The sequence below is a fragment of the Corynebacterium frankenforstense genome, from assembly GCF_030211955.1.
Taxonomy (GTDB): Bacteria; Actinomycetota; Actinomycetes; order Mycobacteriales; family Mycobacteriaceae; genus Corynebacterium; species Corynebacterium frankenforstense_A.
In genome coordinates this window covers 57212-113281 of record NZ_JASODI010000009.1, presented here as the reverse complement: position 1 = coordinate 113281, position 56070 = coordinate 57212, and the positions used below count along the sequence as shown (strand labels likewise).

The following is a 56070-nucleotide window of genomic DNA, read 5'->3' as shown; positions in this document are numbered from 1 at the left end:
TGGCTCACAATGAACATCCTCTCCTACGGACACAACATCCGTACAAGTTGGGTGTCCACTAAACGAGGGTAACCTCACACGCCCGCCAACGCCCGGACATACGGCTCCTCGCCGCACCGGCCTCCGCCGGCGACATCGGCGGACAGGCCGGTCACCCCGAGATCGGCGAGCACCGGGTCCCGGTCCTCGACCCGACGCAGTGCGCACTCGACGCCGCGCGCCTCGACGGCTTCCTGCACGGCCTGGTCCCGCTGGAACACGCACTGCACCTCGGACTCGCGGGCCCGGAGTCCATCCGCACGGCCCTCGGCCGGCGCCTGCTCACGCGCGGCATCGCACGCGCGACGCGTGGCCGCCCTCGCGGGCCCGTGGAGCGAGTCCCCGCAGGAGCGAGGTTGCGTGTCCAGCTTCGTGAGCTGGGACTTCGCCCTGTGCAGCAGGCTGAGATGTACGACGAATGCGGGGTGTCGCTCGGGCGCGCCGACTTCCTGTTTCCGCACTCCGGGTTGATCGTCGAGTACGAGGGCGCGGCGAAGACCGCGGGGGCGGCGGGTGCGCGACGGGCGTCCCATGAGCTGGAACGCGCCCGACTCCTGACGAACGCGGGACTGACGCTGCGCCACGTGGACGCCGCGGCCTTCCGGCGGGGACAGACCTTCACCGAGATCGTGGATCTGCACCGGCGGTTGGCCGGGCGCGGGTTGGCGCTGGACCCGTCCCGGTGGTCGCTGCCGCCCAGCAGGGAGGAGTGGACGGCGGGGCTGCGGTACCGCTACGGGCGGGACCGGCACTTCACGCGGGTGCGCCCGGGTGACGACGGCCGCTTCTACGCCGACGTCCCGAAGCTCCCCTACGACCGCAGGCGGGACTACATGGATTCCTTCCCCGAGGAGTCCCCGGGTTATCAGCCGACGGTCGACGGGTCCGTGCCGGACCTCGGTCGCGGCCGCCGCCACGGATCGCGGGACCCCTGGTTCCCCGGCCCCTGACTCGGCAGACCCGACCTTCCGGACAGGTTGGCCCGGGCCTACACCAGCAGAGCCCAGTTGCCGGAACTTCCGGCCCGGCCCTGATCGGGTGACCGCGCCACACGCGCACCCCAGGCGCGCCCCGATCCCGCGGGCACGCCACACGCGCACCACCGGCACCAGGGTCGGTGTCCGACGGCATCCCCGTGGGCATTTTGGGTGGGTTTGTCCGCCGGCCTGAAATCTGACCTGCGGAAACGCGGAGGCGACCCGACAAACCTACGCAAAATGCCCACGGACCCGTCCCTCAGGAGCAGGACGGAGCACACGGGTCGGTCGGGGAGGCAGGACAGGGCCCGCGGCCCGATCGGGAGGACAGAAAGGCCCGGACCAGAGGAAACTGGCCCGGGCCCACCGGACAGAGAGGACAGGGAGCACCCGTCCGTCCCAGGTCAGACCAGGATCAGAGCGAGATGCGCCCCTCCAGGGCGGCCGCGCCGATGTCGTGGCGGTAGAACGAGCCCTTCAGCTCGATGCCCTCGAGCAGGGCGTAGGCACGCTCGCGGGCCTCGGCGAGGTCCGCGCCCTTGCCCACGACCGACAGCACCCGACCGCCGGCGGAGACGAACTCCGGCGCCGCAGAACCGACCCCAGAACCAGAACCAGCAGCAGCCGTCCCGGCGTGCAGCACGTACGCGTCCTCGGTGTCCTCGGGAAGCCCGCTGATCGCATCCCCCTTGCGCGGGCCGGCCGGGTACCCCTCGGCCGCGAGCACGACCGTGACCGCCGCGCCGTCCTCCCACTCCAGGGCCGGGTGCTCGGCGAGCGTCCCGCGCGCCACGGCATCCAGCAGCCCCGCCAGCGGGGTCTTGAGCAGCGAGAGCACCGCCTGGGTCTCCGGGTCACCGAAGCGGGCGTTGAACTCCACCACGGCCGGGCCCTCCGGACCCCACACCAGACCCGCGTAGAGCAGGCCGGAGTACGGCTCGCCGCGGCGCACCATCTCGGCGGCGACGGGTCGGCAGACCTCGTCGACGATGCGCTCCACACCGTCGGACGGCAGCCACGGCAGCGGGCAGTACGCGCCCATGCCGCCGGTGTTGGGTCCCTTGTCGTCGTCGTAGGCGCGCTTGTGGTCCTGCGCGGGCAGCAGCGGCACCACGGTCTCGCCGTCGACCAGGCAGAACAGGGAGACCTCGGGGCCGGTCAGGAAGGACTCGAAGAGCACGGGGTTGCCGGCGGCGAGCACCTCCTCGGCGTGCGCGCGGGCGACCGCACGATCGGGGGTGACCACCACACCCTTGCCGCCGGCGAGCCCGTCGTCCTTGACCACCCAGGTCGGCCCGAACTCGTCGAGCGCGGAATCGACCTCCGCCTCCGCGCCCGGGGCCAGCTGCCGGGCCCGCGCGGTGCGCACGCCCGCGGCCGCCATGACGTCCTTGGCGAAGGCCTTCGACCCCTCGAGCCGCGCCGCCTTCGCCGAGGGCCCGAAGACCGCGAAGCCCTCGGCACGCAGCTCATCGGCCACACCCGCCACGAGCGGCGCCTCCGGGCCGATGACCACCAGGTCCGCGGCGACCGAACGTGCCAGGGTGACGAGACCGCCTGCGTCGGTCACCGGGACGTCGTGAATCGTGGCGAGCCCGGCCATGCCGGCGTTGCCGGGGGCGACGTGGAGTTCGGGGCGGACGGGGTCCGCGGAAAGGCCCTTGAGCAGTGCGTGTTCGCGCGCGCCGGCGCCGATGACGAGGATTTTCATGACACTGAGTGTACGGCCCCGTAGGCTGAGGGCCATGAGTAGCGTGTTCACGAAGATCATCGAGGGCGACCTGCCGGGCCGCTTCGTCTACCGGGACGACCGCGCGGTCGCGTTCCTGAGCATTGAGCCGGTCGCCTACGGGCACGTGCTGGTGGTGCCGGTCGAGCAGGTCGACAAATGGACGGACATCGCCCCTGAGCTGTGGGCCCACCTCAACGACGTCGCCCAGACCGTCGGCCGCGCCGTCATCGAGGCGTTCGGCTCGGCGCGCGCGGGCTACCTGATCGCCGGTTTCGAGGTGCCCCACGCCCACATCCACGTCTTCCCGGCCGACGACATGTCCGGCTACGACCTCTCGGCCGCCATCCCCGCGGATAAGACGGACCCGGCCAAGATGGACGAGGCCGCCGAGAAGCTGCGCGCCGCCCTCGACACCGACTCTGAGGGTCGCCCGCGCTGAATCCCCTGCTGAGGCTGGTGCCCACCCGCGGGAGCGTGCCCGACCTGCCCGGGCCGGCCGTCTCGCGGGCCACCGGCGTGCGCCCGCTTCTGGTGCTGCACGGTTCGGTCGGCTCGCCGGGGAACTTCGGCCCGTTGCTTTCCTCGCTTGCCGACGTCGCGCAGCGCACCGTCTGCGCGCCCCCGTACGGCGGGCGCGGCACTGCGCCGCTGGGCGCGGCGCAGAACGAACTTCTTCCGGTGGCGCGGCGGTTGGCCGCGGGATCGCCCGACGGGTCCATCGACGTGGTGGGCCACTCGCTGGGCGGGCTGCACGGGCTGCTGCTGGCGGGCGCCGGGGTGCCGGTGCGCCGGCTGGTGGGGCTGGGGGCGTGTTTCAGGGGGCTGCCCGCGCACCTGGCCGACCCGTGGCTGCGCCGGGTGCCGGCCCGCGGGATCGTGCGGTTCTTCTCGGCGGGAGCGGCCGAGGTCATGACGGACCGGCCGGGCGAGGTGCCCGGGCTTAAGGGGCCGCTGGGCGCGGTCTTTGACGGGGGTTTGAGCGTCGTCTCGGTCGTCTCGGACGCCGATCGCGTGGTTCCCGAGGCCTCCTCGGACCTGCGGGGGTTGGCCGGGGTGCCGGAGGGGCCTTGCGCGGCTCCCGGCGCGGAGCCTGGCCCGGCAGCCGCCGCGGGCTCGGCGCTCGCCTTCCGCCTCGTGCGCGTGCACGGGGTGCGCCACGAGAACCTCCCGCAGCTGGTCGACGAGGTCCTCGCCGCGCTGCAGTGACTTACTGCGCTGCCGCCCCGGGCCCGCAGCGCCACACAGGCGCGCCCCCGCCGCAGGCCAAGGCCCGGGCGAGCCCTACTCCGGCAGCCGCGCCAGCCGGATCGTGAACACGGAGCCCACGCCCTGCTCGGACTCCACCGAGATGGAGCCGCCGTGCTTCTCCACCAGCGACTTGGTGATCGCCAGACCCAGCCCCGAGCCGCCCGAGGCCCGCGAGCGCGAGGTGTCCGCACGGTAGAAGCGCTCGAAGATGTGCGCGGCGTCCTCGGCCGACATGCCGCGGCCGTCGTCGGCGACCTGCACCAGCAGGTGATCGGGCCCGTCCTCGCGCAGCCGCAGGGTGACCTCGGCGGCGTCGCCGCCGTGGCGCAGCCCGTTGGTCACCAGGTTGAGCAGGCACTGGTGCAGGCGGTCCTTGTCGCCCTCGACCATGGGCACCTCGTCGACACGGTTGTCCACGCCGATGCGCCGCTCGGGGAACGCCGCCCGCGCGGAGCCGGCGACCGACAGGCACAACTCGAGCATGTCGACGGGCTTCATCTCGAGCTTCTGACCCTCGGCGCGCGTGAGCGCGAGCAGGTCCTCGACGAGCAGGCTCATGCGCTTGGACTCCTCGTCGATCTTGCCGAGCACCATGTCCACGTCGCCGACCGCGCCGCTGCGGTAGAGCTCGGCGTAGCCGCGCACGCTGGTCAGCGGGGTGCGCAGCTCGTGGGAGGCGTCGCCGACGAAGCGGCGCATCTGCTCCTCCTTGGCCTGCGACTCGCGGATCGAGGCCTGCAGGCGCTCCAGCATCGTGTTCAGCGATCGGGCCAGCTGGCCGACCTCGGTGTCGGTGTTCCACTTCGGCAGGCGCCGGTCGTGGTCGCCGGCGGCGATGGCGTTGGCGGTCTCCTTGACCTCACTGAGCGGGCGCAGGGCGCGCGTGGTCATCACGTAGCCCAGCCCGCCCATCATGGCGAGCGCGACGAGGCTGATCAGGCCCTGGATGTTGTTCAGGTTGGCCATGATCGAGTCCTCGGAGGCCAGCGACTTCGCCACGACCGTCGTCACGCCCTGCTGACTGTCGGTGATGGTGCGCCAGCGCACCTGGTCGCCGGTGTCGGGGTCGCTGCCGACGGTCTGGATGCCCACGCCGAGGCGCACCTGCCCCAGGTCGGGCCCGCCGCCGGCCTCGTTGTAGGTGACCATCGAGCCGTCCTGGAAGATCTTGATCACCACGTACTCGCTGGGCGGGCGCGCCCCGGCGCCGCCGGCGTGGAAGATCTCGGCGTTGTTGGCCCAGCCGCCGAGCGAGTCGTGCAGCTCCTCGTCGACGCGCCCGTAGACGGCGTCGCGCATGATCTGCGAGACCGCGATCGACGAGCCGAACAGCCCCGCCCCCGAGATCAGGATGATCAGCGTCAGGATCAGGAAACGCAGCGAGACGCTCGTGCTCAGCGCGGCGATCGGCCCGCGCCACGTGCGCCGCCGCCCGTACCGCGCCCTCTTCCGTTGCTTGCCGACGCCCCGTCGGCCCCACCGGTTGCCCCTCCGTGCGGTGTCCGGTTCCCCGGCGCCTGGGGCGCCGGTGGCGTCGGTGGCGTCAGTGGTGCCAGCGCCGGCCGTGGCCGACCAGGCGGTCGCGCCCGCGGAGCCCTGCCCGCCGGCGGAACCCGGGGCGCCGGCCTGCGGGCCGTGCGCCGCGTCCGTGGAGCCGGTCTGCGGGCCGTCCGTGGAGCCGGGCCCGCCTGTCGGGGCGGCCGGGGCGGCCCAGGCGCCGGCTGTGCCGGCGCTTTCGGGCACGCCGGAACCCGCGTCGGCGCTGGACGCCGCAGATGCGGCGCTCGCGGCGTCTGCGCGGGCGTCGGAAATCTGGCGCTTGGCGCGGTCGTCACCGTGCATACGTGGGCTCGCTCCGTCCCTACTCTCGATTCACCCGCGTGGTGCGCGGGCGCTGGCCCCCCGTCCCGGCGGCGCCGGGCGGGGTGTGGGTCAGGAGCGCGGGCGGCGCAGCACGTAGCCGACGCCGCGCACGGTGTGGATCAACGGCTGATCGCCCGTGTCGACCTTGCGGCGCAGGTAGGAGATGTAGGACTCGACGACGTTGCCGTCGCCGCCGAAGTCGTAGTGCCAGACGTTGTCGAGGATCTTTGACTTGCTGAGCACGACCTCCGCGTTGAGCATCAGGTAGCGCAGCAGGTTGAACTCGGTCGGCGAGAGCTCGACGATCTCGCCGGCCTTGGTGACCTCGTGGGTGTCGTCGTTGAGGGTGAGGTCCGCGTAGGTGACGGTCGCGTCGTCGCGGCCGCCGTCCTGGGCCGCGCCGCGGCGGAGGATCACGCGCAGGCGGGTGATGACCTCCTCCAGGGAGAACGGCTTGGTGACGTAATCGTCAGCGCCGATGGTCAGGCCGTGGATGCGGCTCTCGACGGCGTCCTTGGCGGTCAGGAAGAGCACCGGGCCCTCCATGCCGGCCTCGCGGAGCTTCGGCAGGAGCTCGAAGCCGTCCATGTCCGGCATCATCACGTCAAGGATGAAGGCGTCCGGGTGGAAGTCCTTGGCGACCTCGAGGGCCTCGTTACCGTTGCCCGCGGAGCGGACGTCGAAGCCCTGGAACTTCAGGCCGACGGTCAGCAGCTCGACGATGTTGGGCTCGTCGTCGACGACGAGGACCTTGATCTGGTTGGTGTCATTGATGTTGTCCATGGATCCTGCTCAATCTCTCTGCTCGGTCCGGCGGGGCTGGTTGCCGACGTCTGGGCCCGGTTGCCGGTGTTTCGTGGCCGGTCGGTCTCGGGTTGTCTGCCCGGTGTCGGGAGGCCATCCGGTTCCGGTTGGCCATCCGGTGCCGGGTGGTCGGCCGACCGATCCGTGTGCCCGGTGGGCCCGTGCCGGCGGCGCGATACCTTCCGCCGATTCACTGACATCCATTAGACACGTGCGTCATCGGTCGTGCCTGAACGGTTCCTGAATGTTTTCTGTACGTAGCGAATGGCGTTCATGCAGGTCATGGCGATTTAAGGGGGTGTGGGATCGGCGTACAGGGAGGCGCAATTAGGGCGAATTTCACAGCCCCCGGAGCACGTTACCGGGAACATGGGCGGAGCTGGCGCGCAGGAGCTCAGAGCACGAGGATCCGGGGTGTGGGATCCGGGGTGTGGGGCTCGGGGCGTGCCGGCCGCGGATCTGGAGCGCCGGCCGGGTTTTTGTGTCGTCCCGGCCGGGTTTTTGTGTCATCCCGGCCGGGGTTCCGGCGTGCCGACCGACTTTTTGTGTTATCGCAGGACGGAGCCTTCACCGTGACCTGGGAAAACGTCGGTCGTTGAATTCCCCCATGACACATTTTCCCGGTATCACGTCCCCCGGCATCACGACTACCCGGTATCTCAGGCCCGGCGCCCCTCCCGTGCAAGGCCCCGGGGCCCCGAGCAAGGTCTCCGGGACCCCGCGCAAGGTCTCCGGGACCCCCTGCAAGGCCCCGGTACCCCCTGCAAGGCCCCGGGACCCCCTGCAAGGCCCCGGCACCCCCCCCTGCAAGGCCCCGGCACCCCGAACAGGGTCTCCGGCACCCCGACCTCACAAGCTCAGCGCCACTGAACCCGATCGAGGTCGACCTCCTCGGCGACGGCGCGGGCCTCCACGATGTCGCGCAGGTATTCGCGGTAGCGGGCCCCGCCCCGGGACACAGCCTCATCAGCGGGCGAGTCGCCGGAGCGCGCAGCCTCATCAGAACCCACCGCCGCATCGGAACCCACCGCCACATCAGAACCGGCGGGATCCGTGGCAGCGTCGCCGTACGCGGGCGCGAAGCGGTCGTCGCTGAGGTACATCCGGGCCAGGATCACCTGCTTCTCGGGGCTCGCCGGGTAGTAGCGGTCGATGGAGGCGCGGTGGCGCAGCACCAGGTCATCGGCCTCGGCGCTGCCCGGCTCGACGCCACGGTCGCAGGCGTCGACCAGCGCGTCCCGGAAGGAGTCCATCTCCGCCTTCGCGTCCTCCCCGTCCGAGCGGCTCATCTTCTGCTGACGGCGTTCAGACTCCGCCCACTCCGGGGTGTCGCCCCAGCGTTGCCGCGCCTCGTCCTGCCACTGCGGCCAGTCCTTGCCGAACAGCTCGACCTTCTCCTCGATCGTCATGCGCTCGTCGTCCTTCATGTCATTCTCCTCCTCCAGCAGCCGGTCGACCGCCGCGATCATCCTGGTCAGGTGCGCCGCACGCTCGAGGAGCACGCCGCGCTGCCTGCGTAGCTGAGCGACCCGGGAGTCCCGCGCCTGCTCGTCCAGCAGGTCGGCGATCTCCCCGAGGGACAACCCCGCGCTCCGGTAGGCCAGGATCGTCAGCGCACGCTCGATGTCCGTCTCGGTGTAGAGGCGGTAATCGGCACTGGTTCGCCACGCGGGCTGCAACAGCCCGATCTCGTCCCAGTGCCGCAGCGTGCGGGTGCTCACGCCGAGCAGTCCGGCGGTCTCACCGATCGTCCGGTCTCCACCGTCGCGCGGGGTCATGTCCGTTTCGCTCATGCCGATCAGTCTGCTGGTTAACGCCGCGTCAAGGTCAACCCGGGCAGACGAAAACCCCGGTCAGGAACCCTTTCGGGAACCTGACCGGGAAACCGGCCGGACTATCCGGCCCTGCGACCGGGCCGTCCGACCCTACGACGAAGATCAGCCGGCCCTGCGACCAGGAACAGCCGGGCCGGAGCCCTCTCGGAGGCACCGACCACGGCCCGGAAACCCAGAGCCCGGGAAACCCGGAGCCCTGGAACCCGGGAACCCCAGCTCCTAGAACTGCGCGGTCGACTTCGGGATGTTGCGCAGGTTGGAACGCGCCATGTTGATCATGGAGCCGACGCCGCCGCCCATGACGGTGCGGGTCGCGGCCTTGGAGAAGCCCATCAGCATCTCCCAGGTGATGCTCGGCGGGATGGACAGCGCGTTCGGGTCGGTGACGATGTCCACCAGGACCGGGCCTCGGTAGTCGAGCGCCTCCTGGATGCCCTCGCGCAGCTTCTTCGGGTCCTCGATGCGGATGGCCTTGATGCCGGCGGCCTCCGCGATCTTGGCGTAGTTGACGTGCTCGTGGTCGGTCTCGTACTCCGGCATGCCCTGGACCAGCATCTCCAGCTTGACCATGCCGAGCGAGGAGTTGTTGAAGGTGAAGATCTTCACCGGCAGGTCGTGCAGCTTGACGGTGAGCAGCTCGCCCATGAGCATGCCCAGGCCGCCGTCGCCGGACATGCTGATGACCTGGCGGTTGCGGTCCTGCGCCTGGGCGCCGATGGCCTGCGGCAGGGCGTTGGCCATGGTGCCGTGGCGGTAGGAGCCCATGTCGATGCGCTTGCCGTTCGGGGTCAGGTAGCGCGCGGCCCACACGTTGCACATGCCGGTGTCGACGGTGAAGATCGCGTCGTCGGCGGCGAGCTCGTCGAGGATGTCGGCGGCGTACTCCGGGTGGATCGGCACGTGCTTGTCCACGTTCTTGGAGTAGGCGTCGACGACGCTCTCGAGCAGCTTGGCGTGCTTATTGAGCTGGCGGTCGAGGAAGGAGCGGTCCTTCTTCTCCTCGATCGAGGGCAGGATGTTCTCGATCACGGCGCCGGCGTCACCGACGACGGGGTGGCGCACGGTGGTGCGGTGGCCGATCTTGGCGCCGTCGACGTCGATCTGCGCGACGTTCTTCGAGGGCAGGAAGTCGTTGTACGGGAAGTCGGTGCCGATGAGGATCAGCAGGTCGGCCTCCTGGCAGGCGTCGTAGCAGGCGCCGTAGCCGAGCAGGCCGGACATGCCGACGTCGAAGGGGTTGTCGTACTGGATGAAGTGCTTGCCGCCGAAAGCGTGGCCGATCGGGGCCTTGATCTTCTCGGCGAGCTCGAGGACCTGCTCGCGGGCGTTGGCGATGCCGGCGCCGACGAAGAGCGTGACCGACTTGGCCTTGTTGATCGCGGCGACCAGGTCCGCGGCCTCGGCCGGGTCCGGGTAGGCGATCGGGCGGGCGGTGGAGAACGTGGAGTCCAGGAAGCGGGAGTCCTCGACCTCCTGGGTGGCCACGTCACCGGGCACGACCAGCACGGACACGCCCTTGCCGGAGAGGGTGGACTGGATGGCGTGGTGGGTGATCACGGCACCCTGCTCGCCGGAGTTGACCATCTCGCAGTAGCCGGAGCACTCCTGGAAGATCTGCTCGGGGTGGGTCTCCTGGAAGAACTCCGAGCCGATCTGGCGCGACGGGATGTGGCTGGCGATGGCCAGGACCTTGGCGCCGTTGCGGTTGGCGTCGTAAAGGCCCTGGATGAGGTGGGTGTTGCCGGGGCCGCAGGAGGCGGCGCACACGGCGAGCTCACCGGTGACGACGGACTCGGCGCCGGCGGCGAAGGCGCCGGCCTCCTCGTTGCGCACGTGGATCCACTCGATGTCGGAGTCGCGCACGGCGTCGACGATCGGGTTGAGGGAGTCGCCGACGACGCCGTAGATACGGCGCACCCCCAGCTTCTCCAGGGTCTTGACCAGTGCTTCAGCGTACGTGAGTGCCACTGTGGTGAATGCTCCTCTTGACTATCGCTGTCTTCTTTTTAAGTTGCACAGGCTATCGCCTATGGAGACAGCCTACGTCCAAGGGACAACAAAGAGGACACCAATGATGTGTGAGATCTCACGTTCCGCCGGTTGAACGTGTGCTCCGGCTCAACCGGAGCCAGGTTCCGCTTGCCGACGTCGCGCCCCACCGCCGCTTGCCGACGTCCCGCACCGTGCCCGGCGCGCGGGCGCGCGCGCTGTGGCATGGCCTCGCCACTCGGTGACCTGGTCGTGCTCGTCGCCGCGCGGGCGCGCGCGCTGTGGCATGGCTAGTGCCCCCGGTCCCACCGCCACCGTGCCTGGCGCGCGGGCGCGCGCGGGCGCGCCCGACACACGACAAAGACCGCGGAACGGGAAGGTTCCGCGGACGAGCGGCCGGCGGGTGCGTCGGCCGGGAGCGGTGCCCCGCCCCCGGCTACGGAGCAGGAGGCCGGAGGGGTCCGCCCGCCCCCGGGCTACGGGACGGGCCGACCGGCTCTACTTCGCCAGGGCGCCCATCGGGTCCCAGGCGGGCAGCACCGTGGGCTCCTCGTCGCGGGCGGCGAGCAGCTCCTCGGGCAGGTAGCGCGGGGGCACGGCGATCTCGAAGACGTAGGGGGCGAACCAGTTGTCGGCCATGGTCCAGAAGCCCTTGTCGGCTTTCTCGTCGCCCCAGGAGTTCTCCACGCGCCAGCGACGCGGCGCGATCTCCTCGGCGGTGGCCGGCAGGTCGGCGGAGCTTGAGACGTTCTCGTCGGGCAGGTCGACGCCGGTGAAGACCATCGCGTGCTCCATGAGCGACTCGCCGGTGCGCAGGCGGTCGGCCTTGTCCATCTCCATCTGCCCGGCGTCCAGGCCGTAGAAGCCGGCGCGGTCGTAGAGGTCGCTGGCCCAGTAGCCCTTCTCCCGGTCGGTGAAGGCGGTGGTCTGGCAGCCGAACCACACCGGGTGGCCGTCGACCACGGAGGCGATCGCGGCGCGCTTGAGCACGTCGATCTCCGCGTTCAGGTAAGTCACCTTCGGCGCGCCGACGACGTTGCCCAGCCGGTCGACGGTGTAGGCGTGGTTGTACTCGTTGCGCGGGTCGTTGACCACGCAGACGTAGTCGCCCAGGTCCTCCGGCAGGTAGGTCCTGCCGAACTCCTGCGGGGTGAACTCGCCGTCGCGGTGGAAGCCGCCGTCCTTGTCGCGGTACTGCCACACGAAGGACTCCGGCGGCACGCCCAAGTGCACGGTGAGCACGCGGTGCACGGCGCGCAACGTCTCCTCGCGCGCGGCGACCACCGCGGCGTCGTCACGCGAGGCGCCGGACTCGGGCGCACCGGCGGCGGCACGCACGCGCAGCGCACCGCGGCGCAGCACGGTGTGCAGGTCGCGGTTGAGGCTGGCGGTGTGCTCGGAGGACCAGGTCTCCGGCATGGCGTACTTCGGCACGACGCCATACTTCTCGATGACCGCGACGAACATGTTCCACTGCCCGCCGTCCTCGACGGGCTGGGAGAGCAGGCGCTGGACGGTGCGGTCGTCGAGCTCGCGGTCGGCGAGCTGGTCCATGGCGACGAGGAAGTGGTTGGCCTTCTCGAGCTTGTCGTAGAAGTGCACGAAACCCTGGGAGAACTGGAAGTCCTTGATGTTCTCCTTGCTCATCACGGCCGCACGCAGGGAGTTCAGGCCGGCGAAGATCCAGCAGCGCCCGGAGCGCTTCTGGTCGGCGACGGCCCAGTCGTCGACCTTGTGCGAGACCGAGGTGTCCAGCGCGGTGACGGCGCCGCGGTTGAGGGTGAGCTTGTCGACGTCCGTGACCGTCGCCGCGTTGGTGGCCACGCGCACCGCCGGCTCCGAGCCGACGGACTCGTTCCAGGTACGTACCTGGTCGACGGCGACGGCGCCGTCCGCGGGGGTGTTCTGGCCGGTGGTGCTCACTTTTCTGGGTCCTTTCGGGGTTTCGGGAGCGTTCCTGGAGATTTTCAGTGTCTCCCTCCCGTTCTACACCGGGCCGGTGGTGGTCTGGCCCGGGTGCGGCCGGTCCGCTACCGGTCCGCGGCCGGTCGGGCGGGATTTTCCGGCCCGGACACGGCCCGGCGGGTGCGGTTTTACCGACCCAGGGTCGGTAAGCGATTTCGGCCGATCCACTGACCTGCGGCGATGCGGGGCCGATTTCGGGATTACCGGGCCGGGGTCGGTAAACGCGGACACCGTGGGGCACACACGGACACCATGGGGCACACGCGGTCACCATGGGGCACACGCGGTCACGGTGGGGTCGCGCGGCCGCGGCGGGGCCGGGAAGGGCACATAGACTGGCCCGCCGGGCCCGCGGACGGATGGAAACCCGGGAACCGGCGACCCCGAAGACCGACGAACCGATGGACGGCAGACCGGGAGACCGGAAGAACAGGAGCACCTCGTGGACCAAGATCCGCAGGCCGGACAGGCCAGCCAGGAAGACCAAGCCCGGCAGCCAGGCCAGGCAGACCACGCCCGACAGCCAGGCCAGGCCGGGCGCACCGACGCCGAACCGCTGACCCTCGTCTGGCTCCACGACGACCTCCGCCTCGCCGACAACCCCGCTCTGACCTGGGCCGCCGCCCGCGGCGCGGTCATCGTCGTCCACGTCGACGAACCCGAGTCCGCGACCGGCGTGCGCGAGCCCGGCGAGGCCGCGGTGTGGTGGCTGGACCAGAGCCTCGGCAAGCTGGAGCGGCGCCTCGCCGCCCACCGCGTGCCGCTCATCCGGGCCCGCGGCGACGCCGCCACGCTCCTCCCCCGGCTGGCCCGGGTCACTGGTGCCGGCGCCACGACCTGGCAGCACCGCCACCACACCCCGCTGGCCGAGCACGACGCCACAGTCGCCGACGCCCTGCGCACCGCGGGCCTCACGGTCACCGAGCACCCCGGCCACCTGCTGACCGAACCGGCCGACGTGACCACCAGGCAGGGCGGCGCCTACCGCGTCTTCACCCCGTTCTCCCACCGCGCCGGCGAACTGATCGACACCCCCGGCGCGCTCGGCGCGCCGCTGCCCGAGCCCGCGCTGCAGGGACCCGGAACGGACATTGCCGACGCCGCGCGGCGCGACGTCGGCAATCGAGGGGACGTGGCGCGGCCACGCGACGTCTCCCTGGAACGCCACAACGCGCCAGGTGAGCAGGCCGCGCGGGCGCGACTGGACGAGTTCCTGCGCAAGCTCGTCGAGGGGCCCGGCTACGAGGAGGGCCACGACTTCCCGGCCGTGGACGCGACGAGCGGGCTCTCGGCGCACCTGCGGTTCGGGGAGGTCAGCCCACGGGAGGTGTGGGTGACGGCCGCGGAGCTCGCCGACCGGGAGCCCAAGGCCGCCGGCGACGCGCACGCGTTTCTGCGGCAGCTGCTGTGGCGCGACTTCGCGTGGCACCGGCTGCACCACCACCCGGACATCGCGTGGGCGAACATGCGCTCCCGCTTCGACGACTTCGGCTGGGAGTACTTCCCCGCCGACGGGCCGGCCGAGCACCGCGAGGACCTGGAGAGATGGCAGACCGGGCGCACCGGGATCCCGCTGGTGGACGCCGGGATGCGCGAGCTGGCCGAGACGGGGCGGATGCACAACCGGGTGCGGATGGTCGTCGGCAGTCTGCTGACCAAGAACCTCGGGATCCACTGGCGCCACGGCGAGGAGTGGTTCTGGGAGCGGCTCGTCGACGCCGACCACGCGGCCAACCCGTTCAACTGGCAGTGGGTCGCCGGGTGCGGGGACGACGCCGCGCCGTACTTCCGGATCTTCAACCCCGTCACGCAGGCCGAACGCTTCGACCCGGACGGGGAATACGTGGCGCGGTGGGTGCCGGAGCTGGGCACCGACGCCTACCCGGAGCCGATGCTGGACCTGAAGGCCTCGCGACGCCGCGCGCTGGCGGCCTACGAGCGCATCAAGGACCGGTGACCGGCCAAAACAGAGCTGGAGACGGGACTTGAACCCGCAACCTACGGTTTACAAGACCGTTGCGCTACCAATTGCGCCACTCCAGCGGACCACCCGCCGCGATGAAGCGGACGGGCGACGCAGAAAGCCTACCTTGTGGACTTCTTCGCGCACCACGTCCCCCGGCGCTAGAGTACGGGGCGTCGCCTGCGGGCGGCACGTCGCCGCCGCGTTCGACCACGCGGCGCGCCCCGTTGGTAGACGTTGGTAGAAAGGCCCGCTCACCGCCGTGTCCAGTCTCTTCGCGCGCCTGCGCAGCTGGAGCAAGCGGCCCGTGTCCCTCGCGACCGTCGACGTCGCGCACACCGCGCCGCCCTCCCCGTTCGCCCCGATCGACCTGACCGACCGCGCGCAGGTCGCCGCCGTGATGGACATCGCCGCACGCATCGGCGACATCCTGCTCAGCTCCGGGACGTCCAACGCGGACACCAAGGTGCAGATGCGCGCGGTGACCTCGGCCTACGGCCTGTACTGGTGCCACAGCGACATCACGATGAACAACATCACGATCTTCGCGCAGATCGGCACCGTACAGAAGCAGCCCGTCACCGTCTTCCGCGTCGTGCACGCGCTGACCACCGACTTCTCCAAGCTCTCCGCCGTCGACCGGCTCATCCGCTCGATCCAGGACGGCACCACCCCGCCCGAGGCCGCCGAGAAGGCCCTCGACGAGCTCGAACCCAAGCGCGGCGTCTACGGCCCGCTGACCGCCGTCTTCGGCTGGGGACTGCTCGGCGGTGCGGTCGCGATCATGCTCGGCGGCTCCTGGCTCGTCGGCCTGATCGCCTTCATCACCTCGATGCTGATCATGGGCGTGGGCAAGCTGCTCAACTGGTACGGGCTGCCCTACTTCTTCCAGTGCGTCGCCGGCGGCGTCATCGCCACCATCCCGGCCGCCGTCGTCTGGGCGCTGGTGGAGAACCACGCCGCGGAGATGAGACCGAGCCAGATCGTGGCCTCGGGGATCATCGTCCTGCTGGCCGGCCTGACACTCGTCCAGTCGATCCAGGACGCCATCACCGGCGCACCCGTGACCGCCGGCGCGCACTTCTTCGAGACCCTGCTGTTCACCGGCGCGATCATCGCCGGCGTCGGCATCGGCCTGCAGCTGGCGGACCTGGTCGGCGTGGACCTGCCGCCGCTGGAGTCCGCGGCCACCCGCAACCCGCAGACCTTCCCCGTCCGCGTGATCGCCGCGGCGCTGACCGTCATGGGCTTCGCCATCGGCTCCTACGCCGAGTGGTCCGCCGTGGCGCTCTCGGGCCTGGTCGGCGCGTTCGGTGCCGCGATGTACCACGGCATGGTCATGTTCCTCGGCATCGGCGACGTGACCGCCTCCTCCCTGGCCGCCGTCGCCATCGGCCTGACCGGCGGCCTGCTGGCCCGCCGCTTCCGCGTGCCCCCGCTGATCTCCGCGATCGCCGGCATCACCCCGCTGCTGCCGGGCCTGGCGGTCTACCGCGGCATGTACGCGGCGATGTCGGACCAGATGCTGCTCGGCTTCACCAACATCGTGCGCGCCCTGGCCATCGCCTGCGGCCTGGCCGCCGGTCTGGTCCTCGGCGAGTGGATCGCCCGCCGCATCCGCCGCCCGCACGTCTTCCGCCCCTACCGCGCCCTGCGCCGCGCCGGCCGCGTCACCTTCGCCCAGGCCAAGCGCGCCGCCGCCCGCCGCGACGCCCGCATCGCCGCCGAAGCCCGCGCCGTGCGCCCCCGCCAGCGCTGGCGCCCGCCGCGGCCCACCCGCCGCCACCGCCCCGAGGGGCCCGGCCAGCCCTAGAAGAGATTGCCGACGCCCCGCCCCACCCCGTCGGCGCGTCCCGCACCGTCGGCGCGCCCGCGCCGACGTCCACGCGCCGACGCCGCGCGGGACCGCCGCGGGCGGGGTGCGCGGCGTCGTCAATTGAGCGCTCTAACCAGGGCCGTCGGCCCGGCGCGGGGCCGGTGGCGTAGAATGGTGGCCCTGTCGGCCGGGCCCGTCCCGGCCTCTCACATGCCCGCGCCAGTTCCAGGAGGATCCGTGCCGCCCAAGGTCACCGAGAACCGTCCCAGCCCCGAGTCGCTGCACAAGGTCGAGGAGGAGACCGCCGCCTCCGCCCGCGGCGTCGTCGCCAGCTACGCCGAGGACGTCGTCGACGGGGTGACCCTGATGTGCATGCTCGGCGTCGAGCCCGAGGGCCTGGACTACCACAAGTTCGCCGAGGCCCACGGCCTGCCCGACCCGGCCGAGGAGGACAAGGGCAAGAAGTCCACCAAGAAGTCGTCGAAGAAGTCGACCAAGAAGTCCACCAAGAAGTCGTCGAAGAAGTCCACGAAGAAGACGACCAAGAAGTCGACGAAGAAGATGACGAAGAAGATGACGAAGAAGTCCACCAAGAAGTCCTAGGCGGTCCGCCCAGCATGGACAGCGCCGCCAACGACGCCCACGCCGGCTCCGGGCAGGAGGCCGGCTCCTTCGTCGTCGTGGCCAACCGCCTGCCCGTCGACCTGGGGCGCGCCGCCGACGGCACCCTCGAGGTCAAGCCCTCCCCCGGCGGGCTGGTCGCCGCCCTGTCCCCGGTGCTCGAGCAGCACCGCGGCTGCTGGGTCGGCTGGCCCGGCGTGGTCGGCGAGGTGCCCGAGCCCTTCCGCACGGAGACCGGCGTGCTGCTGCACCCGGTGGCGCTGAGCGAGGACGACTACCACGACTTCTACGAGGGCTTCTCCAACGCCACGCTGTGGCCGCTCTACCATGACCTGATCGCCGCCCCGACCTACGACCGCTCCTGGTGGGCGGCCTACCGCGAGGTCAACCTGCGCTTCGCCGAGGCCGCCGCGGAGGTCACCGCCGAGGGCGCGACGGTGTGGGTGCAGGACTACCAGCTCCAGCTCGTGCCGGGTATCCTGCGCCAGCTGCGCCCCGACGTCACCGTCGGCTTCTTCCTGCACATCCCCTTCCCCTCGCCGGACCTCTTCCGCCAGCTGCCCTGGCGCGAGGAGATCGTGCGCGGGCTGCTCGGCGCCGACCTGATCGGCTTCCACCTGGCCGGCTGCGCGCGCAACTTCCTCGAGCTGACCCGCCAAGTCGCCGGGCGCGCGGGCTCCCACACCGGCCTGCCGGACACCCTCGAGGTCTCGGGCACCCCCTCGGTGCGCGAGGTCACCGCCCACGTCACCGCGCCGGACGGGCGCCGCGTCGGGGTGGGCGCCTTCCCCATCTCGATCGACCTGGACTCCATCGCGCACCCGGACCCGGCCGAGGTCGCGGCCCTGCGCGCCGACCTGGGGCATCCGGACCTGCTGATGCTGGGCGTGGACCGCCTCGACTACACCAAGGGCATCCTGCAGCGCCTGCGCGCCGTCGAGGAGCTCCTCGAGTCCGGCGCGATGCCGCAGACCCGCTTCACCGTGCTGCAGGTGGCCACGCCCTCGCGCGAGCGCATCGAGCACTACCGCCAGGCGCGCTCCGAGGTCGAGGAGGCCGTCGGCCGCATCAACGGCCGCTTCGGCGAGCCCGGGCGCCCCGTGGTGGAGTACCTGCACCGCTCGGTGCCCAAGGCCAGGCTCGCGGTCTTCTACGCCGCCGCGGACATCATGCTGGTCACCCCGTTCAAGGACGGGATGAACCTGGTGGCCAAAGAGTACGTCGCCGCGCACCCGGACGGCTCGGGCGCGCTGGTGCTCAGCGAGTTCGCCGGCGCGGCCGAGGAGCTCGCCGAGGCGAACGTGTGCAACCCCTTCGACCTGGACTCGATCAAGCGCGCCATCCACCAGGCCGCCGCGGACCTGGCGTACCGTCCCGGGGAGGCCCGCGCGCGGATGCTCGCCATGCACCGCCAGGTCAGCGAGCACGACGTCGACCTGTGGGCGCGGTCCTTCCTGCACTGTCTGGAGGAGAGGCGATGACCTTCCGCTTTCCGACGTCGCGCCCGGGTGCGCGGGGCGGTTCCCGCACGGTTACGGGTGGAGCCCGCGCCGCCGGCGCGCTGGGCGCCGCGCTCGCCGTGGGCCTGCTGACCGCCTGCGCGCAGGAACCCCTGATAGGCGAGACGACCTGGCAGGTCACCGCGATCTACACCGAGCCCGGTGCCACCGCCGCCGTGCCGGGGCCGGCCGCGGGCCTGGCCCAGCTGGCCTTCGGCACCTCGACGGTCAGCGGCTCCACGGGCTGCGTGCCGCTGCAGGCCGAGACCGCCTACACCGACGCCACCGGCGAGCGGCGCGACCCGGAGGACGCCGAGCGCATCACGTTCTCGCGCGTGACCGTCGACGACGCCCCCGAGGACTGCGTGGGCGGGGCGCGCCACGTCCACGACGAGCTGGTCGCCCTGCTCGACGGCCCCTTCGAGGTCTCCCACCCCGGCGACTCCGAGATGGTGCTCACCCAGGTCTCCGACGCGATCGACGCGCCGGCGATCCGGCTCGTCGCCGGCTGACGGCCCGCCTGAGACCGGGCTCCACTTCCGCGCGCGGCGCGGGGTGCGCCACAGGCGGGGCCGACCGCTGGGTCCGCGGGGTGCGCTGCCGATAGCATGAGCGCCATGAACCACGACCAGGCTTCCACGCCCACCTCGTCAAAGCCCGCCCCCACCGTCGCCGAGCTCGCGGCCGTCGACCGCCTGCTGGTGGTCTGCGACTTCGACGGCACGCTGGCCTGGCACAGCTCGGACCGCCTCAACGTCCCGGTCGACGAGGACGCCATCGAGGCGCTGCGTCGCCTGTCGCTGATGCCGGACACCGACGTGGTGATCCTCTCCGGGCGCATGATGGCCGAGCTGTCGAAGATCGTGCCGCTGGATCCCCCGGTGCGCAAGGTCGGCTCCCACGGCGCCGAGCCGGAGGGCTCGGAGAACCTGCTGAGCGACGAGCAGCAGGCCGCCCTCGACGCGATCACCGAGCAGCTCGAGGCGCTGTGCGAGGGCAACCCCTGCTTCGTGGAGTTCAAGCCCTTCCAGCGCGGCCTGCACTACCGCCCGGTCGCCGGCACCCCGATGGCCGAGCAGATGCGCCAGGCGGCGCTGGCCATCGACCCCCACGGCGCGCACATCACCGACGGCCGCATGATCGTCGAGTTCTCCGTCTCGGATGCGACGAAGGGCACCTGGATCGCCGCCGAGCGCGAGCGCCTCAACCCCGATGCGACCGTCTTCCTCGGCGACGACACCACCGACGAGCGCGGCTTCGCGGTACTCGGCGACAACGACCTGGGCGTCAAGGTCGGCGAGGGCGAGACGAAGGCGGGGGCCCGCGTGGCGGACATCCCCGGCGTGGCCGCGTGGCTCACCGAGCTTGCCGACGCCCGCGCGGCGCGCGGCTAGGCGGTTCCCTTCCGCGGGGCGGCGACCGTCGTCCCGGGGGCGAAGGTCGTCTCGAGTACGACGCGTTCGTGTTCGCGGGCGCGGTCGGCCAGGCGAGCGTCGACGGCGTCGGCGAGCAGGCGCGCGGCCACCCGCCCCTTCTCCACGTTGGGCTGAACCACGGTGGTCAGGCCCGTCTCCAGGGCGCGGGCGACACCGTCGAAGCCGGTGACCGAGAGCTCGCCGGGCACGTCGATGCCGTGGTCGCGGGCGTAGGCGAGCACGCCGAAGGCCATCGAGTCGGTGGTGCAGGCCACGGCGGTGATCTCGGGGTGGGCCTCGAGCAGCTCGCGGGCGGCGTCGTAGGCGTTGCGGGGGTCGTTGATGTGCCGGGTGACCACGGGCACGGTGGCCGGGTCGACGCCGGCGGCGGCCAGCTCGTCGAGCACGCCGCGGATGCGGTCGCGCTGGATGTGCAGGGCGGCCCGGTCCAGCTCGTCGAGCCCGACCGCGCCCGAGGTCGGCTCGGCGAGCAGGCGGATGGCCAGCACGCCGACGCGGCGGTGCCCGGCGGCGACCAGGGCGCGGGCGGCCGGGGCGATGGCCGCGCGGTCGTCGATGCCGACGAAGTCCGCGCCGGCCACGTCCCCGGGCTGGCCGCAGACGACCACGGGCAGGCCGCGGCCCTGGGCGGCGGAGAGGTAGGGGTCGCCCTCGGCGACGGAGTAGACGAGGAAGCCGTCGACCACGGCGGCGGCCACCGGGGAGGTCGGCGAGGTCGCGTCGGGGCCGACGGGGATGAGGGTCAGCGAGGTCTGCGTACCGGCGGTGGCCTCGGCCACACCGGCGAGGAAGTCCACGGAGGCGCGGTCCTCGAAGGCGTAGGTGAGGTCCTCGGTGAGCACCACCCCGATCGCGCCGGTGCGCCTCGTGCGCAGAGAGCGGGCGGCCGGGTCGGGGCCCTGGTAGCCGCGGGCGACGGCGGCGGCGAGGATGCGTTCGCGCAGCTCGGCGGAGAGTTCCTCGGGGTGGTTGTAGGCGTTGGAGACCGTCGTGCGCGAGACCCCGAGGTCGGCGGCCAGGGAGGCCAGGGTGGGGTGACGCTGCGATCGGCGGGGCATGGCACCAGAGCCTACGCGCACCCGAGATATGCGTCGGGACGCTTTTTCAATACGTTTTCATGTTGACACCCGTTTTCATTAGTGGTTGCTTGGGGGTCATGCGAAAGACTTTCTCCCCGAAGCCGGCCACCCGCCGCGGTGGCCTGATCCGCACGGCCGCCGCCGTCGGCGCGGCCGTGACCCTGACCGCCGGGCTGGCGGCGTGCTCCTCGGACTCCGCCGGGGGCCCGAACGCCGGCGGTGACACCGACAACCCGGACGCCGAGATCAAGATCGTCGCCTCGACCTCCGTGTGGGGCGACGTGGCACGTGCGGTCACCGACGACGAGCGCGTGGCCGTCACCCCGGTGATCACCGGCGACGACGTCGACCCGCACCACTTCGAGCCGACCGCCGCCGACATGGCGCGCGCCGGGGAGGCCGACATCGTCGTCGTCGGCGGTGGCGGCTACGACGCCTGGCTCTACGAGCCGCTCGCCGAGAAGGGCGAGGGCGCGCCGCTGATCGTCCACGCCCTGGACCTGGCCGGTCACCACCACCACGACCACGGCGAGGGCGAGGCCGAGGGCCACGACCACGAGCACGAGCACAACCACGGCCACGCGGACGCCGAGGGCGACGCCTCCGACCGCGACGCCGAGGGCCACGTCGACGCCGAGGCCAACGAGCACGTCTGGTACGACCCGGAGTCCGTCGCCGAGGTCGCCGAGGACGTCGCCGAGGCGATCCACGAGATCGACCCGGACGTCGAGACGCACGCCGAGAAGGTCGAGGAGCGCCTCGACGGCCTACACGAGAAGCTGCACGGCATGCCGGCCGTCCGCGTCGCACAGACCGAGCCGATCGCCGACCACCTGCTCGCCCACTCGGACGTCAAGGAGGTGACCCCGGAGGGCTTCCGCCGCACCACGCTCAACGAGGGTGAGCCATCGGCCGCCGACGCCGCCGCCTTCCTCGACGCCGTCGAGAACGATCAGATCGACCTGCTGGTCTACAACCCGCAGACCGCCACGGACCTGACCGACCGCCTGCGCGACACCGCGGAGAAGAAGGGGATCACGATCGTCGAGATCCCGGAGACCCCGCCGAGCGACAAGAACTTCCTCGACTTCTTCACCGAGACCGTCGACAATCTCACACAGGCCGCGGACAGTTCCGAAGCTGCTAAATTGGCAGCCAGGTAATAGACTCGTCAGGTGCTCTCTTTTCTCGACGGTCAGGTACTTCTGACTCTTTTCATAGTCATCGCCGCGGGCGCGGCCTTCGGCGCGATCCCCTTCGGTCCCCTGCGTTTCGGCGCGGCCGGCTCCCTGTTCATCGGCCTGGCGGTCGGCGCCTTCGTCGACCTGCCGGAGGAGTCCCTGACCATCTTCCAGGACCTCGGGCTGGGCATGTTCGTCTACATGGTCGGCCTCGAGGCCGGTGAGACGTTCTTCAAGAACTTCCGCGAACAGCTCCTGCCCATGGGCGCGGCGATCCTCTCGGTCACCGCCGCCGCGGCCGCGTCCATCTTCGGCGCCCAGCTTCTGGGCATCACCCGCGAGGTCGCACTCGGTGTCTTCTCGGGTTCGCTGACCTCGACCCCGTCGCTGGCCCTGGCCACCGACCAGACCGGCTCCGAGGCGCCGGCCGTGGGTTACTCGTTGGGCTACCCCACCGGCGTGGCCCTGGCCATCCTCGTCGTCGCCTTCACCATCAACCGGGAGTGGAAGGCCCGCAACGACCAGATCGACCCGGACGAGAAGAAGATCCGCATGGCGCGGATCAAGGTCACCCAGAACGTCGCCGAGGCCGACATCGAGGCCCTCGAGGAGGAGTGGGGCGACCAGTTCCAGGCCGCGACCATCATCCGCGACGGTCACCGCAGCGTGCTCACCGAGTTCACGGACGTGCGGCAGGGCGACACCATCGCCGTGCTGGGCACCAAGGCGGCCCTGCCGGCAGTCATCCGGACCCTCGGCAAGCGCGTCGGCCAGCTGTCGATGCGCCGCGACAACCACCTGACCATCCAGAGCTTCCGCGTGTCCAACCAGGAAATCGCCGGCAAGTCCGTCGGCGACCTGCCCTTCCTGGCCTCCCGCAACGCGCAGGTCATCCGCCTGCGCCGCGGCGACGAGGTCATGCTCGCCCACGACGAGATCTACCTCGAGTACGGCGACATCGCCGAGGTCGTCATGCCGACCACGCGCACCGAGCAGGTCCGCCAGTACTTCGGCGACTCCGTGCAGGCCTTCTCCGAGCTCGACTGGATCGCCGCCGCCGGCGGCCTGGCCCTCGGCTTCCTGCTGGCCCTGCTGGAGATCCCGCTGCCCGGCGGCTCCTCCTTCGCCCTGGGTGCGGCGGCCGGCCCGCTGATCATCGGCATCATCCTCGGCGCCGTGCAGCGCACCGGGCGCACCGCCTGGCAGCTGCCGCGCACCGCGAACTACACCCTGCGCCAGCTGGGCCTGATGATGTTCCTCGCGGCAGTGGGCACCGCCTCCGGCCCCGCCTTCGTCAACACCGCCTTCACCCTCCAGGGCCTGGTCACCATCGGCCTGGCCGCCCTGACCGCGCTCGTCGGCTGCGGCGTCTACCTCGCCGTCAGCTGGGCCGCGGGCCAGTCGGCCACGCGCGCCAACGGCGGCCTGGCCGGCGTGCTCGGCCAGCCGGCCGTCCTCCAGTACGCCCTGGAGAACGAGAGCGACTCGCGCATCATGTCCGGCTACACCGCGACCTTCGCCCTGGCGCTGATATACAAGATCCTCGTCATCCCCGTCATGGTCATCGTCTGACCCGGACTCACCCCGACCGGAAAGCCGTATGCTCGCAACCCTCACCGACGCCGCCGTCGACCCGCTCTGGTCCGGCCTGGACCTGGAGATCGACCACGGTCAGTTCCTCACTGTCCTGGGCCCCAACGGGGTGGGCAAGTCGACGCTGCTCGGGGTGTTCACCGGCATCCGCCGGCTCACCGGCGGCACCGCGCGCGTGAACGCCCGCGTCGGGCTGATCCCGCAGCAGCGCATGTTCCCCGCGGGCCTGCCGCTGCGCGCCGGCGACCTGGTCTCCCTCTCCCTGGCCCACGGCGTCTTCCGCCGCCGCCGGGCCGGCCGTGCCCAGGTGGCCGAGCTGCTGCGCCGCGTCGGCGGCGAGGGCCTGGCCGGGCACCGGGTGGGCACGCTCTCCGGCGGCCAGCAGCAGCTGGTGCGCCAGGCGCAGGCGCTCGCGGACGATCCGGAGCTCCTGCTCGCCGACGAGCCGCTGCTCTCCCTCGACCCCGCCGCCGCCCAGCGCACCGTGGCGATGCTGCGCGCGCACTGCGACGCCGGCGGCGCGGTCGTCTGCGTCACCCACGACATCAACCCCGTCCTCGAGGCCACCGACCGGGTGCTCTACCTGACCCCCGGCGGGCACGTCTCCGGCACCGTCGCCGAGGTGATGGACCCGAAGGTCCTCTCCCGCCTCTACGACACCCGCGTCGACGTCGTCGAGGTCGACGGCCGCCTGGTGGTGGTCTAGGTGGGCCTCAGCCAGTTCCTCGCCGACACCGGCTACCTCCTCCAGGTCGACTTCGTGCGCCAGGCGCTTCTCGCCTCCGCGCTGCTGGGCCTGGTCTCCGGGGCGATCACCCCGCTGATCGTGCTGCGCAAGATGTCGTTCTCCGTGCACGCGACCAGCGAGCTGGCACTGATGGGCGCCTCGGCCGCGCTGCTGGCCGGCGTCGGCGTCGGCTTCGGCGCGGTCGCCGGCGCGGTGGCGGCCGCCGTCGTCCTCGCGCTGCTGGGCATGCGCGGCCAGCAGGACAGCGCCATCGGCGTGGTCATGAGCTTCGGCCTGGGCCTGTCGGTGCTGTTCATCCACCTCTACCCCGGCAACTCGCGCACCGCCTTCGCCCTTCTGACCGGCCAGATCGTCGGCGTGTCCGGGGCGAGCGTACGCGCGCTGGCCGCGGTGACCGTCGTGGTGTTCGTGCTGCTCGTGGTCTTCTGGCGCCCCATCCTCTTCGCCTCCGCCGACCCGGCGATGGCCCAGGCCGCGGGCCTCCCGGTGCGCCTGATCGCCGTCGGCTTCGCCGTGCTCGTCGGCCTGACCGCCGCGCAGTCGGTCCAGATCGTCGGCGCCCTGCTCGTCATGGCGCTGTTGATCACCCCGGGCGCGGCCGCCGTGCAGGTCACCGCCTCGCCGGTGCGCGCGGTGGTGCTCGCCGTCGTCTTCGCGGAGGTCTCCGCCGTCGGCGGCCTGGTCCTCTCCCTGGCCCCGGGCCTGCCCGTGAGCGTCTTCGTGACCTCGATCAGCTTCGCGATCTACCTCGTCTGCCGGCTCATCGGCTGGTGGCGCTCGCGCGGCGTACAGCGCGACGAGGCCGCCGTGGCCCGGCGCAGCACGGGCCCGATTGACCACGTCGCGCCCGGCGCCGTCGGCACCGACCCCGCCGTCCCGGGTGGCTCGGCCACCCCTGCCCACCACACCGGGGACTAGCGGCACCGTGCGCGCGCTGCTGAGGGCGGTGCTCGTGGCGTCCGCCGGCTGGCTCGCCGTCGCCGACCCGGCCGCGCTCGGGGAAGCGGCGGCGCGACTGGCCCCGGTCCTCGGCTTCGTCGCCGCCATCTCGGTGGTGGTCAACCTCTCTTCCCGCACCGGGGCCTTCGACACGGTGGTCGCCGCGCTCGGCAGGCTGCCCGGGATGTCCGGACGACTGGGCGCCTGGGCGCTGGTGACGGGGCTGGCAGCCGTCTCGACTGCCTTCTTCTCCCTGGACACCACCGTCATCCTGCTCACCCCCGTGGCCGTCGGGCTGGCCCGGGCGCGCGGCCTCGAGGTCCTCGCCCTGGCCCTGCCGGTGATCTGGACGGCCAACATCGCCTCGATGTGGCTGCCGGTGAGCAACCTGACCAACCTGCTCGCCGACGCCGCCGGACGCTTCGATACGGCCGGCGGCTTCACCGCGGCCGCCTGGCCGGTCTCCGGTGTCACCTTCTTCGTCGCACTCGCCGCCTCGGCCGTGGCGCTCGTCGTCTACCGGCGCTCCCCGGTGCCTGCGCCGGCCGCAACGGAACCGGGAGGGGTGGGGCGCGACGTCGGCAATTCAGGGACGCACCCGCTGCACGCGCTGAGCCTCGTGGTGCTCGCCTGCACGCTGCCTCTTTTGGCCACGCCGGTGCCCTACTGGCTGACGGCCGCGGGCGCCGCCGTCGTGCTCGCGGCGTGCTTCGCCGTCACAGAGCCCGGCGCGCTGCGGATGAACCTGGTGCCGTGGGGCGCGCTGCTCGTCGCGGCCGCGCTGTCGGTGGCCGCCGCGGCGGTGCACGCCTCGGGGATCAGCGCCGGCCTGGTCGCCGCCCCGGGCGGGCTCGGGGTGCCGGGCACGGCCGCCGCCGGCGCGGTGGCGGCGAACCTGGTCAACAACATCCCGGCCTACCTGGCCCTCGAGCCGGCCGCCGCGGCGGGGCCGGAGACGCTCGCGCTGCTCGTCGGGGTCAACGTCGGCCCGCTGGTCACCCCGTGGGCCTCGCTGGCCACGCTCTTGTGGTTCGACCAGCTGGCCCGCCGCGGCGAGCCCGTGCCCTGGCGGGCGTTCGTCCTGCCCGGCCTCGTGCTCGCGCCAGTGGCCGTGACGCTGTGCGCCCTGGCCGTGTGAGCCCGGCGTAGACTGCCTTGCCATGAGTTCCGCCGAATACTCCGTCGAGACCATGAACCTGACCCACGACGGGCTCGACCGCCGAGCCCGCGTCATCGTCCCCGAGCCCCTCGGTGATAACCCGGGGCTGCTGGTCTTCTTCCACGGCTCGCGCCAGTCCGGCAACGTGATGCGCAACTTCACCGCGAACACCTTCGACGAGCTGGCCTGCCGCCTCGGCTGCGTGCTCGCCTACCCCGACGGGGTGGGCCGCCACTTCAACGACGCCCGCCGCGCCCTGCCCGAGCAGGCCCGCCGCGACAATATCGACGACGTCGGCTTCACCCGCGCGCTGATCGACCAGCTGGCCGGGAGCCACGGCATCGACCGCGGCAACGTGACCGGCCTGGGCTACTCCAACGGCGGGCAGATGGTCATGCGCCTGCTGCGCGACGCCCCGGGGCTGCTGCACGCGGCCGTCGTCTTCGCGGCGACCTGGCCCGCGCCCGGCCACGAGCTGCCCGGCGTGGAGCTGCCCGGCGACCTGCTCTCCGAGGCCGTCGCTGCCGGGGAGACCGAGGGCGCACGCCCGGTCGAGGCGCCCGAGTGGGTGCCCACCCCGTGCCAGTTCATGCACGGCACGGCCGACCCGATGGCCGGCTACCAGGGCGGTGCCGTGGGCATCGATGAGCGCAGCTACCGCGGCCACGCGCTGTCCGCGCCGGAGTCGGCCGCCAAGTTCGCGGGCCTCAACGGCGTCGGCGGGGACCCGGAGCTGAGCGAACCGGTGCCCGGCGTGGAGGTCGAGCGCTGGGGTGGCGCGCCCGGCGACGCGGAGCACGCCGTGACCGAGCTGTGGACCCTGCTCGACGCCGGCCACGTCATCCCCTCCGGCACCGAGACCGCCGAGATGCTGGGGCCCGACTGCGACGCGGTCATCGCCGCCGACGTCGTCGGCGACTTCCTCGAGCGGCTGGGCTGAGCCCGGCCTCGCTGAGTCCCGGGCGGCGGGGCCCGGCTTCGCTGAGTCCCGGGCGGCGGGGCCCGGCCCCGCCGCCCCGGCCTACCTGTCGCGCGCGGCGACGCGGCGCTGGCGGGCGAACTCGCTGAGCACCACGCCGGCGGCCACCGACGCGTTGAGCGACTCGACCCACGCGGCCATCGGGATGCTCATCAGCACGTCGCAGTGCTCACGCACCAGCCGCGAGATGCCCTTGCCCTCCGAGCCGACGACGATGACCACCGGGTCGGTGCCGCCGTCGTAGGTGTCGAGGGTGTGCTCGCCGCCGGCCTCCAGGCCGACGACCTGGTAGCCGTTCCTCTTGAACTCCTCGACCGTGCGCGTCAGGTTGGTCGCCCGGGCCACCGGCACGCGCGCGGCGGTGCCCGCCGAGGTGCGCCAGGCCACGCCGGTCACCGAGGCGGAGCGGCGCTCCGGGATGACCACGCCGTGGCCGCCGAAGGCCGCCACCGAGCGGATGACCGCACCGAGATTACGCGGGTCGGTGATGTTGTCGAGCACGACGATCATGCCCGGCTCCTCGAGGTCGGCGACCCGGCCGATCAGGTCGTGGACGTCGACGTAGCGGTAGGGCTGGATCTGCAGGCCGATGCCCTGGTGCAGGCCGTTGCCGGTCATGCGGTCGAGCTGGTGGCGCTGGACCTCATCGACGGGCAGGTTGCGCGAGTGCGCGATGGCGACGGCCTCGGAGAGGCGGTCGTCGTTGCCCGTGCCGGCGGCGATGATCAGCCGCTCGGCCGGGACCTTGGCGTGCAGGCACTCGACGACGGGGTTGCGGCCGACGACCAGGTCGACCTCACGCTCGTGGCGCCCCGAGTCGCGGCGGGTGCGCTCCTGCTTGCGCTTGTACGCGGCGTGGTAGACGCGGTCCTCCGCCTTCGGCGTCGGGCCCTTGCCCCGCAGGCTGCGACGGCCCCGGCCGCCGGAGCCCTTCGTCGAGCCCTTCTTGTTGCCGCCGTTGCCCTTGACGTGTGGCTTCTTTCCTGCCATCAGGTCCCCTTCACGTGAATCCCCGGTCACGGGAGTCCCTGAGAGGAACCTCAGGCGCCCGCACCGGCCGTTTTCGCGGCGCGCGCGGGCGCCGATCTCCCCGGCAACCCTACCGCCCGCGCAGGTCAGGTAGAAACCGGGCGCGACAGGCTCCGCCCGCCGCACCAGTCAGCCGATCAGCCCAGGGACCACTGCGAGCCGTCGGGGGTGTCGGTGACGGTGACACCGGCGGCCGCCAGGCGGTCGCGCACCGCGTCGGCGGTGGCGAAGTCCTTCTCGGCGCGCGCCTGCGCGCGCCGGTCCAGCTCGGCGCGCACGAGCGTGTCCAGGGCGACGTGCGCGGTGTCGTCAGTCGAACCGCCCGCGTCCAGCCACTTCTCGGAGAGCGGGTCGACGCCGAGTACAGCGGTCATCGCGCGCACCTGGGCGGCGACGGCGGCGGCCTCGTCGGCCGAGCCGGCGGCCAGGGCGGTGTTGCCCGCGCGCACGGCCCGGTGGATCTCGGCGAGCGCACGGGGCACGCCGAGGTCGCCGTTCATCGCTTCGGCGAAGGCCGGGGTCCACTCGCCCGGCTCGATCTCACCGGCGGCCTCGACGGCGCGGTGCAGGAAGTCCTCGATGCGCCGGTATCCGGCGGCCGCCTCCGTCAGCGCGGACTCGGAGTACTCCAGCACGCTGCGGTAGTGGGCGCTGCCCAGGTAGTAGCGCAGCTCGACGGGGCGAACCAGGGTCAGGATGTGTGGCACGGAGAGCACGTTGCCCAGCGACTTCGACATCTTCTCGCCGGACATGGTCACCCAGTGGTTGTGCAGCCAGTAGCGGGCGAAGCCGTCGCCGACGGCGTGGGACTGCGCCTGCTCGTTCTCGTGGTGCGGGAACTGCAGGTCCAGCCCGCCGCAGTGGATGTCGAACTCGGAGCCGAGGTACCAGGTGGACATCGCCGAGCACTCCAGGTGCCAGCCGGGACGCCCCGGGCCCCAGGGGGTGGGCCAGGACGGCTCACCGGGCTTGGCGGCCTTCCACAGCGCGAAGTCGTGAGGGCCGCGTTTGCCGCGCGAGTCCGGCTCGCCCTGCTCCATCTCCTCGACGCGGTTGCCCGAAAGAGAGCCGTAGTCGGAGCCCTCGGCGGCGGTCCAGGCCGCGACGTCGAAGTAGACCGATCCTTCGGCGGCGTAGGCGAAGCCGTTGTCGATCAGCCGCTGCATGTAGTCGACCATCTGGGTGACGTGGCCGGTCGCACGCGGCTCGACGCTCGGCGGCAGCACGCCGAGGGTGTCGTAGGCGCGGGTGAACTCGCGCTCGTAGGTGGACACCCACTCCCACCAGGGCCGGTTGTGCTCGGCGGCCTTGTTGAGGATCTTGTCGTCGATGTCGGTGACGTTGCGCACGAAGGCGACGTCGAGGCCCTGGGCGGAAAGCCAGCGGCGCAGGATGTCGAAAGCCACGCCGCTGCGCACGTGCCCGATGTGGGGCTGCGACTGCGGGGTGGCGCCACACAGGTAGATCGAGGCGTGGCCCTCCCGCAGCGGCTCGAAGGGGCGGGTGGTGCGCGTCGCGGTGTCGTAGAGCCGCAACGTGCCGGTCTCGGGGGTCTCTCGCTGTGCAGTCACGGGCCCAATACTAAGCGACGCGCCCGCCGGGCCCCGGTGTGAGGGCCGACGGACGCGCCGTCAGTGGTTCAGTGCCACGGGATCACTCCGGCTTGTTCGCCTCCGCGAACTCGTAGTACTCCCGGTTGACTAGCCCGGCGGCGGCCTCCTCGTCGACGACGACGGTCGCGTGCGGGTGCCACTGCAGGATCGAGGCCGGGCAGGCCGCCGACAGCGGCCCCTCGACCAGCTTGGCCACGGCGTCGGCCTTGTTGGTGCCGATGGCGATCAGCAGCAGCCGCCCGGCACGCTGGATGGTGCCCAGCCCCTGCGTGAGCACGCGGCGGGGTACCTCCTCGGCCGAGTCGAAGAAGCGGGCGTTGTCCTTGACCGTCTGCGGGTGCAGGATCTTCAGGCGGGTCACGGAGTTCAGCGAGCTGGTCGGCTCGTTGAACCCGATGTGCCCGTTGACGCCCACGCCGAGCAGCTGGCAGTCGATGCCGCCGGCGGCGAGGATCTGCTCCTCGTAGGCGGCGCCGGCCGTGTGCGGGTCCGCCATGCCGTCCGGCACGTGCAGGTGCTCCGGGGCGACCTCCAGCGGGTCGATGAGCTCGTCGCGCAGGGTGCGGTAGTAGCTCTGCGGGTGGTCGTGGTCGAGGCCGACGTACTCGTCCAGGGCGAAGAACTCCACACCCTCGGCGGAGAGCTCGCCGCGGCCGTGCCGGGCGATCAGCTCGTGGTAGGTGGCGATCGGCGTCGAGCCGGTGGCCACGCCGAGGACCCCGCCCGGCCGGATGTAGCCGGCCAGGATGTCCGCGGCGACCTCGGCGACCTCTGCGGCGGTGTGACGGATGACAACTTCCATGATGCTCTCCTCAGTCTGTCTCGGACGCGGTCAGCCGCCGTCCGGCGGCGAAGACCTCGCTGACGTGGGCGGCGGCGTCGAGGACGACGAACTCGGCCGCGTTGCCCACGTGCAGCCCCTCGTTCTGGTCCAGGCCGAGCAACCGGCCCGGGCGCAGGGACGCGGCGCGCACCGCACGGGTGTAGCCGTGGCGCGCGGCGAAGCGGGTGACCTGCCGGGCCAGGGTGCTCGTCCCGCCGGCGATCGCGCCGGGGGTGCCGTCGGTGGTGGCCAGGCGGGCGACCCCGCCCTCGACGACCACCTCGAGCGGCCCGAGCACGTAGCTGCCGTCCGGCATGCCGGTGGCCTCCATGGCGTCGGTGACCAGCACCATGTTGTCGCCGGCGGCCGCGGCGCACAGGTCGACGGTGCCGTCGGCCAGGTGCACCCCGTCGCCGATGACCTCCACGACCGCGCGCCCGGCGCTGGCCGTGGCCAGAAGTGCCGCGACCGCACCCGGCTTGCGGTGGTGCAGCGGGGGCATGGCGTTGAACAGATGGGTGGCCGTGACGGTGGCGCCGCGCTCGACGGCGTAGTCGACGACCTCGGCGGTCGTCCCGTAGTCCGCCATCGTGTGGCCCAGCGAGACGATCACGCCGCGCTCGGCGCACAGGTCGACCAGCGCGCGGGCGTTCGGGGTCTCCGGGGCGAAGGTGATCGAGCGCACGATGCCCTCGCCGGCGTCGAGGACGCGCCGGAACATCTCCGGGTCGCCGTCCTGGATGCGGTCGGGCGCCTGGGCGCCGCACTTCTCGGTGTTGACGAAGGGCCCCTCGAGGTGGACGCCGGCGAGCGTGCCGTCGGCCACGAGCGGGGCGATCACGCCGAGCTGGTGGGTCAGTTCCTCCTCGGTGCCGGAGACGAAGCTGGCCAGAAGGCGCGTCGTGCCCTGGCTGCGGTGGTAGTCCGCGGCCCGGCGGCACTCCTCGAGCGTGCCCGTGGGGAAGGCTCCCCGCGCGCCGCCGTGGTTGTGCACGTCGACGTAGCCGGGCGTGATCACCGGGCCGGGCCCACCGGCCGGGGCCGGCGCCGGGTCGGCGGCGGGCTCGGCGAGGTCGACGCGGGCGACGGTGCCGTCGGCGTCGACGGCGACCTCACAGACGCGCGGCTCGTCGACGCCGTTGACCAGCGTTCCGCGATAGACGTGTGCGGACATCAGCGGTAGTCCACCTCCACGGCCTTCTCGCCGGCGACGGCCGCACCCGTGTGGGCGGCGCGCACCGCGGCGACCTTCTTCCTGCTGGTCACGACCACCGGGGTGGTCAGGTCGATGCCCTTCTCGCGCAGCTCGTCCGCGGCCACACGGACGATCGGGGCGCCGATCTCGACGGTGTCGCCCTTGGCGACGAGCACCTCGAGGCCCTCACCGCCGAGCTTGACGGTGTCCAGGCCGACGTGGACGAGGACGTCCAGGCCCTCGGCCGTGTGCAGCGCGACGGCGTGCCGCGTCTTGGGCACCATGACCACGGTGCCGGCGACCGGGGAGCCATAGACCAGCTCGTCGGTCTCGGCGGGCCTGACGGCGAAGCCCTCGCCGACCGCGCCGCCGGAGAACGCGGGGTCCTCGACCTTGTCGAGCCCGATGACCTCACCGGCCACCGGGCAGGCGAGCTCGGTGGTGCCGGCGACGGGCGCGGACACGCCCGCGTCGGCCGGCGCGGCGTCGGCAATCGGGGCGGAAGTCGCGGAGACGGCGACCGGGTGCTGCATCTGGCGGCGCACCTCGTCGTGCACGAACTGGACGTTCGGGCCGATGACGACCTGGACGGCCTTGTGCGAGGGGTGGATGACGCCGGGCACGTTGGCGGAGCGGATCACCGCGTCGTCGACGAGGCCCGGGTCCACCACGGTGGTGCGCAAGCGGGTGGCGCAGTACTCCATGGAGTCGATGTTGGCGGCACCGCCCAGGCCCTGGAGGATACGGGCGGACTTGGCCACCAGCGGGTCGTCGGAGGAGACGATCTCCTCGGTGGCCTCGGCCTGCTCCTCGTCGTCCTCGCGACCCGGGGTCTTGAGGCTGAGCCAGCCGATGACCAGGTAGAACACGCCGAAGTAGACGAAGAAGTAGATCACGCCGAGCAGCAGCAGCATCCACCACCTGCTGGCCAGCGGGTTCTGGGAGCTCAGCAGCATGTCGACCAGGCCGGCCGAGAAGCCGAAGCCCGCGGTCCAGTGGAAGAAGGAGGCGATGGCCAGCGAGATGCCGGTCAGCAGCGCGTGCAGGACGAACAGCAGCGGCGCGGCGAACATGAAGGAGAACTCGAGGGGCTCGGTGACGCCGGTCAGGAACGCGGCGAGCGCACCGGCGAGCATCAGGGAGCCGACGACCTTGCGGCGCGGGCCCTTGGCGCGCAGCGTGATGGCGAGCGCGGCGCCGGGCAGACCGAACATCATCACCGGGAAGAAGCCGGCCTGGTACTGGCCGATCACGCCGACGACGTCACAGGACGAGCCGTCCCAGACACCGGGGCAGGTCGCGGCACTGGTGGCCGCGTCGGCGGCGGCGATGGTGTCCGCGCCACCGAGGAACTTGCCGATGTCGTTGATGCCGACGACGTCGAACCAGAAGATCGAGTTCAGGGCGTGGTGCAGGCCGGTCGGGATGAGCAGGCGGTTGACCACGCCGTAGATGCCGGCGCCGAACGCACCCATGCCCTGGATCCACTGGCCGAAGTGGAACAGGCCGTTGTAGAGCAGCGGCCACAGCAGGTAGAAGACCCCGGCCAGGACGATCGAGAAGAAGGAGGTCAGGATCGGCACCAGGCGGCGGCCCGAGAAGAACGCCAGGGCGTCGGGCAGGCGGGTCTGGTGGAACCGGTTGTAGGTCCACGCCGCCAGGATGCCGACGACGATGCCGAGCAGCACGTTGGCGTTGCCGATCGCGTCCCAGCCCTGGGAGGCCCAGTCGAGGGCCTCCTGGCCGGTCAGCGCGGTCGGGTCCTCGATGCCACGGTAGCCCGCGACGGCCTCGGGGCCGACGATGAGGGTGACGGTGACGAATCCGAGGAAGCCGGACAGCGCCGCCGCGCCGTTGGAGTCCTTGGCCAGGCCGAAGGCGATCGCCACGGCGAAGAGGACACCGAGATTGCCCAGGACGGCGTTACCGGCCGCCTGGAAGACACTCGCGACGGTGGCGAGGTTGTCGCCGCCGTTCGACTCGAGGAAATAGCCGACACCCATCATGAGGGCGGCGACGGGCAGGACCGCCACCGCGCCCATGAGGGCTTTGCCTAGCTTCTGAAGAGGAGCCATGATCTTGTCCACGGCCGTTCTCCTTTAGTAGAGCCGGCGGGGGCGACCGGTCACGGAGGCCCCGTCGGGAAATGGCTGCACCCGGGTTGTTCCGGACTGAAACTCTTAGATGTCCGTCTTCGCCAGCGCGTCGAGCAGGCTACGGTAGTGGCGCCGCACCGCCGCGCGGTAGGCGCCGGAGTCCTCGGCGACGATGGCGTCGACCATCTCGTCGTGCGAGTCGACGCTGCTGGCCCACTCCTTCGACGTGGCCAGGCCCATGGCCGGGGCGACCTGCATCTGCACCCGCCACATCGCGTCCGAGAGCTCGCGCACCAGGTGGTTCTTGACGTGGCTCATCAGCATCGTGTGGAAGTGGTGGTCCTCCTCGAGGAAGGGCTCGCCCGCCTCGGCGTGGGCGCGCATCTGCGCGACGACCCCGTGCAGCTCCTCGGCCCGCTCGGGCGTCAGCGCACCCATCAGTCCGGTGGTCACGGCGGTGTCGAGGCCGTAGCGGACCTCGACGATGTTGCGCATGCGCTCCACGGCGCGTTCGGAGTCCACGAGCGTGCGGAAGACCAGGCCCTCCACCAGCGGGCTCAGCGACATCCCCGACACGAAGGTGCCGTACCCGTGGCGCACCTCGACGATGTCGAGGGTGGCCAGGGTGCGCACGGCCTCGCGGATCGAGGAGCGCGAGCACCCGAGGTCCTCGCACATGTCCGCCTCGGAGGGCAGCAGGTCGCCCTCGACGAGTCCGTGGTTGCGGATGTGGTCCTTGATGCCCTGGGCCGCCGCCTGGGCGGCCGAGCGGTGCCGGAGGCGTCCCCGGCCGGTGAAATCTGGCACTTTAGGTCTCCACCTGTCGTCCGTGGACCCGGGCGCCGGCCCGCTGGGTGTCCCGGGGGCGACGTCTGGAGTCAGAGGTCGAAATCAGACATCTGACCTAAGCATAGCCCGGAGGGTGTAGGTTGTCGGAAGTCCGGAGTACATAAACGGGGGTGAAAACGGGGGTGAGATAGCGCACGTGGCGCGTTGCGGCGCGGGGTGCTTGCCGACGCCGCGTCGGTCGCCGCCGGCGCGCGGTTGGCGCGTGGTGCGCCGCTTGCCGACGCCGCGCCTGCGTCAGCGCGTGCGCCAGACGACGGCCGTGGCCACGGCGGCACGACCCTCCTCGCGGCCGGTGAAGCCCAGGTGGTCGGTGGTCGTCGCCGAGACGCTGACCGGTGCGCCCAGCGCCGCGCTGAGCACGCGCTCGGCCTCGGCGCGGCGCGGGCCGACCTTCGGGGTCTGCCCGATCATCTGCACCGCGGCGTTGCCGACGGCGAAGCCCTCCCCCGCCAGCTTCTCCGCGGCGATCTCGAGCAGCCGCACACCGGAGACACCCGTGTACTCGGGGCGGCCGACGCCGACCAGGGAGCCCAGGTCGCCGAGGCCCGCCGCGGAGAGCACCGCGTCGACCACGGCGTGCGAGACGACGTCGCCGTCCGAGTGGCCCTCGCAGCCGTCGGCGTCCTCGAAGAGGAGCCCGGCGATCCAGCACTCGCGGCCGGCCTCGATGCGGTGGGCGTCGGTGGCCACGCCCACCCGGGGCACGGGCACGGTGCCGGCGACGCCGGCACCGGCTGCGATCTGAGTGTTGTTCTCGCGGGGCGTTTCGGTCACGGTCACTCCTGGTTCAGTCGGTCTCGGGGGCGGACGAGTTGGACCCCGGCGCCGCCTCCCCGGCCGCCCCGGCGTCGGCCGGCGCCGCCGAGTCCGGCACGTCGAAGACGGTCGGCTCGGCCTCGTCGACGATGGTCTGCGCCAGCTTCAGGTCCAGCGGGGTGGTGATCTTGAAGGCCATCGGGTCGCCTTGCACGCAGGTGACCTCGGCGCCGTGCCACTCCATCAGCGAGGCGTCGTCGGTGGCGGTGAAGCCCGGCTCGACCTCGGCGAAATAGGCCTCGTTCGCGGCGCGCAGCGCCGCCAGGTCGAAGCCCTGCGGGGTCTGCACCGCACGCAACGCCGAGCGGTCCGGGGTGCCCAGCACGCGGGCGCCGTCGACACGCTTGACGGTGTCCACCACGGGCAGCACGGGGATCACCGCGGGTGCGCCCTCGAGCACGGCGCGCGCCACGCGCGCGATCATGCCGGGCGGGGTGAGGGCGCGCGCGGCGTCGTGAATCAACACCACACCCTGAGTGACCTCGATGGCCTGCAGGCCGGCCCACACGCTGTCGGCACGCTCGCCGCCGCCGCGCACGATGCGCACGCGCGGCGCGCTCGAGGAAGCGCCCGCGTCGGGCAGGACGCCGCGGCGGGCGAGCAGGTCGGCGGCGTAGCCCTCCATGTCGGCGCTGGCCAGGACGATAATCTCGTCGACGACCTCGGCGGTGACCATCGCGGTCACCGAGCGCTCGAGCAGGGTGCGCCCGCGCAGGGGGACGAAGGCCTTGGGCACCCGCGCGCCCAGCCGGGTGCCGCGCCCGGCGGCGGCGACGAGCGCCGTGACGTGCCGGTCAGGCATCCTCGTCGTCGAAGCTGAGGTCGTCGAGGTCGACGTCGGTGCCGTCCGGCTTGACCTCGGCGTCGGTGGTGGGCAGGCCCGCCGCCTCGCGCTGGGCGCGCAGGTCCTTGTCGGCCTCCCCGAGGATCTTCTCGCCCTTCTTCTTGTCGCCGAGCTCGGCCAGGGCGATCTCGCCGACGAGCACCTGGCGCGCCTTGGAGAGCATGCGCTTCTCACCGGCGGACAGGCCACGGGACTGGTCGCGGCGCCACAGGTCGCGCACGACCTCGGCGACCTTGTTGACGTCCCCGGAGGCCAGCCGCTCCTGGTTGGCCTTGTAGCGGCGGGACCAGTTGCCGGCCTCCTCGACGTCGGTCAGCCGCATCACGTCGAACAGGGCGCGCAGGCCCTTGTCGTCGACGACGTCGCGCACGCCGACGAGCTCGGCGTTCTTGATGGGCACACGCACCACGAGGTCGGACTGGTTGACCTGGAGCACCAGGTAGTCCAGGGTCTCTCCCCCGATCTCCCGCTGCTCGATGTCCTTGATCACGGCGGCGCCGTGATGCGGGTAGACGACGACCGACCCGACCTTGTAATCCATGGGCTCCTCCTTGCGCTGCGGCAGACACACGGAGCGCCCATTCTACCACGGGCGTTTTCCGCGCCTACCTGCGCTCCCGGGGTGCCCGGTCCGATTGACGACGCCCCGCCTGCCGCGCCGCGGGCGCGCCCCGTGCGGGTGGCGGGGTGCGGGGCGGCGCGCGGCGCCGCCCGGGGTGCCGACCGGTGGGGCGCCGGGTGGGGCGCCGTGCCCACCCCCGGTTCCCCCTAAAGTCTGCCCCCGGTAGTCCGTCGAAAGCTTGACGTTTCTGTGACTCGCCCCCGTGTTTACTACAGTTAACCCCTGAGAAGCGTAGTCACCGCACCAATGGAGGACATGTTCGTGAAGGCCCTGAAGTCGACCGCCCGCCGCGGGGGCGTCATCTGCGCGACCGCCCTGACCGCGCTGGCGCTGGCATCCTGCTCGGCAGGCCAGATCACCCAGACGTCCAGCCAGGTCGCCGCCGTCGACGGCGCCTCCGCCGACGCCGAGGACGGCTCCGTGGCCGTCCGTGACGTCACCGTCGTCCTCGACGGTGCGGGCAACGCCAACCTGAAGTTCGTCGCGGTCAACCAGGACACCTCCCAGAAGGACCACCGCCTCGAGTCCGTCGAGGTCGACGGCCAGAAGGCGTCCGGCTTCCGCGCGGCCACCATCGACTACCCGTGCTCGCTGGTCTCCGACACCGAGGAGGCCCACGACCGCAACGCCCAGGCCGAAGACGCCGGCTGCATCGAGTACACCGAGACCGAGCTCGACGGCGACTACGCCGTCGCCGGCAACGTCGACGTGACCTTCAAGTTCGACTCCGGTGACATCACCGTGACCGCCACCGTCTCCGAGCAGCACCCGGAGGCCGGCCACTTCGAGCGCGGCACCGGCGACCCGGCCGACAACCACGAGTAGTCCTCTCAGACCCTCTGACCTGTAAGACCCCGGCCTATCGCCGGGGTCTTCCTGTGTATTCGGGTGCCGCTGCGGGGCGCCGGCGCCCGCGCGTACGCGCGCGTGTTCGAACCCCGCGGGCGCGGCTGTCGCGCCCCTGCGCCACAATCGGGTGCATGGTCAAGAAACCCCACGTCGAATACGTCTGCTCCGAGTGCGGTCACACCGCCCTGAAGTGGCTGGGCCGCTGCCCGGACTGCGGCTCCTGGGGCACCCTCGAGGAGCGCGCGCCCCGGCCCGCCGCCGGTTCCCGCAGCGGCGGCTCCGCGGGTCCGGCGGGCGCGGCGCTGACCCCGACCAGCCCCGCCAAGCCGATGAGCCGGATCTCGCCGACGGCCTCCTCGAGCGTGGCCACCGGCATCGGGGAGCTCGACCGGGTGCTCGGCAGCGGCATCGTGCCCGGCTCGGTGGTGCTGCTCGCCGGCGAGCCCGGCGTGGGCAAGTCCACCCTGCTGCTCGAGGTCGCCGCCCGCTGGGCCCGCCAGCCCGACGCGGACGGGAAGAAGCCGCGCACGGCCCTCTACGTCACCGCCGAGGAGTCCGCGGGGCAGGTCCGCCTGCGTGCCGAGCGCACCGGGGCGGTCGAGGAGAGCCTCTATTTGGCCGCCGAGTCCGACCTGGACACCATCTTCGGCCACGTCGAGCAGGTCAGGCCCTCGCTGCTCATCGTCGACTCGGTGCAGACGATGCAGGCCGGCGGCGTCGACGGCGTGGCCGGCGGCGTGGCCCAGTCGCGCGCGGTCACGGCCGCGCTGACCAGCCTGGCCAAGACCTCGGGCATCCCGGTGCTGCTCGTCGGCCACGTGACCAAGGACGGCAACGTCGCAGGCCCGCGCGTGCTCGAGCACCTCGTCGACGTCGTGCTCAGCTTCGAGGGCGACCGGCACTCCAGCCTGCGCATGCTGCGCGGGATGAAGAACCGCTTCGGGGCGACCGACGAGGTCGGCTGCTTCGAGCAGACCTCCGACGGCATCCGTGAGGTGCCCGACCCCTCCGGGCTCTTCCTCTCCCACCGCGGCTCCACCCCGGACGGCTCGGCAGTCACCGTGGCCATGGACGGGGTGCGCCCGATGCTCGCCGAGGTGCAGTCGCTGGCCGTGACCACCCCGGCGAAGAACCCGCGGCGCGTGGTCACCGGCCTGGACGCCAACCGCGTGCCGATGGTGCTCGCCGTGCTCGCCGCCCGCGTGGGGCTGCCGACCCAGGACAAGGACGTCTACGTCGCCACCGTCGGCGGCGTGCGCATCGGCGAGCCGGCCACCGACCTGGCCGTCGCACTGGCGACCGTCTCGACGATCCGGCGCACCGCGCTGCCCGAGCGCACCGTGGCCATCGGCGAGGTCGGCCTGGCCGGCGAGCTGCGCCGGGTGCCCAACCTGGCCCGCCGGCTGGCCGAGGCCGCCCGCCTCGGCTACCGCGCCGCCGTGGTGCCGGCCGGCGCGCTCGACGGGGAGCGCCGCCCCGAGGGCATCGCCGTGCGCGAGGCGGCCACCCTGGCCGAGGCGATCACGGCCGCGGGGCTGGCCCCGAAGGGCGAGAAAAAGAAATGAGGGCCGGACCGTCACGGTCCGACCCTCTGTGTGCGGCTGAGCCAGCCTGATGGCGCAGCCTGTCAGTTCCTCCGGCTAGCTCAGGTTGAACGGCTGGGCGGCCGAGGGGTTGTCGCCGAGCACCGCGTGCAGGTAGTAGCTGGCGGCCGGCACGGCCTGGCGGTCCGAGCACTTCTCCGGCTCGGAGGTGGTGCGCGACCAGACGGCCTCGAAGTGGCGCTCCTCGCCGGCCTTGAAGGTGGTGCGACCCTCCTGCATCGGCTTGTTGCAGTCGATGTCGGACCACACGCGCGCGTTGGTGGCCATGTCGTAGACCTCGAAGCGCAGCGGGGACTGGGTCAGGTCGATCTCGCAGTCGGCCTCGGTCGGGTTGGCCACCGTCATGTAGAAGGTCGGCTGGGTGCCGTCCGAGTAGCCGGGGCGGTCCGTCTGGGCGGTCACGCGCAGGTCGGCCGGCTCGCAGGTGCGCTTGCCGTTAGAGGCCACTGTCTCGGACTCCTTGGGCTCCTTCGAGGAGCTCGCGGACTCGGACTCCTTGTCCTTGTCCTTCTCCGAGGTCTTCTCGGACTCCTTGGCGGAGGTGGTCTCCGGGGCCGGTGCCTGCCAGGAGTTGGTCTCGGAGCTGAAGACCGGGTCGGTCTTCTCCTCGTCGCCGCCGCCGGAGCAGGACACGGCTAACCAGATCAAAAGCGCCACCACCACGAGCAGCGCGACGATCGCCGCGATGCGGCGGCGGAGGTAGATCTCTTGGGGCAGTCGCCGACGGTTCTGGGAGCTCACGCCCTCCAGTTTATGGCCCACCCGCCGCCGGGCCGGTCAGCCCATGTGCGGGCGTGTCCCCCGACCTGATCCGCCCGCACCCGGCGCGCCACGCGCACCGGAGGGGGCGTCGTCAATCGGTCAAGCCTCGACGCCGTGGGCCTCGACGACCTCGAGGTCGGAGTCGCTGAGCAGGTAGCGCAGGCCGACCACACCGAGGCGGTTCTCGGCGATCAGCTCGTCGAGCCCCTCGACGCGGTGGTGCAGCTGGTCGACGACGGCGGAGACGTGCGCGCGCTCGTAGTCGGCGGGCTCGGTCTTGCCCTGGGCGCGCGCGGTCATCAGCGCCGGGGCGACCTTCTCGACGAGCGTGCGCTGCCAGCCGCCGGGCACCTCGCCCTCCTCGACCGCGCCGCGGGCGGCCGCGACGGCCCCGCAGCTCTCGTGGCCGAGGACCACGAGCAGGTCGACGCCGAGGCCGCGGACGGCGAACTCGATGGAGCCGAGCACCGCGGAGTCGAGGATCTCGCCGGCGGTGCGCACGACGAACAGGTCGCCGAGGCCGCAGTCGAAGACGAGCTCGACGGGCACGCGCGAGTCGGAGCACGCGAGCACCACGGCGCGCGGGGCCTGGCCGGAGCGCAGCGCGTAGCGGCGCTCGGTGTCGGCGTGGGGGTGCTCGGAGATGTGGTCGCGGAAACGGGCGTTGCCCCTCTTGAGGGTCTCCCAGACGGCCTGGGGTTCGTGCGGGGTCTTGGTCATGTACATACCTCCATGATCCCACCGGGGGTGGGCGCCGATACACTCGAGCCGCGATGAACTGCCCCGACACCACCTCCCCCACCCCTGATCCGGCGGCGCTGCGCGCGCTGGTCGGCTGGTTCGCGGCCAACGGGCGGGACCTGCCGTGGCGCGCGTCGGGTACGAGCGCGTGGGGGGTGCTGCTCTCCGAGGTGATGAGCCAGCAGACCCCCGTCGCCCGGGTCGCCCCGATCTGGCGCGAGTGGATGGGGCGCTGGCCCACCCCGGAGGACTTCGCCGACGCGTCACGCGCCGAGGTGCTGCGCGCCTGGGGCAGGCTCGGCTACCCGCGCCGCGCGCTGCGCCTGCACGAGTGCGCCGCCGCGATCGTCGAACGCCACGGCGGGGAGGCCCCCGCGGACGTCGCCGAGCTCGAGGATCTTCCGGGCATCGGCACCTACACCGCACGCGCGGTGGCCTGCTTCCACTTTGGCGCCAACGTGCCGGTCGTCGACACCAACGTCCGCCGCGTGCACCGCCGCCTTGTCGAGGGCGCCTTCCTGCCCGGCCCGGCGCGCGCGGCCGACCTGCGCAAGGTCGCCGCGCTTTTGCCCGCCGACGGGGAGGACGGTGAGGACGGGGAGGACGGGGAGCGCGAGCTGCCTGCGGGGCCGGAGATCTCGGTGGCGCTGATGGAGCTCGGCGCCCTGGTGTGCACCGCCTCGTCGCCCGACTGCGACATCTGCCCCGTGCGCCCCTGGTGCGCCTGGGTTGCCGCCGGCTGCCCCGAGCCGAGCGCGGAGGAGCTGGCCGGGGCGAAGAAGCGGGTGCAGAAGTTCGCCGGCACCGACCGGCAGGTGCGCGGCAAGATCATGGCCGTGCTGCGCGCCGCCGAGCACCCGGTGGACAAGGCCGAGATCGACGCCGTGTGGCCCGACGCCGCGCAGCGCTCGCGCTGCCTGTTCTCGCTGATCGAGGACGGCCTGGCCGAGCAGGACGCCTCCGGGCGCTTCCACCTGCCGGCTTAAGCGGCGCGGGGCCGGCGGCGCGCCTGCGCGCCACCGCGCCTGGATCCGGGCCGGTGAAAGCCTGTGTGCGGGCCGTGAAGCGGCTAGTCTTTTCGGCATGTTCATGCGCCTACGTACTCTTCGGCGCGCGACGGTGACGCTCGCGGCGTCGGCAATCGCGGCCGCCTGCCTGACCGCGCCTGCCCACGCCCAGTCCTCCACGCCGGACGCGCTGATCTCGGACCCGGCCGACCCGTTCTACGCCGCGCCGGCCGAGGTGCCGCAGGCGCCGGGCACCGTCATCCGCGAGCAGCTCGCCCCGCACATGCTCAACCTCGCCGACCCGACCGCGCGCCAGCTCGGGCTTGACGAGCCGCGGCTGCCCGGGCGGGCGCACCGGATGATGTACTCCTCGACCGACCGCGACGGTAGGCCGGTCGCGGTGACCGGCGTGGTCATCGAGCCCTCCGTGCCGTGGACCGGGGCCGGGCCGACCCCGACGCTGGTCATGGCCGCCGGCACCCGCGGGCAGGGCGACGCGTGCGCGCCGTCGAAGGGGCCGTGGCTGCTCGGCGCGATCGACCCGCAACACGGGGCCGCCGGGATCAACTACGAGCTGCCCGCCATGTACGCCGCGGCGATGCGCGGGATGCGCGTGGTCATGACCGACTACATGGGGCTGGGCACCGAGGGGCTGCACCACTACGTCCACCGCACCAAGCAGGCGCACGCGGTGCTGGACTCGGCGCGCGCGGGGCTGGCGCTGGCCGGCGCGCCCGCCGACTCCCCGGTGGCCTTCTACGGCTACTCGCAGGGCGGCGGGGCCGCGGCGGCCGCCGCCGAGGAGGCCGCGGGCTACGCGCCCGGGCTGAACGTGGCCGGCTCCTACGTCGGCGCTCCCCCGGCCGAGCTGACCAGCGTGCTCGGCGGGGTGGACGGCTCGACGATCGCGGGCGTGCTCGGCTACGCGGTCAACACCGGCCGCGACATCGCCCCGGCCGTCGACGAGGCCTTCGACCGCCAGGCCGCCCCGCAGGCCTCTGCCAAGCTGCGCCGGCTCGCGGACGCCTGCATCGGTGACACCGCGCTGAGCTGGGCCTTCCGTAGCTCCGCCGAGCTGATCGAGAGCGGGCGGCCGCTCTCCGAGGTGCTGGAAGAGGAGCCCGCGATCCGCGAGTACCTCCGCGAGCAGGCGCTCGGGCTGCACCCGATCAGCGCGCCGATGCTCGTGCTCAGCGGGCGCCACGACGACGTGATCCCGCACGCGCAGGCCCGCGGGATGGCCGTCGGCTACTGCGCGGCCGGTGGCACGGTGGACTTCCGCAGTGACGGGCTGCCGGAGCTGCCGCACAAGACGGGGCTCAACCACGCGATCCCGGTGTTCTCGCACGCGGGTCCGGCCCTGGACTGGGTGCAGGACCGGTTCAACGGAGTGCCGGCGGCGAGCAACTGCGACGCGCTGTTGGCCGGTGGGCCCGAGCAGGTGCTCGGGGTGCCCGGGGTGAGTTCCTAGCGGGTGCCGGGGCTGGCCGGGCGGCCGAGAGTGGGCAAAATGTGCACCTTTGTCGGGGCAGTTCGCCGTTTCCCCAGGTCAATTTTCGGGGGCGGCGACAAAGGTGCACATTTTGCCCGGGCTCAGGCCCGGGAGGGCGCTATTTCTTCCAGCGGCCGCGGAAGTTCAGGCCACCGGGCAGCTTGACGTAGACGCCGCCGCGGGAGTTGAAGGTGACCGGGCCGATGCGCTTGGACATCGAGGCGCCCGAGCCCGAGTAGTTGATCCAGCTGTCCTTGCCCATCTTCTGGCGCTTGCGGAAGGTGATGCCCATGGCGGAACTCCTGTTCGTCGAGGCCGATTGATGCCCTGATTTTAGCGCGCGGGCCAGGCTGCCCGGGCGGGACCGGAGTGTTCGGGCCGGGTCCCGCCCGCTCAGCGCAGGCCGCGGAAGCGGTTGACCGCGGCCATGATCTCGTGGCGTCGCGGCCGGGCGAAAAGGCCCGGGTGACCACGATAGGGCGCCACGGCGTCCAAGCCGTCGCGGTCGATGGTCGACTCGACCTCGTCGACGGCCTCGGCCAGGGTCCGGGTGCCATCGAGAAGCGGCTCCAGCCTGTCGATGACGTGTGCGATGCCGGTGGTCTGCGCCGGGTCGACGAGCTGCTCGGCCGGGCCGAGGTCGACGGAGTCCTTGCCGAGCCGGATGGTGGTGCGCCCCTTCGCGCCCGCCGGCTTGCGCCCGCCGTGGCCACGGCCGCCTCTGCCGCCCTTGCCCCGGCCGCCCTTGCCGCGGGAGGGCTTGGCGGCGACCTTGAGCACGGGAGAGCGGTCGAGTGCGGCGGAGTCGGCGCCGAAGACCTGGTCAGCACCAGCACCGGCCCCGGTGGTCTGGCCGGTTGCGGCGGGGACTTCGGCCGCGGCAGCAGACTCACCGGCCGCGGCCCCGGCACCGCCGGCCGCACCAACCACCCCCTCCCCCGCCAGCTCGTGGGCGCGGTCGGTGACGTCCGAGACCCGGTAGGAGTCCAGGGCGATGACGTGGTTGGCCACGCCGAAGAAGGCGCCCGAGCCGCCGGCGACCAGCACCGTGGAGACCCCGAGGCGCTCGTAGAGGGCGCGCACACGCTCCACGAAGGGCGTGATCGGCTCCTTGTCCGAGCTGATCAGCGCGCGCATCCGGGCGTCGCGGAGCATGAAGTTCGTCGCCGAGGTGTCCTCGTCGATCAGCAGCGCCGTGGCACCGGCCTCGAGAGCCTCGACCAGGTTGGCCGCCTGCGAGGTCGACCCGGAGGCGTTGGCGGTGGAGAAGCTCACCGTGTCCTGGCCCGACGGCAGCCCGGAGATGAACGGCGAGATGTCCACGCCCGTCACGGCGCGTCCGTCCTCGGCACGCACGGAGACCGCGTCGGAGCGGGTGACCACCCACTCGCGCCCGTCGCCGGGGATGTGCGGGTAGACCCCGCGCTGGACGGCGCGCAAGAGCGTCGACTTGCCGTGGTAGCCGCCGCCGACGATCACGGTCACCCCGGCCGGTACACCCATCCCCGAGAGCCTGCGCCCCGAGGGCAGCGCGACCTCGCGGCGCAGGGTGGACGGGGCGGCGAAGGGGACGGCGTCGGACAGCGGCTCGTCGGAGTCGCCGGAGCGGCGCGGCAGCACCGCGCCGTCGCCGACGAAGGCGACCAGGTCCTCGTCTGCCAGCCACCGGCGCAGGAAGGCGACGTCGCGGCAGTGGGTGACCCACGCATCGAGCTCGTCGGCGGCGACGGGGCGCAGCGCGGCGTCGACAATCTCGGGCAGCGCACCGGTCAGGGTGCCGGCGGCGGCGCGGCCGAGGATGCGGCGACCGCGCGCGGGAAGTTGCACGGTCAGGCGCACCGTCGTCGACTCGGCGCCGAGGCGCACGGTGGTGCGCTCGAGGATCTCCTGGCCGGGGCGGCCGAGGGAGAGGTCGCGCTTGCGGGCGGCGGCGCGCACCAGCGCCCGGGTGAGGAAGTCCTCGGCGCCGATGAGGCCGGGGCGGTCCTCGGGAAGGGACAGCCCGGAAACGGAGTGCGGGATCTCGAGGTGGGCCAGCGAGGCCGGCGCGTAGGGGTCGGTCTGCGCGCGGTCGAGCACGAAGACGCAGCCTTCGCCCAGGTCGTAGGCGGTGCCGGTGAGGTCGCGGTAGGCGCCGTAGGGCTTTCCGTCGAGGCGGTGCAGGTCGCGGGAGAGATCGTCGAGGGTTCGCACGCCCCCGGTCTACCAGGAGCGTGCCCGCCGACGCCGCCGGGCCCCGCCCGGCGCCGACGCCGGGCGGAACCGCCCGCGCCGCGCACCGCGGGCGTCGGAAATTCTTAGGCGGTGAAATTTTTCCCCGAAAAGAACGAACGGCGATTCGTTCGGCGTTTAAACTTTCCCCAACGCGACCACTTTGTGCCTCAAGCCACACCCGTGGCCCGGCCGTTCCGCGTTGCCCGGGCGCGAGCCGCCCACCTCCCCTGACGAAAGGACCCCCATGCGAAAGACCTCGTCACGCGCGGGCGCGGCCGCGGTGATCACCGCCGGTCTGCTCGCCGCCTCCGTCTGCGCCGGCCCCGCCAACGCGCAGTCCAGCGCGCCCGAAGGCTCCTCGACGCCCAGCGGCGGCTCCTCGGCGCCCACCGGCTCGAGCGGCAACGAGATCCCCTCGGCGATCGGCGGCTCCTCCGACGCGCCCTGGGACATGGCCATCCGCACCGGCATCGCGGACCTGGCCGACCCGGACGACATCGACCCCGACGGCTTCTACTCCACGATCGACCCGCACCCGACCGGCGAGCCCGGCGAGGTGGTCAAGTCCCAACCCTCCAGCTGGAGCCTGCTGGTCGAGGGCGCGACCTGGGGCACCACCGCCGAGCGCATCGTCTACACCTCGCGCGACGCCAACGGCGAGCCCATCCCCGTCACCGGCACCCTGATCACCCCGGCCGTGCCGTGGAACGGCCCCGGCGAGCGGCCCGTGATGGTCCACGCCCCGGGCACCCAGGGCGCCGGCGACCAGTGCGCGCCCTCGAAGCTGCTGGCCAAGGGCAAGGAGTACGAGGCGATGGTGCAGGCCGCGATGCTCGGCCGCGGCTGGGCCGTCGCGATGCCCGACTACGAGGGCCTGGGCACGCCCGGCTCGCACACGTACATGAACCGCGTCTCCCAGGCGCACACCACCCTGGACATGGGACGGGCGGCCCGGGCCAAGGGCTTCACCGGTCCGATGGCCATGTGGGGCTTCTCCCAGGGCGGCGGGGCCGTCGCCGCGGCCGCCGAGCTGCACGCCGAGTACGCCCCGGAGCTCGAGATCGCCGGCGCCTTCGCCGGCGCGGTGCCCGCGGACCTGGGCGAGGTGGCCAAGCACATCGACGGCTCGGCGCTGACGGCCGGCATCGCCTACACGCTCAACGGCTTCACGCGCACCTACCCGGATACCCGCGAGGCCCGCGACAAGCTGGTCAGCGAGCAGGGCCAGAGCTTCCTCGAGCAGGCCGACCACGAGTGCGAGACGTCCTCGCTGTTCAAGTGGGGCTTCACCGACACCGAGGCCGCCACCCAGTCCGGCCGGCCGGTGAGCACCTACCTGGACCAGGAGCCGTGGAAGTCGGTGCTGGACAAGCAGCGCATCGGCACCATCGCCCCGGACATCCCCGTCTACGTCACCCACAACGTGCAGGACGACCTGGTCGGCATCGAGCAGGGCCGCCAAATGGTCCGCGACTGGTGCGCCAAGGGCGCGCGCGTGAACTACATCGAGCACAACGTCGGGCCCGTCGCGCCGGTGGTCGACCACTCGAGCCCGGACGCGCTCGAGCTGGGCACCGCCATCCCCTGGCTGGAGCAGGCCGTGCGCGGTGAGAACGTGGCGTTGACCTGCAACGCCTAGAAAAAAGACTGACGACGCCCGCGGGGCGCACGGTGGTCAGCTACCGTGCGCCCCGCGGGCGTCGTGAAGCGAACTACCGCTCGCGCTGCTGCTGGGCGCCGCCGGCGGGGCCGTCGCCCTCCTCGCCCTCGTCGCCGTTCAGGCGGCCGGGCTCGGGGGTCTCGGGCAGTCGCTCGCCGGACTCGCGCAGCTTGTCCAGTTCCTCGTCGCTGACGGTGTCGGACTCGGGCACGTCGCCGTCGGCGGCGTCCTCGACGTCCTTGACCGCCTCGGCGGTCTCGACGGCCATGTCACCGAAGTGCTCCTCGGGCAGCGGCTTCGGGTGCGGGGTGAAGGTGAAGGTCGCCTTGTCGGTGTCCTTCGACTCGCCGTCCCAGCCCTCGACGTCGACGTGCACGATCTCGCCGGCGCCGAGCTCGCCGAAGAGGATCTTCTCGCTCATCGCGTCCTCGATCTCGCGCTGGATGGTGCGACGCAGCGGGCGAGCGCCCAGGACCGGGTCGAAGCCGCGCTGGGCGAGCAGGTTCTTGGCCTTCTCGGACAGCTCGATGCCCATGTCCTTCTCCTCGAGGGCCTTCTCGACACGGCCGATGAGCAGCTCGACCATCTGCACGATCTGCTCGCGGGTCAGCTGGTGGAAGATGACCGTGTCGTCGATGCGGTTGAGGAACTCGGGGCGGAAGTGCTTCTTCAGCTCGTCGTTGACCTTCTGCTTCATCCGCTCGTAGCGGGCGGCGTCGTCGTCCTCGGTCTCGCCGGAGAAGCCCATGCCGACCGGCTTCGAGATGTCCTGGGTGCCCAGGTTCGAGGTGAAGATGAGCACCGTGTTCTTGAAGTCGACCACACGCCCCTGGCCGTCGGTCAGGCGGCCCTCCTCGAGGACCTGCAGCAGGGTGTTGTAGATCTCCTTGTGGGCCTTCTCGATCTCGTCGAAGAGGACCACGGAGAACGGCTTGCGGCGGACCTTCTCGGTGAGCTGGCCGCCCTCCTCGTAGCCGACGTATCCGGGGGGAGCGCCGAAGAGGCGGGAGGCGGTGAAGCGGTCGTGGAACTCGCCCATGTCGATCTGGATCAGGGCGTCCTCCTCGCCGAAGAGGAACTCGGCGAGCGCCTTCGACAGCTCGGTCTTGCCCACGCCGGAGGGGCCGGCGAAGATGAACGAGCCCGAGGGCCGCTTGGGATCCTTCAGGCCGGCACGGGTGCGGCGGATCGCCCTCGAGACGGTCTTGACCGCCTCGTCCTGGCCGATGATGCGCTTGTGCAGCTCGTCCTCCATGTGCAGCAGGCGGGAGGACTCCTTCTCGGTCAGCTTGAACACCGGGATGCCGGTCCAGGAGCCGAGCACCTCGGCGATCTGCTCCTCACCGACCTCGGCGATCTCCTCGAGGTCGCCGGAGCGCCACTGCTTCTCCTTCTCGGAGCGCTCCTCGGTCAGGGTGCGCTCGTTGTCGCGCAGGCCGGCGGCCTTCTCGAAGTCCTGCGCGTCGATGGCCGCCTCCTTCTCGCGGCGCACCTCGGCGATCTGCTCGTCGACCTTGCGGATGGACTCCGGGGCGGTCATGCGGCGGATGCGCATGCGGGCGCCGGCCTCGTCGATGAGGTCGACGGCCTTGTCCGGCAGGTAGCGGTCGTTGATGTAGCGGTCCGAGAGCCGGGCGGCGGCCTCCAGGGCGCCGTCGGTGATGGAGACGCGGTGGTGCGCCTCGTAGCGGTCGCGCAGGCCCTTGAGGATCTCGACGCTCAGCTCGACGCTGGGCTCGGGCACCTGGACGGGCTGGAAGCGGCGCTCCAGGGCGGCGTCCTTCTCGATGTGCTTGCGGTACTCGTCGAGCGTGGTGGCACCGATGGTCTGCAGCTCGCCGCGGGCCAGCTTCGGCTTGAGCAGGCTGGCCGCGTCGATCGCGCCCTCGGCGGCGCCGGCGCCGACGATGGTGTGGATCTCGTCGATGAACAGGATGATGTCGCCGCGCTGGTTGATCTCCTTGAGCACCTTCTTCAGGCGCTCCTCAAAGTCACCGCGGTAGCGGGAGCCGGCGACCAGGGAGCCGAGGTCCAGCGAGTAGAGCTGCTTGTCCTTCAGCGTCTCGGGGACCTTGCCGTTGACGATGTCGAGGGCCAGGCCCTCGGCGACGGCGGTCTTGCCCACGCCGGGCTCGCCGATGAGCACCGGGTTGTTCTTGGTGCGCCGCGAGAGAACCTGCATGACGCGCTCGATCTCCTTCTCACGCCCCACGACCGGATCCAGCTTGCCGTCCTTGGCGGCCTGGGTAAGGTTGCGGCCGAACTGGTCGAGCACCAGCGAGTTGGAGCGCTCGCCGGCCTGCCCGCCGCGGCCGCCCCCGCCGGGACCGCTGGCCGCGCCGGCGCCGGTCAGGCCCGGGGAGCCGCCGCCCTGCTGGCCGGAACCGCCGCCCTGCTGGCCGCCCTCGTAACCGGAGAGCAGCTGGATGACCTGCTGGCGCACGCGCGGCAGGTCGGCGCCCAGCTTGACCAGCACCTGGGCGGCCACGCCCTCGCCCTCGCGGATGAGGCCGAGCAGCAGGAACTCGGTGCCGATGTACTTGTGGCCCATCTGCAGGCCCTCACGCAGCGAGAGCTCGAGGACCTTCTTGGCGCGCGGGGTAAACGGAATGTGCCCGGTGTGCGGCTGGGAGCCATGGCCGATGATCTCCTCGACCTCGCGGCGGACGTCGTCCAGCGAGATCCCCATCGACTCGAGGGCCTTGGCGGCCACGCCCTCACCCTCGTGGATCAGGCCGAGCAGGATGTGCTCGGTGCCTATGTAGTTGTGGTTGAGCATCCGCGCCTCTTCCTGCGCGAGGACGATGACGCGGCGTGCGCGGTCGGTGAAACGCTCGAACATGTTGCCCCTAAACTTCTGCCGTAAATGTGTCATCCACTCTAACGCGCGGGCGGGACCGGATCTTGCACTCTCGCGCGCCCTCTGCCAGCCCGTGCTTGCCGACGTCCCGTCGGTGCAGGTGACAGCGCCCGCGCGGCGTTGTACGCCGCTAGCGAACAGGGCCCGCGGGAGGGGTCGGGGACCCCTTCCGCAGGCCCCGGCCGGAGGCCGCCCGCGCTGTCCGCTACCGGGCCTCAGGGCTCCTGCTCCTCAACGGTGTCGACGCCGGGGCGGATCGCGGAGACGAAGACGACCGCGACCAGCACGGCGGTGCCGGCCGCGCCGCCGAGCTGCTGGAGGGCGTTCATGATCGCCGAGCCATGCGAGTACAGCGACATCGGCAGCGAGGACAGCGAGACAGTCATCAGCGGGGTCATCACCAGGGCCATGCCGAGGTTGAAGACCATGATGATGACGATGACCAGGCCGACGGCGGTGTGCTCGGTAACGGTGAAGGACAGCCACCAGGAGGACAGCAGCATGATCAGCGCGCCCGACACGGCCAGCGGCTTGGGGCCGACGGAGTCGTAGACGCGCCCGATGTTCGGCGAGGCCACGCCCTGCAGCAGGCCGCCGGGCAGCATGGCCAGGCCGGTGACGATGGCGGAGACGCCGAGGCCGACCTGCAGGTAGATCGGCATGGTGCTCACGGTGCCGAGCATCATGGCCATCGCGCAGAAGACCGTGATCACGGAGAAGGTGAAGTTGCGGTGGCGGAAGGCGCTGAAGTCGAGCAGCGCGCGGCCGCGGCGGCCCAGGCGCAGCTGGCGGATGACGAAGACGGCCGTGATGACGGCGAGCACCGGGATCGGCACCATGATCCAGAAGATGTGGTGCCAGGTGAAGTTCTGCAGGATCGCGCCGGCGATGGTCGGCCCGAGTGCCGGGGCGACGGAGAAGCGCTGGATGAGGAAGCCGGTGGTGGGGATGACCACGGCCATGGTCAGCAGGAAGCCGGTGAGCAGCCACTGGACCACGTCGGCCGGCACGCCGAAGTCCGCCATGACGGCGGGCAGGGCGACCGAGACGGTCGTCTCGTTGAGGATCATCATCGCGGAGATGACGAGGACGGCCAGCAGCGCGAAGACGCGCCGGCCCTCCAGCTTTTCTTCGGTCGCCGCCAACGGCGTCGCGGCCGCCGTGGGACACGGCGGCCGCGAATCGAAACCTTTGGATTGAACCCGTTTGCGTTAGTCTCCTGCGGGTTTGTCAGGGTCGGTGATCTTTGTCACTTACGGCGGCGCAGGAGCCTGCCGAGGCGGTCGCGCTCGGGCTTGCGACGCTTTCCGCCGCCGCCCTCCTCCGGGGCGTCGACCGGGTCCAGCCGGCCCGTCGTCTCGGCGTCTGCGGTGTCTGCGGCGTCGCCGAAGCCTGCGGCGCTCGCGCCGCCGGTACCGGCGACGTCGTCACGCGGGGCGTCGTCAATCCCGGCGCCGACGGAGACGCGCTCGCGCTCGTGGGAGTCGACCTGCTCGGCGTAGAAGTCGTCCTCCTCGCGCAGCATCAGCTCGTCCTGCTCGCGGGCGAAGCCGTTGATGCGGGCGACGCGGATGATGATCGTCAGCGCCAGCGGCACCAGGATGAAGAAGAGCAGTCCGGCGATGCCGGCCCAGAAGGTCGCGTCCCAGCGGCCGTCGGTGGCGCGGATGAAGGCGTAGCGGGCGTAGGTCATCGGGCTCGTCGGGTGGAAGACGCGGAACAGCGGCGGGATGATCGGCTGCGGCCACACGCCGCCGAAGACGAGCACGCCGTAGCCGTACATGCCCAGCGAGAAGATGCCGCCGATCACGCGGCCGAACAGGGCACGGAAGAACTGGTAGCTGGCGGCACCGGCCATCGCGATCAGGGCGAAGACCGCGCCGGCGGCCAGCCAGCTGGCCGGCGACCAGCCCATGAAGCTGGAGATCAGGCCCATCGCGCAGACGGTGACGAAGTTGATCAGGCTCAGCGCGGCGAAGGCCTTGAGCACCGGGCCGACCGAGCGCGAGCGCGACCAGCGGCCGGTCACGTGCGGCACCAGCATGGCGGTCAGCGCCATGATCAAAAAGCCGATGACCACGACCAGGATCAGCGAGATACCGCTGGTGACCTCCTTGGCCGTCGGGTCGTTGACGTCGATGTTGGTGGTCACCGGGTGCAGGTTCGTCTCGTCGAAGGCGACCGGGGCGCTGGCCTGCTTGGCCGAGCCGTCGACGTTCTCGAAGGTCGGGGCTCGGCCGGCGCCGTCCTTGAGCTTCGTGCTCAGCTCGCCGGTGCCGTCCTTGAGCCGCGTGGTGCCGTCGTCGAGCTTCTGCGAGCCGTCCTTCAGGCGGGTCGTGCCGTCCTTGAGCCGGGTGGTGCCGTCGTGCAGCTGGGTAGCGCCGTCGGAGAGCTCCGTCGCACCCGAGTCGAGCTGGTTGATGCCGTCGGCCAGGCGGTTCATGCCGTTGAGGTAGGGCGCCGAGGGATCGTTGAGGTTGTAGCGCATCTCGGCGGTGCCGTTCTTCAGCTTGGTCAGCTGGGCGACCATGTTCTCGGGGTTGTTGGCGTTGAAGCGGCCGACGATGCCCTCGAGCTTGGCGGCCTGCTCGTGCTGGCCGACGCCGTGCAGCAGGTCGATGACCGGCTGCAGGGCGGGTGCCGCGGCCTGGACCTGCTGGAACAGCGGGATGAGCATGCCGGTCAGCTGGCCCACGCCGTCGTCGATCTGCGCCGCGCCGTCGCCGAGCTGCTTGGTGCCGCCCTGCAGCTGGCCGATGCCGTCGGTCAGCTGGGTGGTGCCGTCCTTGAGGCGGGCGGTGCCGTCGGTCAGGCGCGTGGTGCCGTCGTGCAGCTGGGTCGCGCCGTCGTCGAGCTGGCCCACGCCGTCCTTGGCCTGGGTGGTGCCGTCCTTGAGCTGGGTCGCACCCTCGTCGAGCTGGCCGGCGCCGTCGGCGGCGGCGCGCAGGCCGTCGCCGAGCTGGTTGATGCCGCCGATGATCTCCTGGCTGTAGCCCTCGGCGATGGAGCTGGCGACCTGCGCCTGGATCTGCGGGACCAGGCCCGAGGTCAGCAGAGCCTGGTTGGAGCCGTTGTAGTCGTTGTAGGCGATGGTCACCGTCGGCTGGACGGGTTCCTCGCTCATCACGGAAAGGACGTTGGTGGAGAAGTCCTCGGGGATGTTCATCACGAACAGGTACTCGCCGGTGACCAGGCCCTGGTCGGCGTCCTCGCGGCTGACCTCCTCGAAGGCGAGGTAGTCCGCGGCGGAGAGCCCCTCGACGACCTGGTCGCCGTAGTTGTTCGACTCGCCGTCGCGCTCGGCGCCGTTGTCCTCGTTGACCACGGCCAGCTTGGTCGAGTGCAGGTACTGGGAGGGGTCCCACATCGCCCACATGAAGGTGATCGCGCCGATCAGCGGGGTCACCAGGAGGAAGACGATGAGGGTGCGCGCCAGCATGGTCTTCGGGCGCCAGTCGAGTGCGGAGAAGAGGCCGCGGCGCGGACCACGGGTCGCTGTCGCTTCTGAGCTCGGCATGGATGTCCTCCGGTTCAGGGCACCGCCCTCGCGGCGGCGCCGAGGTGAAGTCCGGTGGCGCCCGGGAGGCGACCCGGACGACACCTATATGTCGTGGGCCACATCGTCGCATACCTAATAACTCATGTCATGTGTTTGGGAAACATATTTTTCCGGGCCGCACGCTGGCCGTCGGCCGCCGCCCCGCTAACCGCCGTTCGCAACATGCGCCTCACCAGTCACAACGGCGCGGGTGCCCGTTCCCCCGCCGCGCCACCCCCGAGGCGAAAAAATTTCCGCCGCCACCCGTCCCCGCGCACGCAGAAGCGCGCCACCCGGAGGTGGCGCGCCGAGGGGGACCGACGGGACGTCGTCAATCGGACGGCGCCCGCGGGACCGGAACTTAAGCCTCCGGCTTGACCAGCGGGAAGAGCACGGTCTCGCGGATGCCCAGGCCGGTCAGGGCCATCAGCAGGCGGTCGATGCCCATGCCGTTGCCGGAGGTCGGCGGCATGCCCTGCTCCATGGCGGCCAGGAAGTCCTCGTCGAGGCGCATCGCCTCGTCGTCGCCGGCGGCGGCCAGGCGGGCCTGGTCCTCGAAGCGCTCGCGCTGGATGACCGGGTCGACCAGCTCGGAGTAGCCGGTGGCCAGCTCGAAACCGCGGACGTAGAGGTCCCACTTCTCGGTCACACGCGGCTTGGAGCGGTGGTCGCGGGTCAGCGGGGAGGTCTCGACCGGGAAGTCCTTGACGAAGGTCGGCTCGTAGAGCTGGTCGGAGCACAGGTGCTCCCAGATCTCCTCGACGAACTTGCCGTGGCCCCAGCCGCCGTTCTCCGGCCACTCCAGGCCGATCGCGTCGGCGATCGCGCGCAGCTCCCCGACGGTGGAGTCGATCGTGACCTCGGGCTGGCCGGGGAACTTGCGGGCCAGCGCCTCGTTGAGCGAGGGGTACATCTCGAGGACCTTCCACTCGCCGCCGAAGTCGTACTCGGTGCCGTCGGCGAGCGTGACCTTCTCGGTGCCGAAGACGGCACGGGCCACGGACTGGATCAGGCCCTTGATCAGCTTCGCCCCGGTCTCGTAGGTGCCGTAGGCCTGATAGGTCTCCAGCATGGCGAACTCCGGGGAGTGCGAGGAGTCCACGCCCTCGTTGCGGAAGTTGCGGTTGACCTCGAAGACGCGCTCGATGCCGCCGACCACGCAGCGCTTGAGGTAGAGCTCCGGGGCGATGCGCAGGTAGAGGTCGATGTCCAGCGCGTTGGAGTGGGTGACGAAGGGGCGGGCGGCCGCGCCGCCGTGCAGGGTCTGCAGCATCGGGGTCTCGACCTCGAGGAAGCCCTCGCCCTCGAGGTAGTCGCGCAGCGCGCGCATGACCTTGATGCGGGTCAGGGCGTTCTTGCGGGCGGCCTCGCGCATGATCAGGTCGGTGTAGCGGTGGCGCACGCGGGTATCCTCGGCCATCTCGGCGAAGGAGACCGGCAGCGGGCGCAGCGCCTTGGAGGCCATCTGCCAGGCGGTGGCCATCACGGACAGCTCGCCGCGGCGGGAGGCGACCACACGCCCGGTCACGGAGATGAAGTCGCCGAGGTCCGCGTCGGCCTTCCAGGCGTCGAGGGCGTCCTTGCCCACCTCGGCCAGCGAGAGCATGGCCTGGATCTGGGTGCCGTCGCCCTCCTGGAGGGTGGCGAAGCACAGCTTGCCGGTGTTGCGCATAAACATCAGGCGCCCGACCAGGGAGACGACCTCGTCGGTCTCCTCGCCGGGGGCGAGTTCGACGACACCCTCGGCGCCGGTCTTCTCCTCGTCGGCCCCCAGCACGCGGTAGCGCTCGCGCACCTCGCGGATGCTGCCGGTGCGGGCGACCTCCACCGGGTAGGCCTCGGTCCCCTCGGCCAGCAGGCGGGCGCGCTTCTCCCGGCGGACTCGCTGCTGCTCGGGCAGGTCAGAGCCGCCCTCGGCGGCGACGTTCTTGGGGTCCTTTGCGTCAGTCACGTCTCCACAGCGTAGTGGACCGCCCCGCCGGACTCGCAGC

General features: G+C 71.8%; 44 protein-coding genes, 1 tRNA gene and 1 pseudogene. 20 read left to right on the top strand and 26 right to left on the bottom strand.

The genetic code is table 11. The features are described 5' to 3' along the window. Positions 1 to 74 precede the first annotated feature (74 nt). On the bottom strand, positions 75 to 260 hold the full coding sequence (locus tag QP119_RS06400) for a hypothetical protein (protein WP_284774585.1): 186 nt from the start codon (positions 258 to 260) through the stop codon (positions 75 to 77). A gap of 171 nt (positions 261 to 431) precedes the next feature. On the opposite strand from QP119_RS06400, the gene QP119_RS06395 reads away from it, so the two are divergent. Further along, the gene (locus QP119_RS06395; protein WP_284774584.1) at positions 432 to 989 is read left to right on the top strand and encodes a hypothetical protein; all 558 of its coding nucleotides are present in this window, start codon (positions 432 to 434) and stop codon (positions 987 to 989) included. Positions 990 to 1431: 442 nt separating this feature from the next. On the opposite strand, the gene purD is transcribed toward QP119_RS06395, so the two are convergent. After that, positions 1432 to 2727 (bottom strand): phosphoribosylamine--glycine ligase, encoded by a 1296-nt coding sequence (gene purD / locus QP119_RS06390; RefSeq protein WP_284774582.1) that lies wholly within the window; start codon positions 2725 to 2727, stop codon positions 1432 to 1434. A 34-nt stretch (positions 2728 to 2761) separates the two neighbouring features. On the opposite strand from purD, the gene QP119_RS06385 reads away from it, so the two are divergent. Next, complete coding sequence (locus QP119_RS06385) at positions 2762 to 3187, top strand: HIT family protein (RefSeq protein ID WP_075664518.1); 426 nt, start codon at positions 2762 to 2764, stop codon at positions 3185 to 3187. Between the two features lie 17 nt (positions 3188 to 3204). Beyond that, entirely contained in the window at positions 3205 to 3954 is a 750-nt protein-coding gene (locus tag QP119_RS06380) for a hypothetical protein (RefSeq protein WP_284774580.1), read from the top strand. Between the two features lie 75 nt (positions 3955 to 4029). On the opposite strand, the gene QP119_RS06375 is transcribed toward QP119_RS06380, so the two are convergent. The 5 genes from QP119_RS06375 to QP119_RS06355 all read right to left on the bottom strand — a co-directional run bounded on the left by QP119_RS06375 (position 4030) and on the right by QP119_RS06355 (position 12410). Then, complete coding sequence (locus QP119_RS06375) at positions 4030 to 5838, bottom strand: sensor histidine kinase (protein ID WP_284774578.1); 1809 nt, start codon at positions 5836 to 5838, stop codon at positions 4030 to 4032. A 90-nt stretch (positions 5839 to 5928) separates the two neighbouring features. After that, a complete protein-coding gene (locus QP119_RS06370) occupies positions 5929 to 6642 on the bottom strand; it encodes a response regulator transcription factor (RefSeq protein ID WP_284774576.1) in 714 nt (237 codons plus the stop codon). A gap of 878 nt (positions 6643 to 7520) precedes the next feature. Continuing rightward, positions 7521 to 8456 (bottom strand): MerR family transcriptional regulator, encoded by a 936-nt coding sequence (locus QP119_RS06365; RefSeq protein ID WP_284774574.1) that lies wholly within the window; start codon positions 8454 to 8456, stop codon positions 7521 to 7523. Between the two features lie 261 nt (positions 8457 to 8717). Next, entirely contained in the window at positions 8718 to 10466 is a 1749-nt protein-coding gene (locus QP119_RS06360) for a pyruvate dehydrogenase (RefSeq protein WP_284774573.1), read from the bottom strand. Between the two features lie 519 nt (positions 10467 to 10985). Next, entirely contained in the window at positions 10986 to 12410 is a 1425-nt protein-coding gene (locus QP119_RS06355) for a C1 family peptidase (protein WP_284774571.1), read from the bottom strand. 484 nt (positions 12411 to 12894) lie between these two features. Here QP119_RS06355 and QP119_RS06350 point away from each other — a divergent pair, with 484 nt between their 5' ends. After that, on the top strand, positions 12895 to 14409 hold the full coding sequence (locus QP119_RS06350) for a cryptochrome/photolyase family protein (RefSeq protein ID WP_284774569.1): 1515 nt from the start codon (positions 12895 to 12897) through the stop codon (positions 14407 to 14409). A 13-nt stretch (positions 14410 to 14422) separates the two neighbouring features. Here QP119_RS06350 and QP119_RS06345 read toward each other — a convergent pair. Next, positions 14423 to 14495: transfer RNA gene (locus QP119_RS06345), tRNA-Thr, on the bottom strand. Between the two features lie 182 nt (positions 14496 to 14677). Between QP119_RS06345 and thrE the strand changes: the two genes are divergently transcribed. The 5 genes from thrE to otsB all read left to right on the top strand — a co-directional run bounded on the left by thrE (position 14678) and on the right by otsB (position 19745). Then, the gene (gene thrE / locus QP119_RS06340) at positions 14678 to 16228 is read left to right on the top strand and encodes a threonine/serine exporter ThrE (protein WP_423777766.1); all 1551 of its coding nucleotides are present in this window, start codon (positions 14678 to 14680) and stop codon (positions 16226 to 16228) included. A 240-nt stretch (positions 16229 to 16468) separates the two neighbouring features. Beyond that, the gene (locus QP119_RS06335) at positions 16469 to 16834 is read left to right on the top strand and encodes a hypothetical protein (protein ID WP_284774565.1); all 366 of its coding nucleotides are present in this window, start codon (positions 16469 to 16471) and stop codon (positions 16832 to 16834) included. A gap of 14 nt (positions 16835 to 16848) precedes the next feature. After that, complete coding sequence (locus tag QP119_RS06330) at positions 16849 to 18333, top strand: alpha,alpha-trehalose-phosphate synthase (UDP-forming) (RefSeq protein WP_284774563.1); 1485 nt, start codon at positions 16849 to 16851, stop codon at positions 18331 to 18333. Then, the gene (locus tag QP119_RS06325; protein WP_284774562.1) at positions 18330 to 18863 is read left to right on the top strand and encodes a hypothetical protein; all 534 of its coding nucleotides are present in this window, start codon (positions 18330 to 18332) and stop codon (positions 18861 to 18863) included. Before QP119_RS06330 ends, QP119_RS06325 begins: the two co-directional genes overlap by 4 nt. Before the next feature lie 105 nt (positions 18864 to 18968). Continuing rightward, the gene (otsB, locus tag QP119_RS06320; protein WP_284774560.1) at positions 18969 to 19745 is read left to right on the top strand and encodes a trehalose-phosphatase; all 777 of its coding nucleotides are present in this window, start codon (positions 18969 to 18971) and stop codon (positions 19743 to 19745) included. Here the strand turns inward: otsB and QP119_RS06315 are convergent. Next, positions 19742 to 20845 (bottom strand): LacI family DNA-binding transcriptional regulator, encoded by a 1104-nt coding sequence (locus QP119_RS06315; protein WP_284774558.1) that lies wholly within the window; start codon positions 20843 to 20845, stop codon positions 19742 to 19744. The two genes, otsB and QP119_RS06315, sit on opposite strands and share 4 nt — an antisense overlap. Before the next feature lie 98 nt (positions 20846 to 20943). Between QP119_RS06315 and QP119_RS06310 the strand changes: the two genes are divergently transcribed. The 6 genes from QP119_RS06310 to QP119_RS06285 are packed head-to-tail and all read left to right on the top strand — an operon-like array spanning position 20944 to position 27426. Then, positions 20944 to 22029, top strand: a complete 1086-nt coding sequence (locus tag QP119_RS06310; protein ID WP_284774555.1) for a metal ABC transporter solute-binding protein, Zn/Mn family — start codon at positions 20944 to 20946, stop codon at positions 22027 to 22029. Positions 22030 to 22041: 12 nt separating this feature from the next. Next, positions 22042 to 23619 carry an antiporter gene (locus QP119_RS06305; protein ID WP_284774553.1) on the top strand — a complete coding sequence of 526 codons (1578 nt, stop codon included), beginning with the start codon at positions 22042 to 22044 and terminating at the stop codon, positions 23617 to 23619. A gap of 28 nt (positions 23620 to 23647) precedes the next feature. Continuing rightward, positions 23648 to 24346: a metal ABC transporter ATP-binding protein gene (locus tag QP119_RS06300; RefSeq protein WP_284774551.1), complete on the top strand. Its 699-nt coding sequence runs from the start codon at positions 23648 to 23650 to the stop codon at positions 24344 to 24346. After that, complete coding sequence (locus QP119_RS06295) at positions 24347 to 25306, top strand: metal ABC transporter permease (RefSeq protein ID WP_284774549.1); 960 nt, start codon at positions 24347 to 24349, stop codon at positions 25304 to 25306. Between the two features lie 7 nt (positions 25307 to 25313). Next, positions 25314 to 26465, top strand: coding sequence for an SLC13 family permease (locus QP119_RS06290; protein ID WP_284774547.1), 1152 nt, complete (start codon positions 25314 to 25316; stop codon positions 26463 to 26465). Positions 26466 to 26487: 22 nt separating this feature from the next. Then, on the top strand, positions 26488 to 27426 hold the full coding sequence (locus tag QP119_RS06285; RefSeq protein ID WP_284774545.1) for an alpha/beta hydrolase family esterase: 939 nt from the start codon (positions 26488 to 26490) through the stop codon (positions 27424 to 27426). A gap of 81 nt (positions 27427 to 27507) precedes the next feature. Here the strand turns inward: QP119_RS06285 and rlmB are convergent, their stop codons facing one another. The 9 genes and pseudogenes from rlmB to QP119_RS06240 all read right to left on the bottom strand — a co-directional run bounded on the left by rlmB (position 27508) and on the right by QP119_RS06240 (position 37271). Further along, the gene (gene rlmB, locus QP119_RS06280; protein ID WP_284774543.1) at positions 27508 to 28455 is read right to left on the bottom strand and encodes a 23S rRNA (guanosine(2251)-2'-O)-methyltransferase RlmB; all 948 of its coding nucleotides are present in this window, start codon (positions 28453 to 28455) and stop codon (positions 27508 to 27510) included. 176 nt (positions 28456 to 28631) lie between these two features. Next, positions 28632 to 30065: a cysteine--tRNA ligase gene (gene cysS / locus QP119_RS06275; RefSeq protein ID WP_284774541.1), complete on the bottom strand. Its 1434-nt coding sequence runs from the start codon at positions 30063 to 30065 to the stop codon at positions 28632 to 28634. Positions 30066 to 30147: 82 nt separating this feature from the next. After that, positions 30148 to 30909: a glucosamine-6-phosphate deaminase gene (locus QP119_RS06270; protein ID WP_284774539.1), complete on the bottom strand. Its 762-nt coding sequence runs from the start codon at positions 30907 to 30909 to the stop codon at positions 30148 to 30150. A 10-nt stretch (positions 30910 to 30919) separates the two neighbouring features. Continuing rightward, the gene (locus tag QP119_RS06265; protein WP_284774537.1) at positions 30920 to 32104 is read right to left on the bottom strand and encodes an N-acetylglucosamine-6-phosphate deacetylase; all 1185 of its coding nucleotides are present in this window, start codon (positions 32102 to 32104) and stop codon (positions 30920 to 30922) included. Then, a complete protein-coding gene (gene nagE, locus QP119_RS06260; protein ID WP_284774535.1) occupies positions 32104 to 34212 on the bottom strand; it encodes an N-acetylglucosamine-specific PTS transporter subunit IIBC in 2109 nt (702 codons plus the stop codon). Before nagE ends, QP119_RS06265 begins: the two co-directional genes overlap by 1 nt. A gap of 93 nt (positions 34213 to 34305) precedes the next feature. Further along, a complete protein-coding gene (locus tag QP119_RS06255; RefSeq protein ID WP_284774533.1) occupies positions 34306 to 35028 on the bottom strand; it encodes a FadR/GntR family transcriptional regulator in 723 nt (240 codons plus the stop codon). A 276-nt stretch (positions 35029 to 35304) separates the two neighbouring features. Beyond that, positions 35305 to 35781 carry a 2-C-methyl-D-erythritol 2,4-cyclodiphosphate synthase gene (ispF, locus tag QP119_RS06250; RefSeq protein ID WP_284774591.1) on the bottom strand — a complete coding sequence of 159 codons (477 nt, stop codon included), beginning with the start codon at positions 35779 to 35781 and terminating at the stop codon, positions 35305 to 35307. 157 nt (positions 35782 to 35938) lie between these two features. Next, positions 35939 to 36688 (bottom strand): annotated as a pseudogene (gene ispD / locus QP119_RS06245) (2-C-methyl-D-erythritol 4-phosphate cytidylyltransferase); the annotation flags it as partial. Beyond that, positions 36681 to 37271, bottom strand: coding sequence for a CarD family transcriptional regulator (locus QP119_RS06240; protein WP_284774530.1), 591 nt, complete (start codon positions 37269 to 37271; stop codon positions 36681 to 36683). The gene QP119_RS06240 and the pseudogene ispD, both read right to left, overlap by 8 nt. A 336-nt stretch (positions 37272 to 37607) precedes the next feature. On the opposite strand from QP119_RS06240, the gene QP119_RS06235 reads away from it, so the two are divergent. Together QP119_RS06235 and radA are read left to right on the top strand one after the other, a co-directional pair. Continuing rightward, a complete protein-coding gene (locus QP119_RS06235; RefSeq protein ID WP_284774528.1) occupies positions 37608 to 38177 on the top strand; it encodes a hypothetical protein in 570 nt (189 codons plus the stop codon). Between the two features lie 155 nt (positions 38178 to 38332). Beyond that, positions 38333 to 39766, top strand: coding sequence for a DNA repair protein RadA (gene radA / locus QP119_RS06230; protein ID WP_284774526.1), 1434 nt, complete (start codon positions 38333 to 38335; stop codon positions 39764 to 39766). A gap of 75 nt (positions 39767 to 39841) precedes the next feature. Here radA and QP119_RS06225 read toward each other — a convergent pair whose 3' ends face one another. Then, a complete protein-coding gene (locus tag QP119_RS06225) occupies positions 39842 to 40555 on the bottom strand; it encodes a hypothetical protein (protein WP_284774590.1) in 714 nt (237 codons plus the stop codon). Between the two features lie 111 nt (positions 40556 to 40666). Next, complete coding sequence (locus tag QP119_RS06220; protein WP_284774524.1) at positions 40667 to 41287, bottom strand: carbonic anhydrase; 621 nt, start codon at positions 41285 to 41287, stop codon at positions 40667 to 40669. 53 nt (positions 41288 to 41340) lie between these two features. Here QP119_RS06220 and QP119_RS06215 point away from each other — a divergent pair, with 53 nt between their 5' ends. Together QP119_RS06215 and QP119_RS06210 are read left to right on the top strand one after the other, a co-directional pair. Further along, positions 41341 to 42294, top strand: a complete 954-nt coding sequence (locus tag QP119_RS06215) for an A/G-specific adenine glycosylase (protein ID WP_284774522.1) — start codon at positions 41341 to 41343, stop codon at positions 42292 to 42294. A 97-nt stretch (positions 42295 to 42391) separates the two neighbouring features. Further along, the gene (locus tag QP119_RS06210; protein ID WP_284774520.1) at positions 42392 to 43786 is read left to right on the top strand and encodes a lipase family protein; all 1395 of its coding nucleotides are present in this window, start codon (positions 42392 to 42394) and stop codon (positions 43784 to 43786) included. 139 nt (positions 43787 to 43925) lie between these two features. Here QP119_RS06210 and QP119_RS06205 read toward each other — a convergent pair whose 3' ends face one another. Then, positions 43926 to 44099, bottom strand: coding sequence for a DUF4236 domain-containing protein (locus tag QP119_RS06205; protein ID WP_284774518.1), 174 nt, complete (start codon positions 44097 to 44099; stop codon positions 43926 to 43928). A gap of 101 nt (positions 44100 to 44200) precedes the next feature. Beyond that, positions 44201 to 46000 (bottom strand): ABC-ATPase domain-containing protein, encoded by a 1800-nt coding sequence (locus QP119_RS06200; protein WP_284774516.1) that lies wholly within the window; start codon positions 45998 to 46000, stop codon positions 44201 to 44203. A 265-nt stretch (positions 46001 to 46265) separates the two neighbouring features. On the opposite strand from QP119_RS06200, the gene QP119_RS06195 reads away from it, so the two are divergent. After that, entirely contained in the window at positions 46266 to 47660 is a 1395-nt protein-coding gene (locus QP119_RS06195) for a lipase family protein (protein WP_284774513.1), read from the top strand. 73 nt (positions 47661 to 47733) lie between these two features. Here QP119_RS06195 and QP119_RS06190 read toward each other — a convergent pair whose 3' ends face one another. The 4 genes from QP119_RS06190 to lysS form a co-directional block, all read right to left on the bottom strand. Further along, positions 47734 to 50523, bottom strand: a complete 2790-nt coding sequence (locus QP119_RS06190) for an ATP-dependent Clp protease ATP-binding subunit (protein WP_284774512.1) — start codon at positions 50521 to 50523, stop codon at positions 47734 to 47736. 233 nt (positions 50524 to 50756) lie between these two features. Then, on the bottom strand, positions 50757 to 51686 hold the full coding sequence (locus QP119_RS06185) for an MFS transporter (protein ID WP_284774511.1): 930 nt from the start codon (positions 51684 to 51686) through the stop codon (positions 50757 to 50759). A gap of 104 nt (positions 51687 to 51790) precedes the next feature. Continuing rightward, on the bottom strand, positions 51791 to 54058 hold the full coding sequence (locus tag QP119_RS06180; RefSeq protein WP_284774509.1) for a YhgE/Pip family protein: 2268 nt from the start codon (positions 54056 to 54058) through the stop codon (positions 51791 to 51793). A 382-nt stretch (positions 54059 to 54440) separates the two neighbouring features. Beyond that, positions 54441 to 56030, bottom strand: coding sequence for a lysine--tRNA ligase (lysS, locus tag QP119_RS06175; protein WP_284774508.1), 1590 nt, complete (start codon positions 56028 to 56030; stop codon positions 54441 to 54443). Between the last annotated feature and the right edge of the window lie 40 nt (positions 56031 to 56070).

Excerpts from the sequence above, each read along its gene's own strand:
- purD (WP_284774582.1), bottom strand. The coding sequence starts at position 2,727 with ATGAAAATCCTCGTCATCGGCGCCGGCGCGCGCGAACACGCACTGCTC.
- QP119_RS06385 (WP_075664518.1), top strand. The coding sequence starts at position 2,762 with ATGAGTAGCGTGTTCACGAAGATCATCGAGGGCGACCTGCCGGGCCGC.
- QP119_RS06375 (WP_284774578.1), bottom strand. The coding sequence starts at position 5,838 with ATGCACGGTGACGACCGCGCCAAGCGCCAGATTTCCGACGCCCGCGCA.
- QP119_RS06370 (WP_284774576.1), bottom strand. The coding sequence starts at position 6,642 with ATGGACAACATCAATGACACCAACCAGATCAAGGTCCTCGTCGTCGAC.
- QP119_RS06365 (WP_284774574.1), bottom strand. The coding sequence starts at position 8,456 with ATGAGCGAAACGGACATGACCCCGCGCGACGGTGGAGACCGGACGATC.
- QP119_RS06330 (WP_284774563.1), top strand. The coding sequence starts at position 16,849 with ATGGACAGCGCCGCCAACGACGCCCACGCCGGCTCCGGGCAGGAGGCC.
- QP119_RS06325 (WP_284774562.1), top strand. The coding sequence starts at position 18,330 with ATGACCTTCCGCTTTCCGACGTCGCGCCCGGGTGCGCGGGGCGGTTCC.
- otsB (WP_284774560.1), top strand. The coding sequence starts at position 18,969 with ATGAACCACGACCAGGCTTCCACGCCCACCTCGTCAAAGCCCGCCCCC.
- QP119_RS06315 (WP_284774558.1), bottom strand. The coding sequence starts at position 20,845 with ATGCCCCGCCGATCGCAGCGTCACCCCACCCTGGCCTCCCTGGCCGCC.
- QP119_RS06310 (WP_284774555.1), top strand. The coding sequence starts at position 20,944 with ATGCGAAAGACTTTCTCCCCGAAGCCGGCCACCCGCCGCGGTGGCCTG.
- QP119_RS06300 (WP_284774551.1), top strand. The coding sequence starts at position 23,648 with ATGCTCGCAACCCTCACCGACGCCGCCGTCGACCCGCTCTGGTCCGGC.
- QP119_RS06285 (WP_284774545.1), top strand. The coding sequence starts at position 26,488 with ATGAGTTCCGCCGAATACTCCGTCGAGACCATGAACCTGACCCACGAC.
- rlmB (WP_284774543.1), bottom strand. The coding sequence starts at position 28,455 with ATGGCAGGAAAGAAGCCACACGTCAAGGGCAACGGCGGCAACAAGAAG.
- QP119_RS06270 (WP_284774539.1), bottom strand. The coding sequence starts at position 30,909 with ATGGAAGTTGTCATCCGTCACACCGCCGCAGAGGTCGCCGAGGTCGCC.
- QP119_RS06265 (WP_284774537.1), bottom strand. The coding sequence starts at position 32,104 with ATGTCCGCACACGTCTATCGCGGAACGCTGGTCAACGGCGTCGACGAG.
- QP119_RS06240 (WP_284774530.1), bottom strand. The coding sequence starts at position 37,271 with ATGGATTACAAGGTCGGGTCGGTCGTCGTCTACCCGCATCACGGCGCC.
- QP119_RS06235 (WP_284774528.1), top strand. The coding sequence starts at position 37,608 with ATGTTCGTGAAGGCCCTGAAGTCGACCGCCCGCCGCGGGGGCGTCATC.
- radA (WP_284774526.1), top strand. The coding sequence starts at position 38,333 with ATGGTCAAGAAACCCCACGTCGAATACGTCTGCTCCGAGTGCGGTCAC.
- QP119_RS06220 (WP_284774524.1), bottom strand. The coding sequence starts at position 41,287 with ATGACCAAGACCCCGCACGAACCCCAGGCCGTCTGGGAGACCCTCAAG.
- QP119_RS06215 (WP_284774522.1), top strand. The coding sequence starts at position 41,341 with ATGAACTGCCCCGACACCACCTCCCCCACCCCTGATCCGGCGGCGCTG.
- QP119_RS06210 (WP_284774520.1), top strand. The coding sequence starts at position 42,392 with ATGTTCATGCGCCTACGTACTCTTCGGCGCGCGACGGTGACGCTCGCG.
- QP119_RS06205 (WP_284774518.1), bottom strand. The coding sequence starts at position 44,099 with ATGGGCATCACCTTCCGCAAGCGCCAGAAGATGGGCAAGGACAGCTGG.
- QP119_RS06195 (WP_284774513.1), top strand. The coding sequence starts at position 46,266 with ATGCGAAAGACCTCGTCACGCGCGGGCGCGGCCGCGGTGATCACCGCC.
- QP119_RS06190 (WP_284774512.1), bottom strand. The coding sequence starts at position 50,523 with ATGTTCGAGCGTTTCACCGACCGCGCACGCCGCGTCATCGTCCTCGCG.
- QP119_RS06180 (WP_284774509.1), bottom strand. The coding sequence starts at position 54,058 with ATGCCGAGCTCAGAAGCGACAGCGACCCGTGGTCCGCGCCGCGGCCTC.